The 56,034-nt window shown below is 71.1% G+C and carries 62 protein-coding genes (2 of these 62 running past the window's edge); 29 read left to right on the top strand and 33 right to left on the bottom strand.

What is annotated here, in order from left to right:
* Both HC031_RS07340 and HC031_RS07335 read right to left on the bottom strand, forming a co-directional pair.
* A protein-coding gene (locus tag HC031_RS07340) for a DUF1990 family protein (RefSeq protein WP_167924386.1) crosses the window boundary here: on the bottom strand, window positions 1–364 show its 5' portion. It extends 131 nt beyond the left edge of the window; 364 of the gene's 495 nt are visible here — the first part of the coding sequence; its start codon is at window positions 362–364; the stop codon falls past the left edge of the window.
* 45 nt (window positions 365–409) lie between these two features.
* Entirely contained in the window at window positions 410–844 is a 435-nt protein-coding gene (locus HC031_RS07335) for a (deoxy)nucleoside triphosphate pyrophosphohydrolase (protein ID WP_338090519.1), read from the bottom strand.
* Between the two features lie 184 nt (window positions 845–1,028).
* Here HC031_RS07335 and HC031_RS07330 point away from each other — a divergent pair, with 184 nt between their 5' ends.
* On the top strand, window positions 1,029–1,337 hold the full coding sequence (locus HC031_RS07330) for a 4a-hydroxytetrahydrobiopterin dehydratase (protein ID WP_167924385.1): 309 nt from the start codon (window positions 1,029–1,031) through the stop codon (window positions 1,335–1,337).
* A 39-nt stretch (window positions 1,338–1,376) separates the two neighbouring features.
* Here the strand turns inward: HC031_RS07330 and HC031_RS07325 are convergent, their stop codons facing one another.
* Window positions 1,377–1,601, bottom strand: coding sequence for a hypothetical protein (locus HC031_RS07325; RefSeq protein ID WP_167924384.1), 225 nt, complete (start codon window positions 1,599–1,601; stop codon window positions 1,377–1,379).
* 101 nt (window positions 1,602–1,702) lie between these two features.
* On the opposite strand from HC031_RS07325, the gene HC031_RS07320 reads away from it, so the two are divergent.
* Complete coding sequence (locus tag HC031_RS07320; protein WP_167924383.1) at window positions 1,703–2,302, top strand: HD domain-containing protein; 600 nt, start codon at window positions 1,703–1,705, stop codon at window positions 2,300–2,302.
* Between the two features lie 51 nt (window positions 2,303–2,353).
* Window positions 2,354–3,088 (top strand): alpha/beta fold hydrolase, encoded by a 735-nt coding sequence (locus HC031_RS07315; RefSeq protein ID WP_205862353.1) that lies wholly within the window; start codon window positions 2,354–2,356, stop codon window positions 3,086–3,088.
* A 10-nt stretch (window positions 3,089–3,098) separates the two neighbouring features.
* On the opposite strand, the gene HC031_RS07310 is transcribed toward HC031_RS07315, so the two are convergent.
* A complete protein-coding gene (locus HC031_RS07310; RefSeq protein ID WP_167924381.1) occupies window positions 3,099–3,302 on the bottom strand; it encodes a hypothetical protein in 204 nt (67 codons plus the stop codon).
* A 77-nt stretch (window positions 3,303–3,379) separates the two neighbouring features.
* Window positions 3,380–3,826, bottom strand: coding sequence for a GNAT family N-acetyltransferase (locus HC031_RS07305; protein WP_167924380.1), 447 nt, complete (start codon window positions 3,824–3,826; stop codon window positions 3,380–3,382).
* Between the two features lie 172 nt (window positions 3,827–3,998).
* On the opposite strand from HC031_RS07305, the gene HC031_RS07300 reads away from it, so the two are divergent.
* A complete protein-coding gene (locus tag HC031_RS07300) occupies window positions 3,999–4,406 on the top strand; it encodes a nitroreductase family deazaflavin-dependent oxidoreductase (protein WP_167924379.1) in 408 nt (135 codons plus the stop codon).
* A 13-nt stretch (window positions 4,407–4,419) separates the two neighbouring features.
* Here HC031_RS07300 and HC031_RS07295 read toward each other — a convergent pair whose 3' ends face one another.
* A complete protein-coding gene (locus tag HC031_RS07295; protein WP_167924378.1) occupies window positions 4,420–4,749 on the bottom strand; it encodes a hypothetical protein in 330 nt (109 codons plus the stop codon).
* A 174-nt stretch (window positions 4,750–4,923) separates the two neighbouring features.
* Here HC031_RS07295 and HC031_RS07290 point away from each other — a divergent pair, with 174 nt between their 5' ends.
* Complete coding sequence (locus HC031_RS07290) at window positions 4,924–5,298, top strand: hypothetical protein (protein WP_167924377.1); 375 nt, start codon at window positions 4,924–4,926, stop codon at window positions 5,296–5,298.
* 119 nt (window positions 5,299–5,417) lie between these two features.
* Here HC031_RS07290 and ychF read toward each other — a convergent pair whose 3' ends face one another.
* Window positions 5,418–6,503, bottom strand: coding sequence for a redox-regulated ATPase YchF (gene ychF, locus HC031_RS07285; protein WP_167924376.1), 1,086 nt, complete (start codon window positions 6,501–6,503; stop codon window positions 5,418–5,420).
* Between the two features lie 127 nt (window positions 6,504–6,630).
* On the opposite strand from ychF, the gene HC031_RS07280 reads away from it, so the two are divergent.
* From HC031_RS07280 to valS, 5 genes are all read left to right on the top strand, one after another.
* On the top strand, window positions 6,631–8,046 hold the full coding sequence (locus HC031_RS07280) for an AlkA N-terminal domain-containing protein (protein ID WP_167924375.1): 1,416 nt from the start codon (window positions 6,631–6,633) through the stop codon (window positions 8,044–8,046).
* Complete coding sequence (locus HC031_RS07275; protein WP_167924374.1) at window positions 8,043–8,534, top strand: methylated-DNA--[protein]-cysteine S-methyltransferase; 492 nt, start codon at window positions 8,043–8,045, stop codon at window positions 8,532–8,534. Before HC031_RS07280 ends, HC031_RS07275 begins: the two co-directional genes overlap by 4 nt.
* A 214-nt stretch (window positions 8,535–8,748) precedes the next feature.
* Entirely contained in the window at window positions 8,749–10,509 is a 1,761-nt protein-coding gene (locus tag HC031_RS07270) for an ABC transporter ATP-binding protein (protein WP_167924499.1), read from the top strand.
* The gene (locus HC031_RS07265; RefSeq protein WP_167924373.1) at window positions 10,506–12,350 is read left to right on the top strand and encodes an ABC transporter ATP-binding protein; all 1,845 of its coding nucleotides are present in this window, start codon (window positions 10,506–10,508) and stop codon (window positions 12,348–12,350) included. The genes HC031_RS07270 and HC031_RS07265 overlap by 4 nt, the downstream gene beginning before the upstream one ends.
* A 55-nt stretch (window positions 12,351–12,405) precedes the next feature.
* The gene (gene valS / locus HC031_RS07260) at window positions 12,406–14,961 is read left to right on the top strand and encodes a valine--tRNA ligase (protein WP_167924372.1); all 2,556 of its coding nucleotides are present in this window, start codon (window positions 12,406–12,408) and stop codon (window positions 14,959–14,961) included.
* A gap of 8 nt (window positions 14,962–14,969) precedes the next feature.
* Here the strand turns inward: valS and HC031_RS07255 are convergent, their stop codons facing one another.
* Together HC031_RS07255 and HC031_RS07250 are read right to left on the bottom strand one after the other, a co-directional pair.
* On the bottom strand, window positions 14,970–15,554 hold the full coding sequence (locus HC031_RS07255) for a type IV toxin-antitoxin system AbiEi family antitoxin domain-containing protein (protein WP_167924371.1): 585 nt from the start codon (window positions 15,552–15,554) through the stop codon (window positions 14,970–14,972).
* 65 nt (window positions 15,555–15,619) lie between these two features.
* Window positions 15,620–16,393: a hypothetical protein gene (locus tag HC031_RS07250; RefSeq protein WP_338090518.1), complete on the bottom strand. Its 774-nt coding sequence runs from the start codon at window positions 16,391–16,393 to the stop codon at window positions 15,620–15,622.
* Window positions 16,394–16,500: 107 nt separating this feature from the next.
* Between HC031_RS07250 and HC031_RS07245 the strand changes: the two genes are divergently transcribed.
* Window positions 16,501–17,682, top strand: a complete 1,182-nt coding sequence (locus HC031_RS07245) for a DNA recombination protein RmuC (RefSeq protein ID WP_420813601.1) — start codon at window positions 16,501–16,503, stop codon at window positions 17,680–17,682.
* Between the two features lie 116 nt (window positions 17,683–17,798).
* On the opposite strand, the gene HC031_RS07240 is transcribed toward HC031_RS07245, so the two are convergent.
* Window positions 17,799–17,930 (bottom strand): zinc-binding dehydrogenase, encoded by a 132-nt coding sequence (locus tag HC031_RS07240; protein WP_167924498.1) that lies wholly within the window; start codon window positions 17,928–17,930, stop codon window positions 17,799–17,801.
* An 18-nt stretch (window positions 17,931–17,948) separates the two neighbouring features.
* Window positions 17,949–18,956 carry a 4-hydroxy-3-methylbut-2-enyl diphosphate reductase gene (locus HC031_RS07235; RefSeq protein WP_338090517.1) on the bottom strand — a complete coding sequence of 336 codons (1,008 nt, stop codon included), beginning with the start codon at window positions 18,954–18,956 and terminating at the stop codon, window positions 17,949–17,951.
* 65 nt (window positions 18,957–19,021) lie between these two features.
* Here HC031_RS07235 and xseA point away from each other — a divergent pair, with 65 nt between their 5' ends.
* From xseA to HC031_RS07220, 3 genes are all read left to right on the top strand, one after another.
* The gene (xseA, locus tag HC031_RS07230) at window positions 19,022–20,236 is read left to right on the top strand and encodes an exodeoxyribonuclease VII large subunit (protein ID WP_338090516.1); all 1,215 of its coding nucleotides are present in this window, start codon (window positions 19,022–19,024) and stop codon (window positions 20,234–20,236) included.
* Window positions 20,237–20,448: 212 nt separating this feature from the next.
* On the top strand, window positions 20,449–21,216 hold the full coding sequence (locus HC031_RS34285) for a GNAT family N-acetyltransferase (protein ID WP_167924366.1): 768 nt from the start codon (window positions 20,449–20,451) through the stop codon (window positions 21,214–21,216).
* The gene (locus tag HC031_RS07220) at window positions 21,213–21,410 is read left to right on the top strand and encodes an exodeoxyribonuclease VII small subunit (protein ID WP_167924365.1); all 198 of its coding nucleotides are present in this window, start codon (window positions 21,213–21,215) and stop codon (window positions 21,408–21,410) included. Before HC031_RS34285 ends, HC031_RS07220 begins: the two co-directional genes overlap by 4 nt.
* 69 nt (window positions 21,411–21,479) lie before the next feature.
* Here HC031_RS07220 and HC031_RS07215 read toward each other — a convergent pair whose 3' ends face one another.
* The gene (locus HC031_RS07215) at window positions 21,480–22,109 is read right to left on the bottom strand and encodes a DUF4245 domain-containing protein (RefSeq protein WP_277349648.1); all 630 of its coding nucleotides are present in this window, start codon (window positions 22,107–22,109) and stop codon (window positions 21,480–21,482) included.
* 31 nt (window positions 22,110–22,140) lie between these two features.
* Here HC031_RS07215 and glpX point away from each other — a divergent pair, with 31 nt between their 5' ends.
* Window positions 22,141–23,178 (top strand): class II fructose-bisphosphatase, encoded by a 1,038-nt coding sequence (gene glpX, locus HC031_RS07210; RefSeq protein ID WP_167924363.1) that lies wholly within the window; start codon window positions 22,141–22,143, stop codon window positions 23,176–23,178.
* Window positions 23,179–23,352: 174 nt separating this feature from the next.
* Complete coding sequence (locus HC031_RS07205; RefSeq protein WP_338090532.1) at window positions 23,353–24,264, top strand: DMT family transporter; 912 nt, start codon at window positions 23,353–23,355, stop codon at window positions 24,262–24,264.
* Here the strand turns inward: HC031_RS07205 and HC031_RS07200 are convergent.
* Complete coding sequence (locus HC031_RS07200; protein ID WP_167924361.1) at window positions 24,259–25,179, bottom strand: NAD-dependent epimerase/dehydratase family protein; 921 nt, start codon at window positions 25,177–25,179, stop codon at window positions 24,259–24,261. The two genes, HC031_RS07205 and HC031_RS07200, sit on opposite strands and share 6 nt — an antisense overlap.
* Window positions 25,180–25,302: 123 nt before the next feature.
* On the opposite strand from HC031_RS07200, the gene HC031_RS07195 reads away from it, so the two are divergent.
* Window positions 25,303–25,995, top strand: coding sequence for a TetR/AcrR family transcriptional regulator (locus HC031_RS07195; RefSeq protein ID WP_167924360.1), 693 nt, complete (start codon window positions 25,303–25,305; stop codon window positions 25,993–25,995).
* A gap of 4 nt (window positions 25,996–25,999) precedes the next feature.
* A complete protein-coding gene (locus HC031_RS07190) occupies window positions 26,000–26,557 on the top strand; it encodes a histidine phosphatase family protein (protein ID WP_167924359.1) in 558 nt (185 codons plus the stop codon).
* Here the strand turns inward: HC031_RS07190 and HC031_RS07185 are convergent.
* From HC031_RS07185 to HC031_RS07165, 5 genes are all read right to left on the bottom strand, one after another.
* A complete protein-coding gene (locus HC031_RS07185) occupies window positions 26,521–27,054 on the bottom strand; it encodes a CGNR zinc finger domain-containing protein (protein ID WP_167924358.1) in 534 nt (177 codons plus the stop codon). The genes HC031_RS07190 and HC031_RS07185 overlap by 37 nt on opposite strands.
* An 87-nt stretch (window positions 27,055–27,141) precedes the next feature.
* The gene (locus tag HC031_RS07180) at window positions 27,142–28,110 is read right to left on the bottom strand and encodes an NAD(P)/FAD-dependent oxidoreductase (protein ID WP_167924357.1); all 969 of its coding nucleotides are present in this window, start codon (window positions 28,108–28,110) and stop codon (window positions 27,142–27,144) included.
* A gap of 95 nt (window positions 28,111–28,205) precedes the next feature.
* Window positions 28,206–28,901: a rhomboid family intramembrane serine protease gene (locus tag HC031_RS07175; protein WP_338090515.1), complete on the bottom strand. Its 696-nt coding sequence runs from the start codon at window positions 28,899–28,901 to the stop codon at window positions 28,206–28,208.
* A 60-nt stretch (window positions 28,902–28,961) separates the two neighbouring features.
* Entirely contained in the window at window positions 28,962–29,642 is a 681-nt protein-coding gene (locus HC031_RS07170) for an aggregation-promoting factor C-terminal-like domain-containing protein (protein ID WP_167924356.1), read from the bottom strand.
* 233 nt (window positions 29,643–29,875) lie between these two features.
* Window positions 29,876–31,201, bottom strand: a complete 1,326-nt coding sequence (locus HC031_RS07165; RefSeq protein ID WP_338090531.1) for a PhoH family protein — start codon at window positions 31,199–31,201, stop codon at window positions 29,876–29,878.
* Window positions 31,202–31,585: 384 nt separating this feature from the next.
* On the opposite strand from HC031_RS07165, the gene otsB reads away from it, so the two are divergent.
* The gene (otsB, locus tag HC031_RS07160) at window positions 31,586–32,449 is read left to right on the top strand and encodes a trehalose-phosphatase (protein WP_167924354.1); all 864 of its coding nucleotides are present in this window, start codon (window positions 31,586–31,588) and stop codon (window positions 32,447–32,449) included.
* Here otsB and HC031_RS07155 read toward each other — a convergent pair.
* A complete protein-coding gene (locus HC031_RS07155; protein ID WP_167924353.1) occupies window positions 32,437–33,207 on the bottom strand; it encodes an isoprenyl transferase in 771 nt (256 codons plus the stop codon). The genes otsB and HC031_RS07155 overlap by 13 nt on opposite strands.
* A 125-nt stretch (window positions 33,208–33,332) precedes the next feature.
* On the bottom strand, window positions 33,333–35,174 hold the full coding sequence (locus tag HC031_RS07150) for a phosphoenolpyruvate carboxykinase (GTP) (protein WP_167924352.1): 1,842 nt from the start codon (window positions 35,172–35,174) through the stop codon (window positions 33,333–33,335).
* Between the two features lie 411 nt (window positions 35,175–35,585).
* Between HC031_RS07150 and HC031_RS07145 the strand changes: the two genes are divergently transcribed.
* Together HC031_RS07145 and HC031_RS07140 are read left to right on the top strand one after the other, a co-directional pair.
* The gene (locus HC031_RS07145; protein ID WP_338090514.1) at window positions 35,586–36,125 is read left to right on the top strand and encodes a GtrA family protein; all 540 of its coding nucleotides are present in this window, start codon (window positions 35,586–35,588) and stop codon (window positions 36,123–36,125) included.
* A gap of 72 nt (window positions 36,126–36,197) precedes the next feature.
* A complete protein-coding gene (locus HC031_RS07140; RefSeq protein ID WP_167924350.1) occupies window positions 36,198–36,725 on the top strand; it encodes a GtrA family protein in 528 nt (175 codons plus the stop codon).
* A gap of 77 nt (window positions 36,726–36,802) precedes the next feature.
* Here the strand turns inward: HC031_RS07140 and HC031_RS07135 are convergent, their stop codons facing one another.
* From HC031_RS07135 to HC031_RS07125, 3 genes are all read right to left on the bottom strand, one after another.
* Window positions 36,803–37,357 (bottom strand): PH domain-containing protein, encoded by a 555-nt coding sequence (locus HC031_RS07135; protein ID WP_167924349.1) that lies wholly within the window; start codon window positions 37,355–37,357, stop codon window positions 36,803–36,805.
* 84 nt (window positions 37,358–37,441) lie between these two features.
* Window positions 37,442–38,272, bottom strand: coding sequence for a biotin--[acetyl-CoA-carboxylase] ligase (locus HC031_RS07130; RefSeq protein ID WP_167924348.1), 831 nt, complete (start codon window positions 38,270–38,272; stop codon window positions 37,442–37,444).
* 4 nt (window positions 38,273–38,276) lie between these two features.
* Window positions 38,277–39,041: a DUF559 domain-containing protein gene (locus HC031_RS07125; protein WP_167924347.1), complete on the bottom strand. Its 765-nt coding sequence runs from the start codon at window positions 39,039–39,041 to the stop codon at window positions 38,277–38,279.
* A gap of 318 nt (window positions 39,042–39,359) precedes the next feature.
* On the opposite strand from HC031_RS07125, the gene HC031_RS07120 reads away from it, so the two are divergent.
* Entirely contained in the window at window positions 39,360–40,937 is a 1,578-nt protein-coding gene (locus HC031_RS07120) for an acyl-CoA carboxylase subunit beta (RefSeq protein ID WP_338090513.1), read from the top strand.
* 33 nt (window positions 40,938–40,970) lie between these two features.
* On the opposite strand, the gene HC031_RS07115 is transcribed toward HC031_RS07120, so the two are convergent.
* Window positions 40,971–43,052 carry a serine/threonine-protein kinase gene (locus tag HC031_RS07115; RefSeq protein WP_338090512.1) on the bottom strand — a complete coding sequence of 694 codons (2,082 nt, stop codon included), beginning with the start codon at window positions 43,050–43,052 and terminating at the stop codon, window positions 40,971–40,973.
* A gap of 243 nt (window positions 43,053–43,295) precedes the next feature.
* On the opposite strand from HC031_RS07115, the gene HC031_RS32920 reads away from it, so the two are divergent.
* From HC031_RS32920 to HC031_RS07100, 3 genes are all read left to right on the top strand, one after another.
* A complete protein-coding gene (locus tag HC031_RS32920; RefSeq protein ID WP_338090511.1) occupies window positions 43,296–43,514 on the top strand; it encodes an acyl-CoA carboxylase subunit epsilon in 219 nt (72 codons plus the stop codon).
* A gap of 186 nt (window positions 43,515–43,700) precedes the next feature.
* The gene (locus tag HC031_RS07105) at window positions 43,701–45,035 is read left to right on the top strand and encodes a uracil-xanthine permease family protein (protein WP_167924346.1); all 1,335 of its coding nucleotides are present in this window, start codon (window positions 43,701–43,703) and stop codon (window positions 45,033–45,035) included.
* A 75-nt stretch (window positions 45,036–45,110) separates the two neighbouring features.
* The gene (locus HC031_RS07100) at window positions 45,111–45,740 is read left to right on the top strand and encodes a Maf family nucleotide pyrophosphatase (RefSeq protein ID WP_167924345.1); all 630 of its coding nucleotides are present in this window, start codon (window positions 45,111–45,113) and stop codon (window positions 45,738–45,740) included.
* On the opposite strand, the gene HC031_RS07095 is transcribed toward HC031_RS07100, so the two are convergent.
* From HC031_RS07095 to HC031_RS07080, 4 genes are all read right to left on the bottom strand, one after another.
* Entirely contained in the window at window positions 45,718–46,926 is a 1,209-nt protein-coding gene (locus tag HC031_RS07095) for an MFS transporter (RefSeq protein WP_167924344.1), read from the bottom strand. The genes HC031_RS07100 and HC031_RS07095 overlap by 23 nt on opposite strands.
* Before the next feature lie 70 nt (window positions 46,927–46,996).
* Window positions 46,997–47,740, bottom strand: coding sequence for an ABC transporter permease (locus HC031_RS07090; protein WP_167924343.1), 744 nt, complete (start codon window positions 47,738–47,740; stop codon window positions 46,997–46,999).
* A 1-nt stretch (window position 47,741) separates the two neighbouring features.
* Complete coding sequence (locus HC031_RS07085; RefSeq protein WP_167924493.1) at window positions 47,742–48,695, bottom strand: ATP-binding cassette domain-containing protein; 954 nt, start codon at window positions 48,693–48,695, stop codon at window positions 47,742–47,744.
* A 118-nt stretch (window positions 48,696–48,813) separates the two neighbouring features.
* Complete coding sequence (locus HC031_RS07080; RefSeq protein WP_338090510.1) at window positions 48,814–49,425, bottom strand: PadR family transcriptional regulator; 612 nt, start codon at window positions 49,423–49,425, stop codon at window positions 48,814–48,816.
* 202 nt (window positions 49,426–49,627) lie between these two features.
* Between HC031_RS07080 and HC031_RS07075 the strand changes: the two genes are divergently transcribed.
* Window positions 49,628–51,403 (top strand): ATP-binding protein, encoded by a 1,776-nt coding sequence (locus HC031_RS07075; RefSeq protein WP_167924342.1) that lies wholly within the window; start codon window positions 49,628–49,630, stop codon window positions 51,401–51,403.
* 8 nt (window positions 51,404–51,411) lie between these two features.
* On the opposite strand, the gene HC031_RS07070 is transcribed toward HC031_RS07075, so the two are convergent.
* From HC031_RS07070 to HC031_RS07055, 4 genes are all read right to left on the bottom strand, one after another.
* The gene (locus HC031_RS07070) at window positions 51,412–51,777 is read right to left on the bottom strand and encodes a heavy metal-binding domain-containing protein (RefSeq protein WP_167924341.1); all 366 of its coding nucleotides are present in this window, start codon (window positions 51,775–51,777) and stop codon (window positions 51,412–51,414) included.
* Between the two features lie 116 nt (window positions 51,778–51,893).
* Window positions 51,894–52,529, bottom strand: a complete 636-nt coding sequence (locus HC031_RS07065; RefSeq protein ID WP_167924340.1) for a DUF3618 domain-containing protein — start codon at window positions 52,527–52,529, stop codon at window positions 51,894–51,896.
* The gene (locus HC031_RS07060; protein WP_167924339.1) at window positions 52,505–52,930 is read right to left on the bottom strand and encodes a phage holin family protein; all 426 of its coding nucleotides are present in this window, start codon (window positions 52,928–52,930) and stop codon (window positions 52,505–52,507) included. The genes HC031_RS07065 and HC031_RS07060 overlap by 25 nt, the downstream gene beginning before the upstream one ends.
* Window positions 52,927–53,802, bottom strand: coding sequence for a hypothetical protein (locus HC031_RS07055; protein ID WP_167924338.1), 876 nt, complete (start codon window positions 53,800–53,802; stop codon window positions 52,927–52,929). Before HC031_RS07055 ends, HC031_RS07060 begins: the two co-directional genes overlap by 4 nt.
* Before the next feature lie 124 nt (window positions 53,803–53,926).
* Here HC031_RS07055 and HC031_RS07050 point away from each other — a divergent pair, with 124 nt between their 5' ends.
* Genes HC031_RS07050 through HC031_RS07040 form a run of 3 tightly spaced genes read left to right on the top strand, consistent with a single transcriptional unit; the run spans window position 53,927 to window position 55,911 of the window.
* Window positions 53,927–54,559 carry a pyridoxamine 5'-phosphate oxidase family protein gene (locus HC031_RS07050; RefSeq protein ID WP_167924337.1) on the top strand — a complete coding sequence of 211 codons (633 nt, stop codon included), beginning with the start codon at window positions 53,927–53,929 and terminating at the stop codon, window positions 54,557–54,559.
* A gap of 30 nt (window positions 54,560–54,589) precedes the next feature.
* The gene (locus HC031_RS07045; RefSeq protein ID WP_167924336.1) at window positions 54,590–55,402 is read left to right on the top strand and encodes an Fpg/Nei family DNA glycosylase; all 813 of its coding nucleotides are present in this window, start codon (window positions 54,590–54,592) and stop codon (window positions 55,400–55,402) included.
* Window positions 55,399–55,911: a 2'-5' RNA ligase family protein gene (locus HC031_RS07040; RefSeq protein WP_167924335.1), complete on the top strand. Its 513-nt coding sequence runs from the start codon at window positions 55,399–55,401 to the stop codon at window positions 55,909–55,911. The genes HC031_RS07045 and HC031_RS07040 overlap by 4 nt, the downstream gene beginning before the upstream one ends.
* Before the next feature lie 3 nt (window positions 55,912–55,914).
* On the opposite strand, the gene HC031_RS07035 is transcribed toward HC031_RS07040, so the two are convergent.
* Window positions 55,915–56,034 carry the final stretch of an NAD(P)H-quinone dehydrogenase gene (locus tag HC031_RS07035; protein ID WP_167924334.1) on the bottom strand. 1,281 nt of this gene lie beyond the right edge of the window, so 120 of the gene's 1,401 nt are visible here — the last part of the coding sequence; its start codon lies off the right edge, out of view; its stop codon occupies window positions 55,915–55,917.

Raw genomic sequence — 56,034 nt, 5'->3', positions numbered from 1 at the left:
ACACCTGACCGCCGTCGTCGAGGGACACGACGAACGCCTCCTCGCCGATCTCCGGGTGTCCGGGCAGCGCCCCGTAGCCGAACCCGTACCGGCGTTCTTCGTCGATGACCCACACCACCTGGCACGGCACCCGCAGGAACGCCGCGCGCATCGTCACCCGTACGCCCGGCTCGGGCGGCGGGGTCGAGGCGGGTACCCGCAGGCCCGCGCGCCGTTGCATGTTCCACCCGCGGAGGCCGGCAGCGGCGCGCCGGAACGCCTCGGCGCCGTCGCCCAGCTTGTCGTGTCGCCGCACGTGCCGGTACCCCGGTGGCAGCTCGTCGCCGCGGGTGGCACCGACCTCGGGATAGGTCAGCTCGGTCATGCTGCTGATCGTGCCCTGGCCGGTCGGCCGGTGCCCAACCGGGCGTCAGGTCGCGGCCGGGGTGCTCGTTCCCGCGGCCAGAAGCGGCTGAAGCGCCTGCGCGACCGGTACGTCCGCCGGCATCCACCACACATCGAACAGTTCGTCGGCGGTGAGCCAGCGCATCTCCAGGTGCTCGGTCAGCCGCGGCTCGTCGTCGTCGCGCAGCGACGCCAGGTACACGCGCAGCACGGCCCTGCCACCGCCGAGCGGGACCTCGGGGCCGACGCGGGCGCCCACCGCGACGCGCACCCCCAGCTCCTCACGGCATTCGCGGGCGAGCGCGGTGGCGTCATCCTCACCCGGTTCGACCTTCCCGCCCGGGAACTCCCAGCGACCGGACGCCTCCGGCTGATCCGCGCGGGCGCAGGCGAGTACGCGGTGGCCGGCGACGATGGCCGCGCCCACCACGACCGCCGGAGTGGCCTGTTCGTTATACACGATGGTCAAGAGTGCCAGAAAAATCACCCGTTCGGGCAGGTGAGGTGTCCGATAAGTCACCGGACGGACCGACTGTACGCATGGACACATCAGGTGGTCGCAGGCCAGACTGGCAGGCACCAAATGACAACGAGGAGGCCTCGATTCGGCCACGAGCCGGCAACGAAGCCTGAAAGGCGGCATAATGCGCGCTCGCCGGAGCGGCAATCACGAGGACTACCTGACGGACGCCCTGGGCCTGCTCGACGGGTGGACCCGCGACGGTCGGGAGTTCCGGCGCACGCTCCTGCTCGACGATTCACAGCACGCCGCGCTCGCGGAGCGCATCAAGGTCGTCGCCGACGCGCTGCAGTTGCACCCTCAGGTGCGCCGCCTGGACGGGCACACGCAGATCAAGTTGTGTACGCCGGACGACGGGACGCTCTCCGACGGGGAGGTCACGCTCGCCGCCCGCATCGAGGCGATGTACCAGGCGATCGCCCGGTCCGCCTGACCGCAACCGCCTGACCGCGGCCACCTGCGGGAGCCCGACTCAGCGGCCGAGCCGCACCCGGCTCTCCCGCCGGCCCACGACCGACGCGAGCAGGAACCGCCGGGCCGGACCGATCAACGCGACGACGGCGAGAACCACCACCGTGACGACGTCGAGAGCCAACGGATCGCGGGTCGGCACGACGACGCTGACGGTCAACCACACCGCCATGACGAGCAGGAACAGGCGGATAGTGATACCGATGACTATCGATGTCTTCGCCACCGCACCAGTATGCGCCACGATCGTCGGTGACCACAGACATCGCACGCAATTGCGCTGATCGGCCGTAGCGGCCCGGCGCGATGATCGGCAAGACTGGCGCAGTGAATCTCGACGATGTCCCAGTCCCCGACACCTCCGCCGCGCGTGCCGCCCGGGAGGTGGCGACGGCGTACTGTTCCCCCGCCCTGGCGAACCACTGCCTCCGCTCCTACATCTGGGCAGCCTCGTACGGCATGGAGCGCGGCATCGCCTTCGACGCGGAACTGCTGTACGTGTCGGCGATGCTGCACGACATCGGCCTGGCGAAGGAGTTCGACAGCCACACCGTTGCCTTCGAAGAGGCCGGCGGTCACGTCGCGTGGGTCTTCGGTGCGGGGGCCGGATGGCCGGTGGAGCGGCGTACCCGGGCGGCGGAGATCATCGTTCGGCACATGTGGGACAGCGTCGACCCTGACGCGGATCCCGAGGGACACCTGCTGGAGATCGCCACCGGCCTCGACATCTCAGGACGGAACCCGGACAAGTGGCCCGCCGACTTCCGCGCTGAGGTCGTCCGGCAGATCCCTCGCCTGACGCTGGGCGAGGAGTTCGTCGCCTGCTTCGAAAGTCAGGCCCGGCGTAAGCCCACCAGCGCGGCGGCGGCCGCCATCGACAGCGGCATCGCCGACCGCATCGCAAAGAACGTACTCGACAGCGCCTGAACCGACGCTCGACCGGCGGCTGGCTTGCCGGCCGTTGGTACACAGATGACCGTGACGCGCCATGGCGTAGGTATCCGCGGTGTCGAGGTCGCCGGGGTCACCATCCGGTACCGGGAGGCCGGCGACCCGGACGGGCGACCGACCGTCCTGCTGCACGGTGGCGGTAGCAGCGCGGCCACCTGGGACGGGCTCGCCGCCGCCCTGGTGGCGGCGGGGCATCACGTCATTGCCCCGGACCTGCGGGGGCACGGCGGCAGTTCGCGCACCGCGATCTATCCGCTGGCCGGGTTCCTCGACGACATCCTCGGATTGCTGGACGCCCGGGCCCTCGACAACATCGCACTGGTCGGGCACTCGTTGGGCGGCCACGTGGCGTCCCTGATCGCCCAGCGGCAGCCCGAGCGGGTCACCCGCCTGGTCCTCGAGGAGCCGCCGGTTCCACCTCGCGCGCCTGCCGATCCCCACGGCCTGTCCAGGGCGCGGTTCCTGCTGCCGGCTCTGGGCATACTCGCCGTTCGCCGCGGCTTCGACCCGCGGGCGGTCGTATCCGCGGTCAGACAGCTACGTGTTCCGGACCCGGCCTGGTGGGACCGGCTGCCGGCGGTCAGCGCACCGGCACTGGTCGTCTCCGGCGGTCCGGCCAGCCACGTGCCGTCGGACCGGTTGGCCGAGGTGTCCCGGACGATCCCGCGCGGCGAACTGGCCACGATTCCGGCCGGTCACCGGGTACACAGCCGCAGCCCGGAACAGTTCCGGGCGGTCGCCGTCCCGTTCCTCACCGCCTGATACCGGCGGGTCAACACGTTCGCCTGATCCGCCGCATCGACATCGCCCACACCCCGAACCCGGCACCGACGTCGGAGGTGATGGCGCCGACCGCCGAACCGGTCAGCAATGCCCGGGCACAGTCGGGGCAGACCTCGCGTCCCGTGACGGTCTGCTCGAACTCGACCGTGACCGTCCGCTTGCAGTCAGGGCACTCCCTGCCCACCAACGTCATCGGATTCTCCTACCGGCCGCCGCAGCCCAACGGGGGTCGAGAGTATTCGATCCGCGCTACGGCGTCCCGCACCGCGCCTACCGCAGGGGCAGCTTCATGCCTACATGGCTGGCGACGAAGCCGAGCCGGGCGTAGAACCGATGTGCGTCGACACGCGACTTGTCGGTGGTGAGCTGCACCAGCCCACAGCCGCGCTGTCGGGCCTGTTCGATCACCCACGCCATGAGCTTTGCGCCGATCCCCTGCCCGCGGCGGTCCGACCGGACCCGGACGGCCTCGACGAGCGCCCGTTCGGCGCCGTGGCGGCCCAGCCCGGGGATGTACGTGAGCTGCAGGCAGGCCACCACCTCCCCTGCGTCCTCCGCCACGAGGAGCAGGTTGCGCGGGTCGGCGTCGATATCGGCGAACGCCCGCTCGTAAGCGTCGTCCACCACGGCGAAGTCGCGCGCCTTGCCCAGCACGTCGTCCGCCAGGAGCGCGACGATCGCGGGCAGGTCGGCACGCACGGCTGCACGGAAGATCACGCTGTAACACTAGTCAGCGCGTACACGTGTCCCTGGTGATGCCTTGCGCCGGCGGCAATGATCCGGTGCCATAGGGAGGGTCGCCGTGGACGCCGTCAGTAGGCCCGATCGCCGCCTTCGTCGGCGCCCGGCCCAACAGCGAGAGGCAACAGTTACGGAGATACGGAGAACGATGGACGTCAGGGAGATCAACCGTAGGGTGATCGAGCAGTTCCGCAGCGGTGGCGAGATCGAGGGCATGCACCGCGACCGCCTCGTCCTGCTGACCACCGTCGGTGCCAGGAGCGGCCGGCCCCATACGACCCCGATGATGTACCACCGGGACGGCGACCGACTGCTCGTCATAGCCTCCAACGCCGGGGCGGCCAAACACCCCGACTGGTACCACAATCTGCTGGCGAACCCCCGGGTCACGGTGGAGGTCGGCGATGAGACCTACGAGGCGGTGGCCACCCCGGCCGAGGGTGCGGAACGGGCACCGCTGTGGACCATGCTCAAAGAGACGTACCCGTTCTTCGCCGATCACGAGGAGAAGTCGCAGCGGGTGATCCCTGTCGTGGTGCTGACCAGGATCAGGTAGTCGCCGACGCACTTCACGACGTCGTGTTCCTCGTACGCGCCAGGACCTTGATGCGGCGGGTGAGCCGCACGACGGCGACCGCCAAACCGGGGGTCAGCACCCAGAGCGGAAGGAAAAGATGGCTCACGTGGAAGGTCCCCCACCACCGACCGGGACCAGCCCACCAAGCCGTGAACGCCGCCGCTCCGACCACGAAGGTCCCTAGCCACACAAAGCCCGTCCAGAACCACATGGCGCGCCCAACGCCGGCCGTCGGCTCCAGTCGAAGTGGAAACGGCATCGCGGCCACGAGGAGAGCGCCGAACGGAGCGCACAGGAAGGCGTACAGGGCACCGGCGTTCATCAGTGATGAGCGTAGATGACTGCAGGTCGACCCCGCTTCCCGCTATCGTCGAGGGCGCTCATGCTGCCGGCCCGGGGGCTCGTTGCGTACGCCCGAACGGGCAGTCCAGCACGCGGCTTACGAATTGTCCATTGGGGGCTGTGACGGACGCCGGCCCGGCGATAGGTTCCTCACGTGCAGCGGGAAAAGCTCTCCGTAAGGCTCGGGTGGATCTGCCTCGTCGTCGTCGGTGTCGGCATCTTGGCCTTTGGCCTCATCGTGGCGACGGTACCGACATCCGACAATCAGCCGCTAATGCGAACTGTCGGCGTGGCCTCGATCGGCTTTGGGCTGTTCGGGGTGCTGATTACTGTGATCCCATTCCGGGGCCGCGACCGGTGGGCCTGGTTCACGCTGTGGTTTTATCCCGCCTTCTGGGTCACGCATCTGGTGGGCCGGTTGCCGCCGGGCAAGGACCATGTACACCAAGTCGTGTTCATCGTGCTGTCGCTAGCGGGTCTGCTGCTGCCCGTCCGCCAGTTCTTCCCAGGCCGTAGTCAACAGGAATGAAAAGCCCGCCGGAGGCGGTCGGGCTGCGGGCCGGCCACGCCCCGACGCCGTCTCCTTAGATCTTGGACACTTAGGCCACCTATAACCGGCCTAGGTGTCCAAGATCGCGAATAAGTCGCTCAGACGTTGAAGCGGAACTCCACCACGTCGCCGTCCTGCATCACGTACTCCTTGCCCTCGATGCGCACCTTGCCGGCGGACTTCGCCGCCGCCATCGAGCCGGCCGCGATCAGGTCGTCGTACGCGACGACCTCGGCCTTGATGAAGCCGCGCTGGAAGTCGGAGTGGATGACGCCGGCCGCCTCGGGCGCGGTCGCCCCGATCGGGATCGTCCAGGCCCGCGCCTCCTTCGGCCCGGCCGTCAGGTACGTCTGAAGGCCCAGCGTACGGAAGCCGACCCGGATGAGCTGGTGCAGTCCGGTCTCGTGCTGGCCGATCGACTCCAGCAGCTCGCGCGCCTCGTCCTCGGGCAGGTCGATCAGCTCCGATTCGACCTGCGCGTCCATGAAGATCGCCTCAGCGGGCGCGACCAGCGCGCGCAGCTCGTCGAGGGCGGCCTCGTTGGCCAGCTCCTCCTCGTCGACGTTGAACACGTACAGGAACGGCTTCGTCGTGAGCAGGTGCAGCTCGCGCAGCTCGGCGACGTCGATACCGGCCTTCTCCGCCCCGGCGTACAGCGTGGTGCCGGTGTTGAGCAGCTCGGCGGCCGCCTTGGCGGCCGCGGCCAGCGGCGCCCGGTCCTTGCGCAGCTTCGCTTCCTTCTCCAGCCGCGGCACCGCCTTCTCGAGCGTCTGCAGGTCGGCCAGGATCAGCTCGGTGTTGATCGTCTCGATGTCGTCGGCGGGCGAGACCTTGCCTTCGACGTGCACGACGTTCGGATCGCTGAACGCGCGGACGACCTGGCAGATCGCGGACGCGTCGCGGATGTTGGCCAGGAACGCGTTGCCCCGCCCCTGCCCCTTCGAGGCGCCGCGGACGAGGCCGGCGATGTCGAGGAACGACACCGGCGCCGGCACGATCTTCTCCGAGTCGTACAGCTCGGCGAGCTTGTCCAGCCGGGGGTCGGGCAGGCCCACCACGCCGACGTTCGGCTCGATCGTGGCGAAGGGGTAGTTGGCGGCGAGCACGTCGTTCTTGGTCAGCGCGTTGAACAGGGTGCTCTTGCCGACGTTGGGCAGGCCGACGATGCCGATGCTGAGACTCACGACGTACGAGTCTACGCAGCGCCAACGGTGATCATGGCAACCGCGCCCACCCGGACAGCCGGACTCCACCACGCTCATGTCCGAAAACCGCAAGCATCCAGCTAGTCGGGGGTGCAGGATCGGTCACGTGGAGCTGGATTTCGAACGGTGCTACCGGGCGGTCGACAGCCGGGACCCGCGCTTCGACGGCTGGTTCGTCACGGCCGTCACCTCGACACGGATCTACTGCCGCCCGTCCTGCCCCGCCGTCACGCCCAAACGGCAGAATGTCCGATTCCTGCCGTCCGCGGCCGCCGCCCAGCGCGAGGGCTTCCGGGCCTGTCTGCGCTGCCGCCCGGACGCGGCGCCCGGCTCGCCGGAGTGGGACAACCGGGCCGACGTCGTGGCCCGCGCGATGCGGCTGATCGCCGACGGGGTGGTCGACCGGGCCGGCGTGCCCGGCCTGGCGAGTCGGCTCGGGTACACCGAACGGCACCTGCACCGGATGCTGCACGCCGAACTGGGCGCCGGCCCGCTCGCGCTGGCGCGCGCCCAGCGGGCCCAGACCGCGCGGATCCTGATCGAGACGACCGACCTCGGGCTGGCCGAGATCGCGTTCGCGGCCGGCTTCCGCAGCGTGCGGCAGTTCAACGAGACGATCCGGGACGTGTACGGGCGGCCGCCGTCGGCTCTGCGGTCGTCGGCCGTCGCATCCGGCGCCCCCGGCACGATCATGCTGCGGCTGCCGTACCGCGCTCCGCTGCACGCGGACGGGCTGTTCGAGTACCTGGCGGCCCGCGCGATCCCCGGCGTGGAGCTGGCCGACGACGGCCGCTACCAGCGCACGCTGCGCCTGCCGCACGGCCCCGGCTCCGCGTCGCTGACGCCCCGCGACGGGTACGTGCAGGCCACGCTCCGCCTGACCGACGTGCGCGATCTCGCGCCGGCCGTGGCGCGCTGCCGTCGCCTGCTGGACCTGGACGCCGACCCGCACGCCGTCGACGCCGCGCTGGCCACCGACCCCGCGCTCGCGGAGACGGTCGAGAAAGAACCCGGGGTACGCCTGCCGCGCGCCGTCGAAGGCTTCGAGCTCGCCGTACGGGCGGTGGTCGGCCAGCAGGTGTCGGTCGCCGCGGCCCGTACGGTGCTCGGGAAGCTGGTACGGACGTGCGCACCGACGGCCGGCGAGCTGCTCTTCCCGGACGCCGCCACGGTCGCGGAGGCCCCTGACGAGGCATTCGCGATGCCGGCCACGCGGCGGCGTACGGTACGGGCGCTCGCCGCCGCCGTCGCCAGCGGGGACCTCGTACTCGACAACGGCACCGACCGCGCCGAGGCCACCGAAAAGCTGCTGGAGCTGCCGGGTGTCGGCCCGTGGACGGCCGGCTACGTCGCGCTGCGGGCCCTCGGCGATCCCGACGTCTTCCTACCGACCGACCTGGGCGTACGTCGTGGCGCGGCGGCGCTCGGGCTACCTGACGAGCCGGCCGCGCTGGCCGGGTACGCGACGCGCTGGCGGCCCTGGCGCTCGTACGCACTGATCCGACTCTGGAGGAACGCATGACCTGGTATTCGTCCACCATGGAGACCCCGGCCGGCCCGTTCACGATCCTGCTGGCCGGCGACGAGACGGTACTGGCGAGCGGCTGGACCACGGACGCGGAACTGCTGGCTACGCTCGTACACCCGGCTTTGAAACCGACGTCGGAGCCGCAGCCGCGGGCGGACCTCGGCCCGGTCACCAAGGCCGTGCTGTCCTATCTGGAGGGTGACATCGCGGCGGTCGACGCGGTGCCGGTACGCCAGCGCTCCGGCGCGTTCCTGGAACAGGCCTGGCGGACCCTGCGCGAGGTGCGCCATCCGGTCACGTACACCGAGTTCGCGGCGCTGTCGGGGCGGCCCGCCGCCGTGCGCGCCGCCGCTTCGGCGTGCGCCCGCAACGCGGCGGCGCTGTTCGTGCCGTGCCACCGGGTGCTGCGCACCGACGGATCGCTCGGCGGATTCCGCTGGGGGCTGCCGGTCAAGCGCTGGCTACTCGACCACGAGGCGTAAATATTCTGACCGGTCTACGCACATCGTATCTGCGCTGGCAGGGCCGGCGCGCGCCGACAAATCAAGATCATCGGATGGTGAAAACCGATGGGAGAACGTCGGACCCCGTCGGTAGCTTCGAGGCGTGCCGGCCGCTGACCACTCCCCCGTCGTCCCTCATCGGCTACGCAACCTGTGGCGGATCCGCCGCTACGTCCGCCCCTACCTGGCTCAGATGAGCTGGCTGCTGGTCGCCGCGAGCGCGTCGACCGGCGCCGGCATCGTGGTCCCGCTCGTCGTGCGGCGCGTCGTCGACGGGCCGGTGCGCCACGGCGACCCGGCCGGCCTGCTCGAGCTCGGCGCGCTCGCGCTCGCGCTGGGCGTGGTCGAGGCGGTGCTCATCTTCATCCGGCGCTGGACCCAGTCCGCCTCCGCGCTCGGCATGGAGGCGCAGCTGCGCCGCGACCTGTACGCGCACCTCCAGCGGCTACCCATCGCGTTCCACGACCGGTGGCAGTCAGGGCAGCTGCTGTCCCGCGCGACCAGCGACCTGTCGGTGATCCGGCGGTTCCTGTCGTTCGGTCTCATCTTCCTCGTCGTCAACACCGCCACCTACGTCACGGTGGTCGCGCTGCTGCTGCACCTGCACTGGCCGCTCGGGCTGCTGGTGGCGGCGAGCGCGGTGCCGCTGTTCGTCGTGAGCAGGCGGTTCACCCGCCAGTACTTCACGGCGTCCCGGAGGATGCAGGACCAGCTCGGCGACCTCGCCACCCAGATCGAGGAGTCCGCGCAGGGCATCCGGGTCATCAAGTCCTTCGGCCGGCGCCGCCACCAGGGCGCCCGCTTCGCCGAGGGCGCGGGCCGCGTCCACGACACCGCGGTCGGCAAGGCGCGCATGCTCGCCACCACCTGGTCGCAGTTCGACCTGATCCCCAACGCGACGCTGGCGCTGGTCCTGGTCGTGGGCGCACTGGAGGTGTCCCGCGGCGCGCTGTCGCTGGGCGGCCTCGTGGCGTTCGTGTCGCTGCAGGTCATGCTCGTCTGGCCGATCGACGCGCTCGGCTGGATCATCGCGAACGGGCAGGAGGCCATGACCGCGGCCGACCGGATCTACGAGGTGCTCGACACCGAGCCGTCGGTCGTCGACCACCCGGCGGCGGCCGCCGTCGCGCCGCGCGACGTCGCGGGCCACGTCCGGTTCGAGGGTGTCAGGTTCGCCTACCCGGGCGCCGAGCTGCCCGTACTGCACCGCATCGACCTCGATGTCCGCCCCGGGGAGACGCTCGCCATCGTCGGCGCGACCGGCTCCGGCAAGAGCACCCTCGTCTCGCTCGTGCCGCGCCTGTACGACGTCACCGCCGGCCGGATCACCATCGACGGCCGTGACGTGCGGGACTACCGGCTCCGCTCGCTGCGCCGCATCGTGGGCGTGGCGTTCGAGGATCCGACCCTGTTCTCGATGAGCGTGCGGGAAAACCTGACGCTCGGCCGCCCCGACGCGAGCGACGACGACATCGCCGAGGCCCTGTCGGTGGCCCAGGCGGAGTTCGTCCACGACCTGCCGTGGGGTCTCGACACCCGCGTCGGCGAGCAGGGGCTGTCGCTGTCCGGCGGGCAACGGCAGCGGCTGGCGCTCGCCCGCGCCGTGCTGGGCAAGCCACGGGTCCTGGTGCTCGACGATCCCCTGTCCGCCCTGGACGTTCACACCGAGGCGCTCGTCGAGCAGGCCCTGGCCCGCGTGCTCGCGAACACGACGGCGCTGCTCGTGGTGCACCGCCCCTCGACGGTCGCGCTCGCCGACCGGGTGGCCCTGCTGCTTGACGGAGAGATAGCCGCCGTCGGCCCGCACTCGGAACTGCTCGCGACCGTTCCCGAGTACCGCGCGGTGCTGTCCGCGGAGGCCGAGGGCGACCTCGAAGCGGAGGCGGAGGGGGACCCTGAAGCGGAGGCCGAGGACGACCTCGAACTCGACCTCGACGAGGAGGTGCACGCATGACGATCGATGTGCGCGCCTGGCGCGGGGTCGCCCCCGACGACGACGCGGAGCGTACGGCCGCGGAAGCCGGCGACGCGGCGTCGGTCGTACGGCTGCGCACGAGCAGCCGCCGGCTGCTCGGTTCATTGCTGCGCCCCCATCGCCGGCTGCTGTGGGTGGCCGTGGCGCTGCTGCTGGCCCAGAACGCGGCCGCCATGGCCGGCCCGTACCTGGTCAAGCTCGGCATCGACCGGGGCATCCCACCGCTGTCGGGCGGCCGGCACGACGGTGGCGTGCTCGTCGGGGTCGCCCTGGCGTTCGCCGTGGCGGCGGCCACCGAATACGTCACCAAACGCGGGTTCCTCGCCCTGTCCGGGCGCATCGGCCAGGCGATCCTGTTCGACCTGCGCCGCCGGGTCTACGACCACTTCCAGCGCCTGTCCGTCGACTTCCACGAGCGGTACACCTCCGGTCGGGTGGTGGCCCGGCTGACCAGCGACATGGACTCCATCAGCGAACTGCTCGACGGCGGGATCGAGGACCTCGTCCTCGCCGGCCTGTCGGTGATCTCGGTCGCGGGCATCCTGCTCTGGCTCGACTGGCCGATGGCGCTGGTCACGATGGTGTCGTTCCCGTTCCTGCTGGCGCTGTCGCGCTGGTTCCAGCGCGCGTCGGCGCGGGCCTACCGGCGCACCCGGGAGGCGGTCGCGCTGGTGATCGTCCACTTCGTCGAGTCGATGGGCGGCATGCGGGCGGTGCACGCGTTCCGGCGTGAGCCGCGCAACCAGGAGATCTTCGACGCGGTCAACGACGACTACCGGGCGGCCAACGTCAAGGCGATGCGGCTGATCGCGATCTACGCCCCCGGCATCAAGCTGGTCGGCAACGTGACCATCGCGGTCGTGCTCACGTACGGCGGCTACCGGGCGCTGCACGGGCAGACCGAGATCGGCGTACTCGCCGCGTTCCTGCTGTACCTGCGGCGCTTCTTCGAACCCATGCAGGAGCTGAGCCAGTTCTACAACTCGTTGCAGTCGGCGACCGCCGCCCTGGAGAAGCTCGCCGGGGTGCTCGACGAGCCGCCGGCCGTACCCGAGCCGGCCCACCCGACGCCGGTGCCGGCGGCCCGCGGTGACCTCCGCCTGCGGGACGTACGGTTCGCCTACCGCGCCGACCGGCCGGTCCTCCCCCGGCTCGACCTGCACATCCCGGCCGGCCAGACGGTCGCCGTCGTCGGCGCGACCGGCGCCGGCAAGTCGACCGTCGCGAAGCTCGTGGCGCGGTTCTACGACCCGAGCGAGGGCACGGTCACCCTCGACGGCATCGACCTGCGCGAGATCGGCGACGACGACCTGCGCCGCGCCGTCGTCATGGTGACCCAGGAGAACTTCCTGTTCTCCGGCACGGTCGCGGACAACATCGGCTTCGGCCGGCCCGGCGCCGGCCGGGACGCGATCGAGGCGGCCGCCCGCGCGATCGGTGCCGACCGGTTCATCCGGGCGCTCCCCGAGGGCTACGACACCGACGTCCGCAAGCGCGGTGGGCGGCTGTCGGCCGGCCAGCGCCAACTCGTCGCGTTCGCGCGGGCATTCCTGGCCGACCCGGCCGTGCTCATCCTCGACGAGGCCACGTCGTCGCTGGACATCCCGTCCGAGCGGCTGGTGCAGCGCGCCCTGCGTACGATCCTCGCCGACCGGACCGCCATCGTGATCGCCCACCGGCTGTCCACGGTGGAGATCGCCGACCGGGTGCTCGTGCTCGACGGCGGGCGGATCGTGGAGGACGGAGCGCCGGCCGCCCTCGTGTCCGATGGCGGCCGGTACGCGCGGCTGCATCAACAGTGGCGGGACAGCCTAGTTTGACCCAATCGGTCTAAATCGGTACGGCGCCGGCCGGGAGCACGCATACGATTCGCCCATGACGGATCCGGAGCGTGCGGCGCACCGCATCCCCTCCGACCGGTCTGGCCCGCGAGCATCGCGTGGCGGCCCAGACCAGTCGAGTCCTGCGTTGGACGGGCTCGAGGAGAAGTGGTCGCGCCGCTGGCAGGACGACGGCACGTACGCGTTCGACCGGACGAGGAGCCGGGCGAGCGTCTACGCGATCGACACGCCGCCGCCGACCGTATCCGGCGAGCTGCACATGGGGCACCTCTTCTCGTACACCCACACCGACATCGTGGCCCGCTTCCAACGCATGCGCGGCAGGGCGGTGTTCTACCCGATGGGCTGGGACGACAACGGACTGCCCACCGAACGCCGGGTGCAGAACCACTTCAAGATCCGATGTGATCCATCACTACCGTACGACCCGGCGTTCCAGCCGACCGGCGAGTGGGTCCGCGTCTCCCGGCGCAACTTCATCGAGCTGTGCGAGCGGCTCACCGCCGAGGACGAGAAGGCGTACGAGCAGATGTGGCGCCGGCTCGGCCTGTCGGTGGACTGGAACTACCGGTACACGACGATCGGTCACGACGCCCGGGTCGCCAGCCAGCGGGCGTTCCTGCGCAACCTCGCCCGCGGGGAGATGTACCTCGCCGAGGCGCCGACGCTCTGGGACGTGACCTACTCCACCGCCGTGGCCCAGGCCGAGCTGGAGGACCGGGAACGGCCGGGCGCCATGCACCGGTTGAGGTTCGGCGAGATCCTCGTCGACACCACCCGGCCGGAGCTGCTGCCGGCCTGCGTCGCGCTGGTGTGCCACCCCGACGACCCCCGCTACGCGGGCCTCGTCGGGAAGACCGTCCGGACCCCACTGTTCGACGTGGAGGTCACGGTCCACGCGCACCCGCTCGCGGCACCCGACAAAGGTACGGGCATCGCGATGGTCTGCACGTTCGGCGACGTGACGGACGTGACCTGGTGGCGCGACCTGAAGCTGCCGACCCGGACGGTCGTCGGCCGCGACGGCCGGCTGCTGCCCGAGCCGCCGCCCGGCGTGGACGCTTCCGCCTACGCGGAGCTGCCCGGTCGCACCGTCTCCCAGGCCCGCCGCCGGATCGTGGAGCTGCTCGCCGAGCGCGGTGACCTCGTCGGCGAACCGGTGCCGATCACCCACCCGGTGAAATTCTACGAGAAGGGCGACCTGCCGCTGGAGATCGTGACCTCGCGCCAGTGGTACCTGGGCAACGGCGGACGCGACCTCGAACTGCGCGAGAAGCTGCTGGAGCGCGGCCGTGAGCTGCGCTGGGTCCCCGAGCACATGCGCCACCGGTACGAGCACTGGGTCGCCGGCCTGACCGGCGACTGGCTGATCAGCCGCCAGCGCTTCTTCGGTGTGCCCATTCCGGTGTGGTACCCGGTCGGCGCCGACGGGTCGGTCGACTACGCGCATCCGCTGACCCCGCCCGAACACCGGCTGCCCGTGGACCCGGCCAGCGAGGCCCCCGACGGGTACGCGGAGTGGCAGCGCGGCGAGCCCGGCGGCTTCGTCGCTGATCCGGACGTGATGGACACCTGGGCCACGTCGTCGCTCACCCCGCAGATCGCCAGCGGCTGGGAACGCGACCCCGACCTGTTCAACCGGGTCTACCCCATGCACCTGCGGCCGCAGGCCCACGAAATCATCCGTACCTGGCTGTTCTCGACCCTGGTCCGCTCCCACCTGGAGGCGGGCGTTCTGCCGTGGCAGACCGCCGTCGTCTCCGGCTGGATCCTCGACCCGGACCGCAAGAAGATGTCGAAGTCGAAGGGCGGCGCCAACCCCGCCGTCGAGATGCTGGAGCGGTACGGCGCCGACGCGGTGCGGTACTGGGCCGCCACCGGCCGTCCCGGCACGGACCTCACGTTCGACGAGGGCCAGATCCGCGTCGGCCGGCGGCTGGCGACGAAGCTGCTCAACGCCTCCCGGTTCGTGCTCGGGCTGGGCGCGGCGGCGGCGATCCGCGCCGGCGTCGAGGCGGTGACCGAGCCGCTCGACCGGTCGCTGCTCGCCACGCTGGCGGCCACCGTCGAGGCGGCGACGGCCGCGCTCGACGGGTACGACCACACCGGCGCGCTCGCCGCGGCCGAGCGCTTCTTCTGGACCTTCTGCGACGACTACATCGAGCTGGTGAAAGACCGCGCGTACGCCGGCTCGACGTCGGCCCGGGCCGCGCTGGCGCTCGCGCTGTCGATACAGCTGCGGCTGTTCGCGCCGGTCCTGCCGTACGTGACCGAGGAGGTCTGGTCCTGGTGGCGCTACGGCTCGGTGCACCAGGCGCCGTGGCCGTCGGCCCGGGAGCTGGGCGGCGTGATCGGCGACAGCGCCCTGCTCACCGTCACCGGCGAGGCGCTGCACCAGGTGCGCCGCGCCAAGACCGACCGGCAGGTGTCGATGAAGACACCGGTGCCGCTGGCGGAGGTGCTGGGCCCGGCCGAGCAGCTCGACCTGGTGGCGTTGGCCGAGACCGACCTGCGCGCGGCCGGCGGGATCGGCCGGCTCGACCTACTGCCCGGGCGTACCGACGCACTGGTGGTGGCCTGCGCGTTCTAGCCCCGTCTTCAGTTGGCTGGCCACGAAGCTGCCTCGTCGAGCACGAGCCGCAGCAGCGCGCTGCCCGCGCTCGGGCCCTGATCCAGCTCACGGCGCAGCGCCGCCACGTCGACCAGGTGACCGCGCACGACCTCCTCGACCAGCGCCCGGATGGCGGGCAGGTCCCGGCACCACCGGCCGGCGTCGACGACGGCCCGGCTCAGCGAGCAGACCCGGATCACCGTCGCCGTCTCCGCGTACGGGTCGGGGCGCCGGGTGCGGTGCACGCACACGAACTCCACTGACCGGACCTGCCGGCCGTGCGGCACGAGCACCCGCACGTACGGGTCGCCGGGCACACAGGCGACACCGTGCAGCCGCAGCGCCGCCCGGCCGGTGAGCGCGGCGCCGTGCCCGGCGTACAGGCACGCGGCGATCCACCGCTGGCGAGGCGTGAGCCGGCCGCGCGACGACGAGTACACCCCGGGGAGCGCTTCACTCCAGACGCCGGCGCGCAGCCGTCGACGCAGCGCCGCGCGGGTGACGCCGAGCCGGGCAAGCTGATCGCGGTGGACGAGGCCGTCCTGGGTCACCAGCAGATCCGGCAGGGACATGAACCGACTCTGCGCCGTCGCGTCGACGGCGCACAACGGTCAATGTCCAGCTGTGGACAAGGCGATCAGAAGTCCCCGAAATCTCCGAAGTCGCCGCCGCCCCAGTCACCACCGCCCCAGTCGCCGCCACCGAAGTCGCCGCCGAAGTCGGCATCCGAGCCGCCACCACCGTTGTCGTAGCCGCCGTCGTATCCGCCGTCCCCGCCCGGGTCCCAGCCGTGCTGGTCGGCGTACTCCAGGCCCTGTTCGAAGCCGGAGTCATAGCCGTACCCGTAGCCGGGGTCGCCCCACGACGGGCTGAACAGCGCGTCGAAGAGCAGCATCGAGCCGACGGCACCGGCGCCCGCGGCGAGCGCGGTCTTCCACAGCGGCTGCGAGTACCAGCCGGACGGCACCGGCCGGCCGCCCACCATCCCGCCCGGGTAGTAGTACGGCGTGTCGCTGGTCGGCTGCGGCCCGGCCTTGACGTGCTGGCCCTGCACCTCGACCTCGCGCTCCTTGGTGAGCTGGCCGGCGGCGCGCTGGCCGGCCAGCGGCGGAAGGTCCGGACCGGGGTCGAGCCCCAGGGCGGTCCGCGCCCCGCGTACGTAGGCCAGCCCCTCCAGGGCGGTCTCGCGGGCCAGCTCGAACTGCTTGGGCGTGGTGGCCCGGTCGAGCTGGGCGCCGGCGGCGTTGTAGCGCTCCCCGGCGTCGACCAGTGCCTGCTTGGCGGCCGGGCTGTCGCCGGCCGACAGGTTCATGATCTGGCCGCCGAGCCGCTCGTACCAGCGCAGGGCCTCTTCCCGCGCGTCGGCGAGCTGCTGGGCGCGCCGCTTGCGCCCGAACCACGAGAAAACCACGACGACTCCCACACACGTCACCGGCGAGCGGCCCAAACCCGGAACCGACCCATTAGTACGACGGTACCTACACGTGTCACGGCGCGTCGTACGGCATGCTGACGATCGTGGCGGTTCTTCTCCTCTTCGTCGGTCTCCTCGTCGGTGCCGCCCTCGGGTGGCTGCTGGCCCGTACCAAGTCGTCGGCGGACATCGCCCGCCTCGATGCCACGCTCCGGGCCACCAAGGAAGGCGAGGCGCGCCTGGAACAGTCCCTGCGGGCGCTCAGCTTCGAGGCGAGCGCGCAGACGCAGGACGCGGTGGCCGACGCCGTCGCGCCGCTGCGGGAGGCCCTGCTGCGCTACGAGCAGCGGGTCGCCGAGCTGGAGCGCGACCGCGTCGCCGCCTACGAGGGCCTGCGCCAGCAGGTGAAGGGCATGTCCGAGGTCTCCAGCGAGCTGCGTACCGAGACCAAGCAGCTGGTCGCCGCCCTGCGCGCCCCGCAGGTACGCGGGCGCTGGGGCGAGCACCAACTGCGCCGGATCGTCGAAGCCGCCGGCATGCTGGAGCACTGCGACTTCTCCGAGCAGGTCAGCGCCTCCACCGACGCCGGTGGGATCCGCCCGGACCTGGTCGTACGCCTGCACGGCGGGCGCCAGGTCGTCGTCGACGCCAAGGCGCCGTTCGAGGCGTACCTGGCCGCGATGGAGGCGCGCGACGAGACCACCCGCAACGGGTACCTCGCCGCGCACGCCAAGCACGTACGCGCGCACGTCGACACGCTGTCGACGAAGGCGTACTGGTCGGCCTTCCAGTCGGCGCCCGAGTTCGTGGTGCTGTTCATGCCGGCCGACCCGTTCCTCGACGCGGCGCTGCAACGCGACCCGACGCTGCTGGAGTACGCGTTCGCCCGCAACGTCGTCCTCGCCACGCCGGCCACGCTCGTCGCGCTGCTGCGCACGGTCGCGTACGCGTGGCGGCAGGAGTCGCTGGCCCGCAACGCCCACGCCGTGCACACGCTCGGCAAGGAGCTGTACGCGCGCCTGTCGACCATGGGCGACCACCTGGCGAAGGTGGGCACGTCCCTGGGCGGCGCGGTGACCGCGTACAACAAGGCGATCGGGTCGCTGGAGTCACGCGTACTGGTCAGCGCCCGCCGCCTCAGCGAGCTGGGGGTCTCCGCCGACGAGCTGGACGCGCCGGGGCAGGTCGAGGTAACGCCGCGCCACCTGCAGGCGCCGGAGCTGGTCGACAGCGAGTACGCCTCGCTGCTGGCCGAGCTGCGCCGCGACGACCCGCCGGCCTCATAGCCCAAGATCCGCGCAATATGTGCAACATTGCTGCCTCGGCGCGTCGGGAAGCAGCAATGTTGCACATTCTGCTGCCTCGACTGCCTCGACTGCCTCGGCTGACTCGACGCGGGGCGCTACGGGCGCAGGACGACCTTGCCGAGGTTGGACCGCGCTTCGATGATCTCGTGCGCCCGCGCGGCGTCGGCGAGCGGAAGCTCGGCGTACACGTCGGGCCGCAGCCGCCCGGACAGTGTTAGGTCCCACAGCTCCCGAAAGTTCCGTGATCACGAAAGAGGATGAGCCGCCAGCGCGGCGGCCTCGCCGGCGCGCGTCGCCTTGGCCGCCTTCATGTCCCGCTTCAGCTCCTGCGGCAGCGAGAAGGTCAGCTTCTCGTCCGCCGTGGACACCTCCGCCACCTCGCCGAAACCGCGCTCGGTGAGCAGGTCGAGGACCTCCATGACCAGCTCGTCGGGCACCGAAGCGCCGGACGTGAGCCCCACGGTCGAGGCGCCTTCCAGCCACTCGTCGCGGATCTCGCTGGCGTAGTCGACGAGGTACGCGGCACGCGCCCCCGCGTCCACCGCGACCTCGCGCAGCCGCTGCGAGTTCGACGAGTTCTGCGACCCGACCACGATGACGACGTCGCACGAGGGCGCGATCGTCTTGACCGCGTCCTGGCGGTTGGAGGTGGCGTAGCAGATGTCGTCGCTCGGCGGCGACACCAGCAGGGGCAGCTTGCGCTTGAGCCGGTCGACGGTCTCGAGGGTCTCGTCCACCGACAGGGTCGTCTGGGACAGCCAGACCACCTTGGACGGGTCCCGGACGGTGACCTTGTCGACCGCGTCCGGGCCGTCGACGAGCTGGATGTTCGCCGGGGCCTCGCCGGTCGTACCGATGACCTCTTCGTGCCCCTCGTGACCGATCAGCAGGATGTCGTAGTCGGCGGCGGCGAAGCGGCGGGCCTCCTGGTGCACCTTGGTCACCAGCGGGCAGGTCGCGTCGATCGCCTTCAACGACCGCGCCCGGGCCTGCTCGTGCACCTCCGGAGCCACCCCGTGCGCGGAGAAGACGACGATCGAGCCCTCCGGGACCTCCTCGTTCTCCTCCACGAAGACGGCGCCCTTCGCCTGCAGCGTGGCGACCACGTGCCGGTTGTGCACGATCTCCTTGCGCACGTAGATCGGCGGCCCGTACAGCTTGAGGGCCTCCTCCACGGTTTGCACGGCGCGGTCGACGCCGGCGCAGTAGCCGCGGGGCTTGGCGAGCAGGACGCGCTTCGGGGTATCGGTCACCTGCCCATCGTACGAGGCCGTGGTTAACCGGCCCCGTGACTCGGGCCACCCGTACCCTGATGCCCGTGACTGAAGCGCCCACGACAACCCCCGAAAACCCATGGCCGGTACGCGTGGTCAGCCAGAAGATCGCGGCGTGGATCGGCAGGCTGGGCTGGGTGTGGGTGGACGGCCAGGTCGCGCAGATCAGCCGTCGGCCCGGCGCCACTACGGTCTTCCTCACGCTCCGCGACCCGTCGGCCGACCTCAGCCTCACGGTCACCACCAACCGTGACGTCCTCGACTCGGGCGCACCCAACCTCGTCGACGGGGCCCGCATCGTCGTGCACGCCAAGCCGGACTTCTTCCCCGGCCGGGGCACGTTCAGCCTGCGTGCCGACGAGATCCGCCAGGTCGGCGTCGGTGAGCTGCTCGCCCGCATCGAGCACCTGAAGAAGATGCTCAACGCCGAGGGGCTGTTCGACCGGGCACGCAAGCGGCGGCTGCCCTTCCTGCCCCGGCGCATCGGCCTCATCACCGGCCGGGCCAGCGCGGCCGAGCGCGACGTGTGCACCAACGCGCGGCGGCGCTGGCCGGCGGTCGACTTCCGGATCATCAACGTCGCGGTACAGGGGCCCACCGCCGTACCGCAGATCCTGGACGCGCTGACCGCCCTCGACCGCGACGAGACCGTCGACGTGATCGTGATCGCTCGCGGCGGTGGCTCGATCGAGGACCTGCTCCCCTTCTCCGACGAGGCGCTGTGCCGGGCGGTCTTCGCCTGCCGTACCCCGGTCGTGTCCGCGATCGGCCACGAGACCGACACCCCGCTGGTCGACTACGTGGCGGATCTGCGCGCGTCGACCCCGACCGACGCGGCGAAACGGATCGTGCCCGACCTCGCCGAGGAGGTGCGGTTGATCGGCCAGGCCCGGCAGCGACTGCGGCGCAGCGTCAGCCAACTGCTCGACCGCGAACAGCACCGCCTCGACGCCGTCCGCAGCCGGCCGGTGCTCGCCCGCCCCGAGGCCATGGTCGACCAGCGGGAGGCCGAGATCAGGGCGCTTCGCGACCGGGCCACCCGCTACGTCGGTCACCGGCTCGACCGCGCCGACGGCGAACTGGCCCACACCCTGGCCCGGCTTCGGGCGCTGTCCCCGGCGGCGACGCTGCAGCGGGGGTACGCGATCGTGCAGCGCCCCGACGGCGCGGTGGTCCGGGCGCCCGACGAGGTCGCCGAGGGTGACCGGCTGCGGGTACGCCTCGCCGGCGGCGAGCTGGCCGCCACCGTGGAGGGCTGAAATCCGGCTGCGACCGCCGCCGCACTCTGACATGATCACGCGGCAGGCCCGAGAGTCGGGCACGCACGAGCACCAGGAGCGCCTTATGCCCCGTCGCTTCCGTCACGGCGCCGCCGTCCGGTTCTAGCGGCGACCGCGCCATTCCGCGCCCGTACGCGTAGCGGCGGGCCGATCGTGCATGCCCACAAACTCTCGAAAGGCAATCAGCAGAAGTGTCTGCTCTCATCCAGGCGCACATTCGCCGCACCGCGGCCGCCGATCGCGACACCGAACAGATCGGGCCGTTCCTGGCCACGTTCTCCCGCGAAAGCGGCAACCCGTTCCTCAATTACGCCATCCCCCACGGCGGCGCACGGCCGACCCGCGACGACGTCGCCGCCCTGGTCACCGCGTACTCCCGCCGCGGGCTGATCCCCCGGCTGGAGTACCTGCCCAAGCTCGCGCCCGACGTGGAGGCGGCGCTGCTGGCGGGCGGCTTCACCGTCACCGACCGGCTCCCGCTGATGGCCTGCGCGGACGGCGGTGTGACCGACCAGCCGGTTCCGGACGACATCGAGCTGGTGACGCCCGCGACCGACCAGGAGTTCCGCGACATGATCAACGCTCAGCGCGAGGCGTTCGGCGAGGCCGAGCCGACCGGCGACGCGGACGTGGCCGGTTACCGGCGGCAACTTGCGGCAGGCGGGCTGGCGGTACTCGCCCGCCACGCGGTCACCGGGGAACCGGCCGGCGGCGGGATCTGCACACCGATCTCGGACGGCGTCGGCGAGATCGGCGGCATCGCGGTACGCGCGGCGTTCCGCAACCGGGGCGTCGGAGCGGCGATCACCGCGTACCTGACGCGGGAAGCGCACCGTGCCGGGGCCGCCACGGCGTTCCTCACGCCGGCGGGCGAGCCCCAGGAGCGCATCTACCGGCGCGTCGGGTTCGACACGATCGACGAGGTCGTCTTCGTGTCCCGTAGTGTGGCTGGGTCATGAGTACCCCTGAACTGAGCTACGAACAGGCCCGCGCCGAGCTGGCGGCGGTGGTCGAGAAGCTCGAAGCCGGTGGCAGCACGCTCGAGGAGTCGCTGGCCCTGTGGGAGCGCGGTGAGCAGCTCGCGACCGTCTGCCAGCAGTGGCTCGACGGGGCCCGGGCCCGGCTGGATGCCGCCCGCGCCGACGCCGAGTAGCGCCGGCGCCGAGTAGCACAGCCGAGCAGTAGACCGAGCAGCACAGCCGAACAGCGCTCGCGGCGGCGGTTACCGCTCAGGTACCGCCGTCGCGAGCTGGGCCAGTTCGGTGTCGCTCGTGCGCCCCACGACGAGCACCGTCCGGTCCGGCTGACTGTGCACGTACGCGAGCTCGCCGCTCGATGACGTGTAGCGGTGCCACTCCTGCCCGTCGAGGCTCACCGCACCCTCGTCGCGGGCGCCGGTGCCCAGCTCCGAGGCGACCAGCACACCGGTCGGGACGTTGCTCTCCAGCAGCTGCGCGGTCCCACCGGTCGGGCTGCGGTAACCGACCCGCAGCACGGCGCCCGGGTCGCTGCGGCGGAACACCGCGCTGACGGGCTTCCACCCTGGCGGTACGGACGGTTCGGTGACCGGGAAGGCATGCGCGGCGCGGGCGTCGTCGTACGCCGACGACGGGTCCACCACCGTCGGGCTCTCTCCACCGAGAAATCGGTACACGCCCAGCAGGACTATGATCGGCACAAGTAGGACAAGCAGGGATAGCGCCATGTCGCGGGGCGATCGGCCCAGACGTCGAGGCGCTGCGGCGGGGCTGGCTGGTGGCACGGTTCCATACTCCCTGATCGACCGTCCGGCCTGACAAAGCGGGCCACCCGAACGAGTGCTAACTCCTACGATCTGCCAGGATTGCGACATCAACTGCCGCCCACGGACCAGGAGGCGCCGCATGACTGAAACGAACGTCACACCCGTCCGCAAGCCGCAGGAACCGGATCGCAACCTCGCGCTCGACCTGGTCCGCGTCACCGAGGCCGCAGCCATGGCCGCCGGCCGCTGGGTGGGGCGTGGCGACAAGGAGGGCGGCGACGGCGCGGCCGTCGACGCCATGCGCCGCCTGATCAACTCGGTGCCGATGCGCGGCGTCGTGGTGATCGGTGAGGGCGAGAAGGACAACGCCCCCATGCTGTACAACGGCGAGCAGGTCGGCGACGGCACCGGCGCGGAGGTCGACGTCGCGGTAGACCCGATCGACGGCACCACCCTGATGAGCAAGGGTATGCCGAACGCCATCGCCGTCCTCGCGGTGACCGAGCGCGGGGCGATGTTCGACCCCAGCGCGGTCTTCTACATGGAGAAGCTCGCGGTCGGACCGGACGCCGCCGACGTGATCGACATCAACGCGCCGATCGCGGAGAACCTGCGCCGCGTGGCGAAGGCCAAGCGCGGAAACATCTCCGACGTCACGGTCTGCATCCTGGACCGGCCGCGCCACGAGAAACTGGTCCACGAGATCCGCCAGACCGGGGCGCGCATCCGGTTCATCTCCGACGGCGACGTCGCGGGCGCGATCAGCGCCGCCCGTGAGGAGAGCGAGGTCGACCTGCTGGTCGGTATCGGCGGCACGCCGGAGGGCATCATCACAGCCTGCGCACTCAAGTGCATGGGCGGCGCGATGCAGGCCAAGCTGTGGCCACGCGACGAGGCGGAGCGGGAGAAGGCGCTCGCGGCCGGGCACGACCTCGACCGGGTCCTGACCACCGACGACCTGGTCAAGGGCGAGAACATCTTCTTCTGCGCGACCGGGGTGACCAGCGGCGACCTGCTGCGCGGCGTCCGCTACCGCTCCGGCGGCGCGTACACCCAGTCGATCGTGATGCGCTCCAAGAGCGGCACGATCCGCGTGATCGACTCCTACCACCGCCTGGAGAAGCTCAACCTCTACTCGGTGGTCGACTTCGACGGCACGCCGATCGACCGGGCCTGACGACATGGGGGTCCCGGGCACGCCTCGCCGCCCGGGACCTGCATAATCGCGGCGGATTGTCCTGACCGCGTGGAAAGATTCGGTGTGACCACTTCGCAACGCCCAGCCCGTACCGATGTCAGCGCCCCAGCCGGACCCACCCACTCGGCCGAGACCGGCCGGCGCGCCCTCGGCGTGATCCTGGCGCTGGGCTGCGGAGCATTGATCGCCGTACAGTCGCGGATCAACGGCGAACTGGGCGCCCGGCTGCACGACGGGATCGCGGCCGCCGTGATCTCGTTCGGTATCGGTCTGGTGGTCCTCGCGGTCCTGACGCCCATGATCGCGCCGGCGCGCCAGGGCCTCACCGGGGTACGAGACGCGCTGCGCGCCGGCCACCTGCGCTGGTGGCACCTGGTCGGCGGGGCCTGCGGCGCGCTGCTCGTCGTGAGCCAGGGCGTCTCGGTGCCGGTGCTCGGCGTTGCGGTGTTCAGCGTCGCCATCGTGGCCGGCCAGTCGATCAGCGGCCTGGCCGTGGACCGGTTCGGGCTGGGCCCGACCGGCCGCCACCCGCTCACCGTGCCCCGGGTGATCGGCGCACTGGTCACCGTCGGCGCCGTGCTCGTGGCCGTGTCCAACCAGATCACCCGACCCAGCCTGCTGGCGCTGGCGGTGCTGCCTTCCGTCGCCGGCGTCGGCACCGCCTGGCAGCAGGCCATGAACGGCCGGGTACGCCACTACGCCGGCATGGCCCTGCCGGCCGCGTTCATCAACTTCCTCGCCGGCACGGTGGCGCTGCTCATCGCGTTCGCGGTCGAGGTGGCCCTCCGCGGCTGGCCGACGGGCGGCCTGCCGCACGAGCCCTGGCTGTACCTCGGCGGCATCCTCGGGGTCTTCTTCATCGCGGTCTCCGCGTCGGTGGTGCGCTTCACCGGCGTCCTGCTGCTGAGCCTGGGCACGATCGCCGGTCAGCTGGTAGCGGCGGCCGTGATCGACTTTCTGGCGCCCGCGCACGCCGGCGGCCCGAGCGCCATGACGCTGGTCGGCATCGTGCTCACGCTGATCGCCGTGGGCATCGCGGCGGTGCCGTCGCGGCACCGGTCATGACCGGGCGGCGGCGGCCACCTCGCTGAGCGCGGCGTCCAGGTCGGTCGGGGTCAGCCCGAAGGTACGGGTGGCGGCCGACGAGTCGAGCAGGAACGGCGCCCGGAACTGGTAGTCCATCTCGATCAGCTCGCGCGCGAACGGGTTGAACGGCGCGACCAGGTACAGCGCCGCGCGCGGCAGGCCGGCCACCTTCACACCGGGGTGTCCCGCCACCCGGAAGTACCGCCGGGCCAGGTCCCGGATCGACAGCGCCGGATTGGTCGGCGCGTGCCACGCCCGGCCCCACGCGCGCTCGTCGCGGGCCGCGGTCACCAGCATGCGCGCCATGTCGCCGGTGTACGTGAAGCTGTGCGGCGCGTCGAGGTCGGCCGGCACCCAGGCCGTCCGACCTTTCGCCATGGCGGGCAGGATGACCGCCGAGAAGATGGAAGCGGCGCCGGCCCCGATGTAGTCCGAGCCGCGCACCTCGGTCACCCGTACCCGCCCGGCCCGGTGGGCGGCGAGCGCGTCCTGCCACATCCTGATCCGTACCCGACCCTTGCGGGTGGTCGCGGCGAGCGGCGTGTCCTCGGTCATCGGACCGCGGACCGGCCCGTACCCGTACAGGTTGCCGGTGATGGCGAGCACCGCGCCGCTGGCCTCGGCAGCGCCGAGCATCGAGGCGGCCAGCGGCGGCCAGTCGGTGGCCCAGCGGTGGTACGGCGGGTTGGCGCAGTTGTAGATGGCGGCCGCACCGGCGGTCAACTCCCGGAGCCGGGCGGCGTCCGCGGCGTCGGCGGCGATCCGCTCGACCTCCGGGCGCGCGGGCCCGCTGCCGCTGCGGGTGACGATCCTGACCCGCTCGCCCTGGTCGGCGAGGAGGGTGGCGACCTTGGTCCCGATCGGGCCGGCACCGACGACAACATGTAGTGACATCTGGTCTCCCTTTAGAGCACCGCTCTCTGTTGAGCAGAACGATCGCACGGCGACCACCGACACGTCAAGAGCAGTGCTCTCAAAATGCGTCGACGCTCTCTGCTTTGTGCCACACTTGATCCCATGACCGCCGCTTCCATCCGCGCCCGCGTACGCGCCGAGATGACCGAGGGAATCAAGGCCGCCGCCCGCCGGCAGCTCGCCGCCGACGGCGCCGACCTCTCACTCCGGGCGATCGCCCGGGAGCTGGGCATGGTGTCGTCGGCGATCTACCGGTACTTCGCCAGCCGCGACGAACTGCTCACCGCACTGATCGTCGACGCGTACAACGCGCTCGGCACCGCCGCCGAGCGCGCCGAGGCGGAGGTCGCCCGCGACGACCTGCTCGGCCGGTGGCTGGCCACCTGCCACGCGGTACGCGACTGGGCGCTGGCGAACCCGCACGAGTACGCGCTGATCTACGGCAGTCCGGTCCCCGGCTACCGCGCGCCCGAGGACACGATCCCACCGGCCAGCCGGGTACCCGTGCTCATCAGCGGCATCCTCCGCGACGGCTACGCCGCCGGGCGGCTCCCGGCCGAGTCGGGTGAGCCGCTGCCGGAATCGCTGCGCCCGGAGCTGACCACGGTCGCCGAGCAGATCGGCGCCGAGGTGCCGCCGGCCCTGATGGCGCGCGGGATGACCGCCTGGCTCCAGCTGTTCGGCGCGGTGAGCTTCGAACTGTTCGGCCAGCTCAACAACGTGATCGAGGACCGGGCGGCCTTCTTCGCGTACCAGATGAGGGCGGTGGCGCGGGTGGTCGGCCTGCCAGACTGACCGGGTGACCGTGCAGCTCATCTACGAGACGCACTCGATCAGCACCGACAACGAGGCCGGCATCGCGACCGGCTGGCTGCCGGGTGAGCTGTCGGATCGGGGGCGTGACCTGGCCCGGGAGCTGGGCACGCGACGCCGCGCCGACAGTCCGGCCGTCGTGTTCGCCTCGGATCTCCGGCGCGCCGCACAGACCGCCGAGATCGCCTTCGGCGACAGCGGCATCCCCGTGCGCCTCGACCCGAGGCTGCGCGAATGCGACTACGGCCGGCTCAACGGAGCGTCGGTGGCGGCGGTGGCCGCGGAGCGCCGTCGCCGCATCGACGCGCCTTTCCCCGGCGGGGAGAGCTACCGGCGGGTGGTGGACCGCACCCGCGACTTCCTCGCCGACCTGGTGCGGTGGTGGGACGGGCGGACGGTCGTCGTCATCGCGCACTCCGCCAACCGCTGGGCGCTCGAGCACCTGGTGCACGGCCGGTCCCTCGACGACCTGGTGGACGCGCCGTTCAACTGGCAGGAAGGGTGGCGCTACGTGGTGGGGGACGCGCCGGAGCGCTCCCGGTAGGTCCGGGTCTTGCTGCGGTTGCCGCAGATCCGCATCGAGCACCACCGCCGGGAACCGTTCTTGGACCGGTCGTAGTAAACGCACCGGCAGGTGCTCGACGAACAGACCTTCAGCCGGGACCAGGTGCCCTCGTGCTCGGCACGCACGATCGCCGCGAGCACCTCCCCCAGCACCCCGCGTACGCCGTCCTGAGCCGGAGCGAGCACCGCCCGGCCGTCCGGGGCGAACCGCACGGCCAGCGCGATCCCGCCCGCCAGCCGGTCCAGTCCCACGCGGTCGCCGCCACCCGACAGCTCGTCCCGCAGGGCGTCGCGCAGGTCGCGGGCGAGGGTCAGATCGGCCTCGGTGGCGCCGTCCGCGGCGGGCCCGCGACCGTGGTCGCGCAGCCAGCGCCGGAAGCGCGGCAACGAGTTCAGATCGTCCTGCCCGCTCTCCACGTCGACGGAGTTGAGCAGGGATTCCACGAGCCACAACGACTCGGGCACACCGGACTCCACGGCCGCCAACGGTAGCGCCTCCTCCGCGATCTTGGACAGTTGTGCGAGCTATAGGTCGCACAACTGTCCAAGATCGCGGAGGAGGAGTCAGCCGTTGTCGGACGAGTGACCGGGGAACAGATGCGCGGCCGGGTCGACCGCCACGGCCGCGTTGTTGACGGCCGTCGCGGCCTCGCCGAAGCCGGTCGCGATGAGACGGACCTTGCCCGGGTACTCCGTGATGTCGCCGGCCGCGAAGATGCGCGGCAGGTTGGTCGCCATCGTCGGGTCGACGAGGATGTGCCGCCTGTCCAGGTCGAGCCCCCAGGTCGCGAGCGGGCCGAGATCGGCGGTGAAGCCGAGCGCGGCGACCACGGTGTCCGCGGGAAGCTCGCGGGTCTCGCCGCCCCGGAGCGTCACGTCGACGCCCTCGACGCGCTCGTTCCCTCGGATCTTGGACACCTCGGCGTTGACGATCAGCGGAACACCCAGCCGCTCGACCTTGGCGACGGTGCCGGGGTGGGCGCGGAACTTGTCGCGCCGGTGCACCAGCGTGACCGACCTGGCGATCGGGTACAGCGAGAGCGCCCAGTCGAACGCGGAGTCACCCCCGCCGACGATGACCACGTCCTGGTCGGCGAGCTCCGCGAGCCGCGGCACGAAGTAGACGATGCCCGCACCGCTGAACCCGGCGGCCGCGGGCAGCGGCCGGGCGGTGAAGCTGCCCATCCCACCGGTGATGATGATCGCGCCACAGTGCATCGTCTCGCCACTCGACAGCGCGATCAGGGGCTTGTCGTCCACGTAGGACAAATCCTCGGCCCGCACCCCGAGCAGGTACTCCGGCGCGAACTGCGCGGCCTGTTCCACCAGGTTGGCGACCAGCTCACGACCCTTGATGGCGGGAAACCCGGCGACGTCGTAGATGACCTTCTCCGGGTACATCGCCGAGACCTGGCCGCCCGGCTCCGGCAGCGCGTCGACCACGGCCACGGACAGCCCTCGGAAGCCCGCATAGTACGCCGCGAACAGCCCGGCAGGACCGGCACCCACGATGGCCACGTCGATTTCGCGCATCACTGAAGCTCCTGTCGAGGCTCAAGCGGTTGTCGTCGAACGTAGGGCCACCCTTCCCCACCGGCAACGGTGCTCACCTACGCTTTAGCGCGATTTCAGGAAACCGGCAGGCTCAGCGTGTCACCGTCACCGGCCGTGGTGACCGGCGTACCCGGACGCCGTCTGCGCCGCCGGAAGAGCACCGCCGCGACCGCGCCGCCGACCAGTCCGCACAGGTGACCCTGCCACGAGATCTTCGAGTCGATGCCCGGCAGCACCCCGACCAGTTGCCAGCCGTACAGCAGCCCGATCAGCAGCGCGACGGCGATGTTCCACCAGGAGCGTTCGACGACGCCCCGTACGACCAGCAGCCCGAAGTACCCGAAGATGACCCCGCTCGCGCCCACGACGACCGTCCGAGGGTCACCGATGAACCACACGCCGAGCCCGCTCACCAGCGCGATGAAGACCGTGGCCGCGATGAACCGCTTGGTCCCGGCCGCGAGGACGAACGTGCCGAGCAGGATCAGTGGCACGCTGTTGGCCGTCACGTGCTCGAAGCTGGCGTGCAGCAGGGGCGCCAGGACGACGCCGTCGAGACCCTGGACGGCGTGCGGCTGGATGCCGCCGTCGCGCTGGAGCCGGTGCCCCGTGAGATTGTCGATCAGCTGGATTCCGAACAGGACCGGCACGAACGCGCACATCGCCACGAACGCACGACCGATCGAGGCGTAGAACGCTTCCCCGCCGAAGCGTTCGGGATCGCGCTGCGGATCGGCAGGCAACGATCCGGCCGGTTCGTCTGTGGTCACCAACCCGTGGTACCAGGTCGACCGTCGTGACCGCTACCGGCGCGCCGCGACACGTTCACGTCAGTAGTAGCTGTGGCCCTGCCAGTACGACCACGCGCCGCACGGGCTGCCGTACTTGCTCTTGATGTAGCCGAGGCCCCACTTGATCTGGGTGGCCGGGTTGGTCTGCCAGTCCGACCCCGCCGACGACATCTTGCTGCCCGGGTTGGCCTGCGGGATGCCGTATGCGCCGCCGGTCCGGCCGGCGGTCGTCCGCCAGCCGCTCTCCTTCATCCAGATGTTCTTCAGGCACGGCATCTGGTCGAGTCCGTAGCCGGCCTGCAGCAGCAGCGTGCATCCGATCGCGACGTTCCCGGTGTACTGCGAGCACGAGGTGGGGATCGGGCCGAACGGCGACGGCGACGGCTTGGCGCTCGCCGACGGGCTCGCGCTGGGCTTCACCTGCGGCGAAGGGCTGGCGGACGCGGAGGCGGCGGCAGCGGACGCGGCGGCCGACGCCGCGGCGTCCGCTTCAGCCTGGGCCGCGCGCTGGGCCGCGCGGGACACGGCGAGGATCCGCTGCCGCTCGGCGGCTGCCGCGCGCTGGTCGTCCCGCTCGGCCGCCGCGATCTGGGCCGCCTTGATCATCCGCTCCTGGGCCTGGCGGGCCGTGCTCAACTGGGCTCCGGCCGCCACGCCCGCGACGAGCAGGACGGCGGACAGGGCCCGAAAGCCACCGAGCCGATGCCACAGTCGGACCACAGACGGTTCCCTTCGTCCGCCGGACAGCTACGCGCACGCTACCGCCGCGGTGGCTCCGCAGGGCCCCGTCACGACAGGACGGGCACATCGCTGGCCGTTCGGCCGACCCCCCAGGGACGACCATCATCCGGGCTCGATGTCGCGCGCCGACGGTTACCCTCGCGTAGATCAAGCCCGGGCACGAAGCCCGCATGAGGATTTGTGGGCCACGTCACAGTACAAAATGGGGCAATTCACCGTGCAAACGGCAGATCCTCCAGCAGATCGGTGACCACCTCGGCGATCTGGGAACGCTCCGACCTGGTCAGCGTCACGTGGGCGAACATCGGATGCCCCTTCAGCACCTCGATGACGGCCGCGACGCCGTCGTGCCGACCGACCCGCAGGTTGTCACGCTGCGCAACGTCGTGCGTCAGCACCACCCGCGAGTTCTGGCCGATCCGGGAAAGCACCGTGAGCAGCACTCCCCGCTCCAGCGACTGCGCCTCATCGACGATCACGAACGCGTCGTGCAGGCTGCGCCCCCGGATGTGGGTCAGCGGGAGCACCTCGAGCATCCCGCGCGCCGCGATCTCCTCCATGACGTTGTCGTGCACCAACGCACCGAGGGTGTCGTAGACCGCCTGGCCCCAGGGCGACATCTTCTCCGCCTCGTTGCCCGGCAGGTAGCCCAGCTCCTGGCCGCCCACGGCGTACAGCGGCCGGAACACGATCACCTTCTTGTGCCGCCGGCGCTCCATCACCTGCTCGAGTCCGGCGCACAGCGCGAGCGCCGACTTGCCGGTGCCGGCCCGGCCGCCCAGCGACACGATCCCCACCGAGTCGTCGAGCAGCACGTCGAGCGCGATGCGCTGCTCCGCCGAGCGTCCTCGCACCCCGAACGCCTCCCGGTCGCCGCGTACCAGCCGGACGGCCTTGTCCGGGCCGACGCGCCCCAGCGCGGACCCGTTGCTCGAGTGCAGCACCAGCCCGGTGTGGCAGGGCAGGTCGCCGGCGCCGTCGAGCTGGAGCGTCTCGCCCCCGTACAGCCTGGCCACGTCCTCAGCCGAGATCTCCAGCTCGGCCATGCCGGTCCAGGTCGGGTCGGCCGCCTGGCCGTGGCGGTACTCGTCGGTCGAAAGCCCCACCGCGGCCGCCTTGACCCGCAGCGGCATGTCCTTGGTCACCAGGGTCACGTCGGCGCCCTCGCGGGCCAGGCCGAGCGCCACGGACAGGATGCGGGCGTCGTTGGTCTCGGCGCGGAAGCCGGGCGGCAGGACGTCAGGGTTGGCGTGGTTGAGCTCGACGCGCAGCGTGCCGCCGACGTCGGTGACGGGCAGCGGCTGATCGAGCCGTCCGTGCTTGACGCGGAGCTCGTCGAGGAAGCGCAGCGACCGGCGGGCGAAGTAGCCGAGCTCGGGATGGTGCCGCTTGCCTTCCAGTTCGGAGATCACCACCAGCGGGATGACCACCTCGTGCTCGGCGAAGCGCAGGTAGGCACCGGGGTCGGAGAGCAGGACCGACGTGTCGAGGACGAAGGTGTGGCGTACCGGCCCCTCCTCGCCGCCGGAGACGGCCACGCCCGTCCGGCGGGAGGTACGAGAACGCCCCGTCGACTGCGACCGTTGGCCGGGCGACGAGGCGGAGGTCTTCGAGGCGGAGGTCTTCGAGGCGGAAGTCTTCTTGGCGGAGCGGGATCGTTCGGTCACGAGCAACTCCCGGCGGGCGTCACCCCGGCGCCCACAATCGGCAGCCGTCCGTCGCCCGGCACGGGGGCGGGTGTTGGCCCCGTGGCAGCTCGCGCGCTATTCCGGGCCTCCCGGGTGGCCCGAGAAGCCCCCGGTCCACACCTGAGAAGGTATGCGGCATCCGCGATTTCGGCCAGCGGTGACACACCAGAGCTTCATCGTTCACTCACCCGGGATGGGAGGTGTGGGCCCATTTGACGCACCTAGGCTGAGGACATGCCTCCCCTTGAAACGGCCGACGAGCACTGCGGCCAGCGGGCCGTACCCGGCGAACACGAGCAGCCCACCGGACCGGCAGTGACATTCACGGCGACCGCCGCACGCGCCGACGACTGCGTGTTCTTCTTCGATTTCGACGGCACGCTGGCCCCGATCCAGGCCGACCCCGACGCCGTCCAGGTCGCACCCGACGTGCTGGAGACGATCACGGAGCTCACCACGCGGGTCCGCCGGGTGAGCCTGGTGTCGGCGCGCCCCGTGGACTTCCTGCGCAGCCGCTTCCCCGGTGTTCCGCTGACGCTGCACGGACTGTACGGGCTGGAGAGCCAGTACGTGCCCGGCGAGACCGTCACCTACCCGCCCGCGCTGCCGTACGCCGGCATCGTGGCGCAGCTGGCCGAGCAGGCCCGGCGCGAGCTGCCGGGTGCGGTGCTGGTGGAGTTCAAGCGACTGTCCGTGGCGCTGCACTACCGCAGCGCCCCCGAGCTGCGCGACACCGTGCACGCGTGGGCACAGGCCCAGGCCGACCGGCACGGGCTGCGCGCGCAGGAGGGCCGGATGGTGATCGAGCTGAAGCCGGCGGTCGCGCGCGACAAGGGCAGCGTGGTGGCCGAGGAGATCGAAGACTTCTCGTGCGCCTGGTACTTCGGCGACGACCTGGGTGACCTGGCGGCGTTCCGGGCGCTTTCCGAGCGGCAGTCCGTGGACCCGGACTTCCTGGGCGTACGCGTGGCCGTCGGCAACCCGGAGACGGGCGCGGAGGTGGCCGCCGCCGCCGATCTGCACCTGCCCGGCCCGGCCGCGGTGCCCGCGTTCCTGCGGGAGTCGTTCGCCGTGCTCCCCCGGTTTCAGGCGCCGTAGCGGCGCTCGCGGCTGGCGTACGCGCGCAGGGCCCGGAGGAAGTCGACCCGGCGGAATCCGGGCCAGTACGCGTCGCAGAAGTAGAACTCCGAGTGGGCGCTCTGCCAGAGCATGAAGCCCGACAGCCGCTGCTCCCCACTGGTCCGGATGATCAGGTCGGGGTCGGGCTGGCCCTTGGTGTACAGATGCTCGGCGATGTCGTCGACCTCGAGCGTCTCGGCGAGCTCCTCCAGCGACTTGCCGGCCTTGGCCGCCTCGAACAGCAGCTCGCGGACGGCGTCGGCGATCTCGCGCCGGCCCCCGTACCCGACCGCGATGTTGACCTGCGCGCCGCCGCTGCGCCCCAGGGTGCGCTCCTCGGCCGCCTTGAGCGCCTCGGCGAGCGGGGCGGGCAGCATGTCGAGCGCTCCGACCATGTGCAGCCGCCACGGGTTGCCGTCCGCGGCCAGCTCGGTCGCCAGGTCCTCGATGATCTGAAGCAGCGGGTCGAGCTCGCTGGCCGGCCGGCTGAGGTTGTCGGTGGACAGCAGCCACAGCGTGATGTGCTCGACGCCGGCCAGGTCGCACCAGCGCAGCAGCTCGCGGATGCGGGCCGCGCCCACCCGGTGACCGTCGTTGGGATCGATGTATCCCATTTCGCGGGCCCAGCGCCGGTTACCGTCGCACAGCACCCCCACGTGGCGGGGATGCGGCTTGCCGACGAGCCAGGCGGCCAGGCGCCGCTCGTACAGGGAGTAGATCAGGTCACGCAGGCCCACGGCGAGCAGAGTATCCGCCTTCCGTCAATCGCGACGAGACCGCACCGTGAAGGACCCGTGAAGGTCACAGCCGACTGGTCTGGGCCCCAGCGCTGAGCTGCGGGGCCCAGACCAGTCGCCGATCACTACTCCACGCCGAGACGGGCCTTCAACGCGTCCAGCTCAGCCCAGAGTACGCCCGGCAGCTTGTCACCGAACTTCGAGAACCACTCGGTGACCTGTGGAATCTCGGCCTTCCACTCCTCCGGGTCCACGCGCAGCACCTCGGTGAGGTCCTCACGCGTGACGTCGAGCCCGTCGACGTCGAGTGCGTCCGCGGTCGGGACGTACCCGATCGGGGTCTCCACGGCGGCGGCGCGGCCCTCGATCCGCTCGATGATCCACTTCAGGACGCGGGAGTTCTCGCCGAAGCCCGGCCACAGGAAGCGACCGTCCTCGCCGCGCCGGAACCAGTTGACGTAGAAGATCCGAGGCAGCAGCGACGGGTCACCCGCGCCGTCTCCGGCCCCCTTGCCCATCTCGATCCAGTGACCGAAGTAGTCGCCGGCGTTGTAGCCGATGAACGGCAGCATCGCCATCGGGTCGCGACGGACCACCCCGACCTGGCCGACGGCGGCAGCGGTCGTCTCGCTCGACAGCGTGGCGCCCATGTACACGCCGTGCGTCCAGTCACGCGCCTCGGTGACCAGCGGGATCGTGGTCTTGCGGCGCCCGCCGAAGAGGATCGCCGAGATCGGCACGCCCTGCGGGTCCTCGTACTCGTCCGCCAGGATCGGGCACTGCGTGATGGGCGTGCAGAACCGCGAGTTGGGGTGGCTGGACAGCTCGCCGGAGTCCGGCGTCCAGTCGCGGCCCTTCCAGTCGGTCAGGTGCGCCGGCGGCTCACCCATGCCCTCCCACCAGATGTCGCCGTCGTCGGTCAGCGCGACGTTGGTGAAGATCGAGTTGCCCCGGTCGAGCGTACGCATGGCGTTGGGGTTGGTCTTCCAGTCGGTGCCGGGCGCGACGCCGAACAGGCCGTACTCGGGGTTGACCGCGTAGAGGCGACCGTCGGGCCCGAACCGCATCCAGGCGATGTCGTCGCCGAGCGTCTCGACCTTCCAGCCGGGGACGGTGGGCTCCAGCATCGCCAGGTTGGTCTTGCCACAGGCGCTCGGGAACGCCGCCGCGACGTAGTAGACCTTCTGCTCGGGGCTGGTCAGCTTCAGGATCAGCATGTGCTCGGCGAGCCAGCCCTCGTCACGCGCCATGACGCTGGCGATACGCAGCGAGTAGCACTTCTTGCCGAGCAGCGAGTTGCCGCCGTACCCGGAGCCGTAGCTCCAGATCTCCCGGGTCTCGGGGAAGTGCGAGATGTACTTGGTCTCGCTGCACGGCCAGGCCACGTCCTTCTCACCCGGTTCGAGCGGCGCGCCGATCGAGTGCAGCGCCGGCACGAACTCGGCGTCGTCACCCATGGCCTCGAGCACCTTCGTGCCCATCCGCGTCATGATCCGCATGCTCGCGACCACGTACGGGCTGTCGGTGATCTCGACCCCGAACATCGGATCGGTGGCGTTCAGCGGGCCCATGCAGAACGGGATGACGTACATCGTCCGCCCGCGCATGCAGCCGCGGTAGAGCTCGGTCATGATGCGCTTCATCTCGGCCGGGGCCATCCAGTTGTTGGTCGGCCCGGCATCGGCGGAGTCCACCGAGCAGATGAACGTGCGCTCTTCGACCCGCGCGACGTCCGATGGATCGGTTCTCGCCCAGAACGAGTTCGGCTTGCGCTCGGAGTTGAGACGCACCAGCGTGCCGGCTTCGACCAGTTCGTCGGTCAGGCGGTTCCACTCGGCGTCGGAGCCGTCGCACCAGACCACTCGGTCGGGGGTCGTCAACTCCGCTACTTCGCGCACCCAACGCAGCAGCCGGGGGTTGGTTGTCGGGGCCCGGTCGAGCCCCGGGACGGTGGCCGGAGCACTCATCGCTCATCTCCTTGCGGTCGACTCTGACCTCGTACCCAAATAACGCGTCGCCAGCCCGCGGGGGGATGCGGAGCCGCAGAAGAAATGGATACGGGGAGTTGACCTCAGGTTAAGCCCGCGGGCAGGTCAGGGCACCGCGAGGACTTGTGAAAAAGTGCACAAGCAATCGAAAATTTACGGGCCGTCGCGCAATACAGCGCGTTTATCCGCGTCATTACGCAGCTTTGCGCAATTGTTGAAGCAAACAGCGGAGAGCGCCGCCGAACGGCTCCCACCCGACAGCGATCACCGAGATCGCCATCGATCGATCAAATGCGGCGCGGCGCCTTGATCGCCGGCCACCCCCGACCGACACGGCCCGCGTCGATGACGCCCACCCTCGCGGCGACCGAAGTGTCGTACCCTCGGCCGGTGCGTGCCTCATCCCGCGTAGAACCCGACCAGCCGGCCAGCGCCGGGTCGGCGCACCCGGCAGCCGCCGCGCCCGGCGGGATCCGGGGCCTTGTCGCCCGGTTCGAAGGTCTTGTACGGGAGCTGGGCAAGTTCGGGGTCGTGGGAGCGGTCACCTTCGTCATGGACACGGTGATCCTGAAGCTCGCCCTGTCCGCCGGGATGAACCCGCTGCTCGCCAAGACCCTGTCGACCACGATCGCCGCGACCGCCGCGTTCATCGGCAACCGGTTCTGGACCTGGCGCGACCGGCCCCGCTCGGGTCTGCACCGCGAGTACGCCCTCTACTTCATCTTCAACGTCGTCGGCCTCGGCATCGGGCTGGCCTGCCTCGGCGCGAGCCACTACCTGCTCGGCCGGGTCTGGCCGGTGTTCGCCAGCCAGGTCGCCGACCTCATCAGCGCCAACGTCGTCGGCATGGCGCTCGGCACCCTGTTCCGCTTCTGGTCCTACCGACGGTTCGTGTTCCGTACACACAGCGCGGTCAGCCGGCGCGGGTGAGCACCGGGTGAGCACCTCTCGGCCGCACACGCACAAATCGCAGGGCCTTGACTGCTGGCGTAAAGTGGCTTGGTGCGCCTTCTTCGGTTCTTGCCACAACGCTTCCAGCACCTGGCTCCCGAAGCCATCGCATTCGGCGCAATCGGGCTGGGAAACCTGGTCCTGTACTTCCTCATCTTCAACGCGCTGATCTTCATCGGCGCGGTGAAGGCGACCATCATCGCCACCCTGGCCACGACCTACCTGGCCTACCTGGCCAACCGGCACTGGACCTACAAGGACCGCCCACGCGGGGCGCAGCACCGCGAATACACGATGTTCTTCGCCATCAACATGGTCGGGCTGCTCATCCAGTCCGCCGGCACCGGCCTGCTCAAGTACGGCATCGGCCTGAGCGAGCGGTCACACCGGCTGGAGTTCAACATCGCGACCGCGATCTGCATCTGCATCGCCACCCTGTTCCGGTTCTTCACCTACCGGACGATCGTGTTCAAGCAGGCGCCAACCGCCGCTGACGCCCCCGAACCCGGGTTCCCGCCCCTGCCGGTGCCCGCGGACGCCGACGGGGACCCCAGCCACGACACCGCCCGTACCCACTGAGCGCCGCCGGCCGTCCATGACCGATCTCCGCTCCGGGACCGGCCGGCACCGGGCCGCTGCGTCCGACGTCGAAACGCCTACGGCCGGTCGCCCCTGAGGCTGTCGGCGATCGCGTCGCGGTCGGATTCGTCGAACGTGTGGCGGGCCCGGTCCGCCTCGACCAGCTCGTACAGGACGCTCTGGATCTTCTCGACGTGCGGGATGTCGGTCAGCACCACCTGCCCCCGCTCCCCCGCCGACTCGATCGTGAGGGTGCCGCAGCCGAGCATCCGCTCGATCACCCCGTGTGAGAACGACACGTCGTTGATCCGGCCGATCGGAATGTCCCGGCCGCTACGCGAGACGACGCCCATACGCAGAATCACCCGTTCGTTGGTGAACACGTAATGGGTGGTGCGCCAGACCAGCCACGGCCAGAAGGCCAGCGCGGCGACGGCGATCAACGCCAGGCCGCCGATGCCGTACAGAACCGCGGTCGCCCAGCCGGTCGTGGGAAGGTAAACCGCTGCCACGACAACCAAGGCGAGCGCGACGAGCACCACGAATACCGGTCTGATCAGCGCTTTCCAGTGCGGATGCAGGTGCGCGACGACGTGTTCGTCCTTTGTGAGCACGCTCTCGGGAAAACTCACGCCGACCTCCTACAAAACCGTTCGGGATTTCGCAGCGAGGTTAGCCGCCCCCGGCAACCGCGCGGTATCTGCCGCAAAATAATTTCAGCGCACATGGACGACGTCCGCGGCGGCGAAGGCCCGACCGTCGACGATGATCCGGCCATCGACGTCCACGCCTTCCGCCCGCCCCTTCACCTGCGAGCCGTCCGGCAGGTGGACGAGCACGTCCCGGCCCATGGTCGCGCAGTGGAACAGGTACGCCTCCCGCAGGCCACTGGCGTCGGGATCGCCGCCCGTCCGGCGCCACCGGTCGTACCAGGTGGCAAGCGACCGCAGGAACGCCTTCAGGATCGGGCCCCGGTCGACACAGGCGGCACCGGCCAGCGCCAGTGACGTGGCGTCCGGGCGGGGCAGTTCGTGCTCACGGAGCGTCGTGTTGAGCCCGACGCCGATGACCACGGCCGACTCACCTGTCTGGGTTCCCGGCGCCGGCGGGATCACCTCGGCGAGGATGCCGGCGCACTTACGGCCGCCGATCAGCAGGTCGTTCGGCCATTTGAGCTCCGCGTCCACTTCGGCGATCCGGCGGACCGCCTCCGTCAGCGCCAGACCGGTGAGCAGCGGCAGCCAACTGAAGCGGGTCAGGTCGACCCCGGACGGCCGCAGAAGCACGCTCAGGGTGAGCCCGGCACGCGGCGGCGACGTCCACACCCGTCCCAGCCGGCCGCGCCCGGACATCTGACGCTCGGCGACGAGTACGAGCCCCTCCGCCGCGCCACCGCGGGCCAGCGCCGCGACATCCGAGTTGGTCGAGCCGGTTTCGGCGACGACCCGCACATCGGTCCAGAGCCCGTCGGGTACGACCAGCGCCCGCCGCAGCGCCGTCTCCCGTAGTGGCGGCCGTTCCAGATCGCTGTAAGGGCTCTGGTCCATCCGGTCAGCGTATGCCGCGCGCCACCGCCGTGATCTGGTGCACCAGCCGCTCCGGGTGGTGCAGCACGTCGTCTGCGGTAAATCTCAGAACCGTCCAGCCGGCCGCGCGCAGCGCGTTCAGCCGTGCGACATCCCGGCGGAACGTCACCCGGTCCCGGTGGTGGTCGCCGTCGTAATCGATCCCGAGCCGGACGGCCGGATAGGCAAGGTCGAGCCGCGCGACGAACCGGCCGCCGTCATAGACCTCGTACTGCACCACGGGACACGGCAGGCCGGCGTCGATGATCAGCAGCCGCAGTCGCGTCTCCATCGGTGACTCCGCCGGCCGCGCGAGGGCGAGCACCGCCGGGACTCCGGCCGCTCCGGGCCAGCCTCTCCGCGCATCGGCGTACTCGATGATCTTTTCTTTGTCGGTGATCCTGCGGTTGAGTAGGGCGTCAAGCCCGATGACCGCCTCGGTACGACGGCGCCGGGCCAGGTCGAACGCGGTCCGGACCGGTGTCGTGACGGGCAGCCTGCCGATCCTGCGGAGGTCTCCCGGATCCAGCCTGGCCCGCCGCACGCGCAGCATCGGGCGGGCGGCCAGCGACCGGTCGCGCGGAATGCTCGCCTCGACAGGTGGATCGCGCGGCAGAAGGTCCGCGCCATAAAGGTACGCGGCGCTCGCCCCACTGATGGCACCGCCAGCCGGCAGGAGCAGCGCGGCGGCGTTGCACCAGGTCAGATGATCCAACTCAGCGTCGCGGTGCAGGTACACGTCGGGCAGCAAGCGCCGCCAGCAAGCGCTGGCGAGCTGTCTGCGGGGTGAGCAGGCCGGCCGCGACAGCGTCCCGACCCCGGAACGGGGCGGAACGCAACTTTCGGGGCACGTGGGCGACGCGGACCATGACGCCGAGGGTGCCGTCCGCACCCCGCGCAGCGCTGCCCCGCGCGGCCAGCCTGTGGATAACGCTGGGCCAGCGGTACGACAGCTACGTTATACAGCGTCCATAACGTCGCTCAGACACCGCTGGCCGGGTGGGGCCGAGCCACCGCGCAGCGCAGTACGTCACAGCGCGCCACCGACCACGCTCGCTACGATCGCGACGTGACCGCAGACCTGAGCGAGGACATCCACACCACCGCCGGCAAGGTCGCCGACCTCAACCGGCGCATCGAAGAGGCGGTGCACGCCGGCTCGGCACGGGCCGTCGAGAAGCAGCATGCGAAGGGCAAGAAGACCGCGCGTGAGCGCATCGAGATGCTGCTCGATGAAGGTTCGTTCGTCGAACTGGACGAGTTCGCCCGGCACCGCAGCACCAACTTCGGGCTGCAGGAGACAAGGCCTTACGGTGACGGGGTCGTCACGGGGTACGGCACGGTCGACGGCCGGCAGGTATGCGTGTTCGCCCAGGACTTCACCGTCTTCGGCGGCTCACTCGGCGAGGTCTTCGGCGAGAAGATCGTCAAGGTCATGGACCTGGCCATGAAGACCGGCTGCCCGGTCATCGGCATCAACGACTCCGGCGGAGCGCGCATCCAGGAAGGGGTCGCCTCGCTGGGGCTGTACGGCGAGATCTTCTTCCGCAACGTCCGGGCCTCCGGAGTCATACCGCAGATATCTTTGATCATGGGACCGTGCGCGGGCGGCGCGGTCTACTCGCCGGCGGTCACCGACTTCACCGTGATGGTCGACCAGACCAGCCACATGTTCATCACCGGCCCTGACGTCATCAAGACCGTCACCGGTGAGGACGTCGCCATGGAGGACCTCGGCGGCGCGCGTACCCACAACACCAAGAGCGGCAACGCCCATTATCTGGCGACGGACGAACACGATGCCGTGGAGTACGTCAGGGCGCTGCTGTCGTACCTGCCGTCGAACAACCTCGACGAGCCACCGGTGATCGCCGAAGCGGCGGACCTGGACGTGACCGAGGAGGACCTGGCGCTCGACACGCTGATCCCCGACTCGGCCAACCAGCCGTACGACATGCACAGCGTCATCGAGTCGGTCGTCGACGACTTCCTCGAGGTGCAGCCGCTGTACGCGCAGAACATCATCGTCGGCTTCGGCCGGGTCGAGGGCCGTCCGGTCGGCGTCGTGGCCAACCAGCCGATGCACTTCGCCGGCTGCCTCGACATCGCGGCGTCCGAGAAGGCGGCCCGGTTCGTACGCACCTGCGACGCGTTCAACATCCCGATCGTGACCTTCGTCGACGTCCCCGGCTTCCTGCCCGGCACCGGCCAGGAGTGGGACGGCATCATCCGCCGCGGCGCAAAGCTGATCTTCGCGTACGCCGAGGCCACGGTGCCGAAGGTCACCGTCATCACGCGCAAGGCGTACGGCGGGGCGTACGACGTCATGGGCTCCAAGCACCTCGGCGCCGACCTCAACTTCGCCTGGCCGACGGCGCAGATCGCGGTCATGGGCGCGCAGGGCGCGGTCAACATCCTGTACCGCCAGGAGCTCAAGGAGGCCGCCGATCCGGCAGCGCTGCGGGCAGAGCTGATCCAGGAGTACGAGGACACCCTGGCCAACCCGTACGTGGCGGCCGAGCGCGGCTACGTGGATGCCGTGATCGCGCCGTCCGCGACCCGGGTGCAGGTCGTCAAGGGGCTGCGGGCACTGCGTACCAAGCGCGAGACGCTCCCGCCGAAGAAGCACGGCAACATCCCGCTGTGATCCAACGCGAAGCCCTGAGGGCGCCGGGCGTCCTCAGGGCTTCGGCGTGAACGTGCTCGTGATGGTCTGGAAGTACGAAAGGCTGTCCTGCCAGCTCGAGTCGGGCGTGGACCACCAGATGCCGTACGCCTGGTGGTCCGACGTCACGAACCCGCGGTTGATCGCGTGGACGCGGCCATTGCCCCGGTCGTAGGTGAACTCCCAGTCGGCACACGCCTTCCAGTAGCCGACCGATCGGATGCCGATCTCCTGGTAACCGGGGAAGTCGCCGGCCGGCACCCGGCGATCGCGCTGCCGCTGCCAGTCGGCGACCGGGTCCATGTTGGGCTTGTCGGTCTGGTCGATGCCGAGCAGCCGGCCGTCGCTCGGGTCGTGGAAGTAGATGATCGTGCCGTCGTGCGAGATGGTCCAGTTGTCCGGCACGGCGACGCTGAAGCCGGTCGGGTCGGTGTACATGTGCCAGCCGGCCGGTATCGCCGGGCCGGTGGCCGTGGGCTGCACGGCCGGGCTCGTCGAACCGTTGCCGGTACCCGCCGCGGGCGCACTCGACGCGGCGCCCGTCGGTGACGGCGAGGCGGGCGGCGGTGCGGCACCGGCGGTCGCCGACCGCGAGGGCGGGGCCGACGCCGGGGCGTGGGCTCCGTTGGACGAGCGACCGCTGCGCGCCAGGGCGACGGAGACCACGACGAGCACGATGATCACCGCGATCACGATGGCGGCGATCAGCCAGGACCGGCGTACGCGCGGTCCGGGCGTCCCGGGTACATCTGCCGGCACGGGAGAAGCCCCCGGGGGCTCCGGGCGCTCGATCCGCTCGACACCGTCCACCTTCGCGGCACCGTCCACCTTCGCGGCACCGTCCACCTTCGCGGCGTCGTCCACCTTCGCGGCGTCGTCGCCACCGGTGGGCTCGGCCGCCGGTGGCGACTGGGTACGGGTGCCCGCCGACAGCATGCGGGTCTGCTCGGCGCCGCTCGGGTCCGGCCTGATGATCGTGGTCGCCTCGCCGCTGGACGGTCGGATCACCGCCGTCGCTTCGGGAGCGGAGTCAGCCGCCGCGGCGGGCGTGGCATCGGCCGGTGTGGAAGCGGATTCCGCCGCGGCAGCGGGAGCCGCCACCGGCGCGGACTTCGCGGCGGCGCCGGCGTCGGACGCACGAGCTGTCGCACCGGCGTCGGCCGCGCGAGCGGTGTCGCCAGCCCGGGCCGGGGTCGGCGTGGACGCCGGCGACGTCGCCGGGAACACCCGCGTCGTGCCCGATCGGGATTTGGGTATCAGCCGCAACCGGGTACCGATCCGGCCACCGGTCGCCCGCCGCAGCAGCCGCTCGGCCTCCTCGGCGCCCATCCGATCGGCCGGGTCCTTGCGCAGCAGCCCGTTGAGGACGGGACGCAGTGGGCCGGCGTGCCGGGGCGGGGGCGGCTCCTCCGTCACCAGCGCGGTCAACGTCTCGATGGCCGACGACCGCTGGTAGGGCGGGTTACCCTCCACCGCCGCGTACAGGGTCGCGCCGAGCGACCACAGGTCGGACTCCGGCCCCGCCTGGCCCTGCCGGGCCCGCTCGGGCGCGATGTACGCCGGGGAGCCGAGCACCATGCCGGGCCGGGTCACCGTCGCCTCGCCGGGCATCGTCGCCAGTCCGAAGTCGGTCAGCACGACGCGGCCGTCGTCGGTCAGGAGCACGTTGCTGGGCTTGACGTCGCGGTGCAGCACACCGGCCCGGTGGGCGGCGCGCAGCGCGCCGAGCACCTGCAGTCCGATCTCGGCGACGCGGTCGGGCGGCAGCGGTCCGTCCTCATTGACCACTTGGTGCAGGGACCGCGACGGCACGTACTCCATGACGATCCATGGGTGGACATCCGTCTGGACGATGTCGTAGACCCGCACGACGCTGGGGTGGTTGAGCCGGGCGGCGGTACGCGCCTCGCGCAGCGTGCGCGTACGCATGTCGTCGCGCTCCTGCGGCGTCAGCCCCTGCGGCGGGACGACCTCCTTGATGGCCACGTCGCGGTGCAGGACTTCGTCGCGGGCCAACCAGACGCGACCCATGCCGCCTTGGCCGAGCGACCGGATCAGACGGTAGCGCTCGGCGAGGAGAGGCTGCGGAGCCGACACCCGGAGAACATACCCGGTCGGACAGTGGGCATACGCGATCGCCACCCCTTACAGCGGTGCGTGTCAAATTCTGAACCGCCGTGAACGGGCCCTAAGACGGCCAGTGTGCCCCATTTCGGGAACGTTCCCGCACCCACCGTCATGGGCTGTGTCACACCGGAGGTCGACGCCGGTCAGATCCCCGATAAGGTCGGGTACGCGGGCCCGGCGCCCGTAACAGCAAGATCTTCCCCGGAGGTGGCCGTGGCCGACGACACCGCTCCGGCGCTGCGGGTGCTGCGCGGCGCTCCGACCGCGGAGGAGCTGGCCGCGCTGGTCGGCGTGCTCTGGGGACGCTCCGGCGCGACTGCGACCGCGCCGGCCGCCGTGCCGGCCCCGGAGCGCTGGCGTAGGAGCGCGCTGCCCGGAGCCTCCCTGCGACCGGGCCCCGGCGCCTGGCGCGCCTCCGGCCTACCCGGCTGAGCCTTCCCCGTCTGAGCCTTCCCCGTCTGAGCCTTCCCCGTCTGAGCCTTCCCCGGCTGAGCCTCCGTCGTCTGAGAATCCCCCGAGCGCGGCGCGCCGAGCGGGTCCACCCTGCTGCGACCTGCACCGGAGCAGCGGATACGCTCCCGCCAATCCGGGTATCCCGGTCACACGGCGAGGGCAAACATGATCGATTGGAACTGGCGGCTACACGGCGACGGGCGGCAGATCCGCCCCGGTGAAGTGGTCGCTCCTGATGAACGGCTCAGCTGGCCCCGAACCATCGGCATCGGCGCTCAGCACGTACTCGCGATGTTCGGCGCGACGTTCCTCGTGCCGCTGCTGACCGGCTTCCCGCCGGCCACGACGCTGTTCTTCTCCGGCATCGGCACCATTCTGTTCCTGCTGATCACGAAGAACCGGCTCCCCAGCTACCTGGGCTCCAGCTTCGCGTTCATCGCGCCGGTCACCGCGGCCTCGGCCGCGCACGGCAAGGCGACCGCGCTCGGCGGGATCATCACGGCCGGCGTGCTGTTCGCGATCATCGGCCTCATCGTGCACAAGGCCGGCGCCGGCTGGATCGAGCGGCTCATGCCGCCGGTCGTCACCGGCGCGATCGTCGCCCTGATCGGGCTCAACCTGGCCCCGGTCGCCAAGTCGAACTTCGTCAAGCAGCCGGTCACCGCGCTCGTGACGCTCGTGGTGATCCTGCTCGTCACGGTCGTCTTCGCCGGGCTTCTCGGCCGGCTGTCGATCCTGATCGGCGTGGTCGCGGGGTACATCGCGGCGGCGCTGCAGGGCCAGCTCGACTTCACGGCCGTGGAGAAGGCCGCCTGGGTGGGCCTGCCCGACTTCACCGCGCCGAAGTTCAACCCGAGCGTGGTCGCGCTGTTCGTCCCCGTCGTGCTCGTCCTGATCGCCGAGAACGTCGGCCACGTCAAGGCGGTGTCGTCGATGACCGGCCGGCCGCTGGACCACATGCTCGGCCGCGCGTTCATGGGTGACGGCCTGGCGACGGTCCTGGCCGGCGCGGGCGGCGGCTCGGGCACCACCACGTACGCGGAGAACATCGGCGTCATGGCGGCGACCAGGGTCTACTCGACGGCGGCGTACTGGGTGGCCGGCGTCGTCGCGTTCCTGCTCGGCCTCTCGCCGAAGTTCGGCGCGCTCATCAACACGATCCCGGCCGGCGTGCTGGGCGGGGCGACGGTCGTCCTGTACGGCCTCATCGGAGTGCTCGGCGCACGGATCTGGGTGCAGGCGCGGGTGGACTTCACCAACCCGGCCAACCTCATGACCGCGGCCGTCGCGCTGATCATCGGTATCGCGGACTTCGCGTGGAAGGCCGGCAACCTGATGTTCAACGGGATCGCGCTCGGCTCGGTCGCCGCGATCGTCGTCTACCACGTGATGCGCCAGATCGGCATCCGCCGCGGCACGGTCTCGGCGGTGGGTACGCTGCCCGAGCCCGCCACCCCGGCGACGGCCGGGAGCAAGGCCGGCAGCAAGCGCCGCCGCTGACCCCCTGCTTTTCACGATCTTGGGGAGTTTGACATCGTATCCGGTGTCGAACTCCCCAAGATTCAGGGAACGGACGTGACGACGACCAAGTTGGTGCTGGCCTCCGCCAGCCCGGCCCGCCTGCAACTGCTGAAGGCGGCGGGCATCCCGGCTGACGTGATCGTCAGCGGCGTCGACGAATCGACGGTGCCGGCCGAGCGGCCCGACACCCTCAGCGGCACGCTCGCCCGGCTCAAGGCCGAGGCGGTCGCGGCCCGGGTGGGCGCCGCCCCGGAACAGAACGCCGCCCCGGAACGGGTGCTGGTCCTCGGCTGCGACTCGGTCCTGGCCTTCGACGGTCAGATCTTCGGCAAGCCGAGCGACGCCGATGACGCGGTACGCCGCTGGCGGTCCATGCGCGGCCGCTCGGGGGTCCTGCACACCGGCCACTGCCTGATCGACGTGCGGACCGGCCGCAGCGTCGAGGAGGTGGCGGCGACCACTGTCCACTTCGCCGACCTCACCGACGACGAGATCGCCGCGTACGTGGCGACCGGCGAGCCGCTGCGCGTCGCCGGCGCGTTCACGCTCGACGGGTTCGGCGGGCCGTTCGTCGACCGGATCGAGGGCGATCCGGGTACGGTCATCGGCCTGTCCCTGCCGCTGCTGCGCCGGATGATGTCCGAGCTGGGCCTGGAGATCATCAGCTTCTGGCAGGCGGACTGACCGCGGGTGCGCTGACGACGAACGCGCCGTCGGGCGGTCCGACCCGGCGCCGCAGCCCGGCGACCGCCGCGGCCGACACGGCCAGAAACACCGGTACCAGCAGGAACGCCAGGTGCGGGCCGACGCGGTCGGCGATCACCGCCAGCAGGAACGGCGCGCCCCCGAACGACAGGCCCACCGCGTACGAGGTCCGCGCCACCGCCACGTCGGGCTGGCCGGCCGAGTGTTCGACCGCGAGCGCCATGCCCAGCGGATAGTGCAGCGCGTTGCCCAGGCCGACGACCACCAGACCGGAGAGCGCGAGCCACGGCACGGTGGCGAACCAGAACGCGGTGAACCCGGCGCCGCTGAGCGCCAGGGCGGCGAACAGGACGGCGGTGCTGGGCAGGCGGAGCACGAGCCGGCTGCCCGCCAGCCGGCCGACGAACAGGCCGACGACCATCGCGGACACCGCCGCCGTAGCGCCGGCGGGGCTCACCCGCGCGTGGGTACGCAGGACGTCGGCGACCCACAGATTGAGGCACACCTCGACCGACCCGGTCGCCAGCAGACTCACCCAGGCCAGCCAGTACGGCTTCGGCAGCCGCCCGCCGGCCGTCTTCGACACGGCCGGCGCTCCGGCGGGTACCCGGATCCGGAAGACCACCGCGGCGACGGCGACGAGCACGATGATCCCGGCGGTCACCGCGAGTCCGGGACGCCACCCGAGGCCGGCCCCGACGGCGGCCCCGACGACGACCGGCGCGATTACGCCGGCCCCCGCGGCGCCGGCGTTCGCCTCGCTGATCGCGGCGGCACCGCCGTCCCGGTGGTGGTCGGCGAGCACGGCGGTGACGCCGTTGACCACGAACCCGCCGCTGATCGACCCGACGACGGCCCAGGTGAGGGTGGCGGCCAGCGGGTGCGACAGCAGGAGGCCGACCGCCGCCGCGGACACCCCGACCAGGCCGCCCCACGTGAGAGCGGCACGGCCGAAGCGGCGGGCCAGCGGGGGAAGCAGGAGGCCGCTGAGCACGCCGCCGACGGCGAAGGCGGTGCCGTGGAGGCTCGCGACCGTACGGCTGGTGTGCTGCTCGTCGCGCAGCAGCGGGACGACCGGGCTGAACCCGTAGAGGAAGTAGCCCCACGTCGCGATCTGAGCGTAGGTCAACCAGGTCAAGCGGTCACGAACGAGCAGACGGGGCACCACCGGAACCCTAGTGGGATCCGGCGGTGCCCCGTCGATATTTCGGTGGGCGGTTCGCCTCGGCTTCGCGTCAGCGGACGCTGCGGGCGAACGACCGGGCCGCCCAGACCGCGGCGGCGACCGCCAGCACGGTCACGATGACGAGCGCCTTCCAGACGTTCGCGTCGCCCGGGTCACCGGCGAACAGCGCCCGGGAGGCGTTCACGGCGTACGTGAACGGATTCCACTCCCCGACCCGCTTCAGCCAGCCGGACAGCGGCAGCAGGATCCCCGACAGCAGCAGGATCGGCATGCTGACCGCGTTCATCAGCGGGGCCAGGGCGTCTTCGCTGCGCAGCTTGAGCGCCAGCGCGTACGACGTGGCCGACAGCATCAGCGCGATCAACGCGAGCAGGGCGAACGCGAGGACGAGATCGCGCAGCCGCACCGACAGGCCGAACGGCAGCGACAGCGCGGTCAGCAGCGCGGCCTGGACCAGCAGCGTGACGATGTCCCGCAGCGACCGGCCGAGCAGCAGTGACAGCCGGCTGACCGGGGTGACGCGCATCCGCTCGATGACGCCGGCCCGCAGTTCGGCGATCAGGCCGAAGCCCACGAACAGCGTGCCGAACATCGCGAGCTGGACGAGCAGGCCCGGCACGAAGAACCGGTACGCGTCCTCGGCGCTCATCCGCAGCGCGCCCTTGAGCAGCGGCCCGAACAGCAGCAGGAAGTACAGCGGCTGCATGATCCCGACGATCAACCAGACCGGGTTGCGCAGCACGAGCGTCATCTGCCGGGTGAACACCATCCAGGTGTCGCGGACGAGTTTCATGTCAGGCTCCTTCGCCACTGTCGCGCAGGCTGCGGCCGGTCTGGGCCAGGAACACGTCGTCGAGGCTCGGGCGGTGCAGTTCGATCGAGGCGAGCGCGATTCCGGCGCCGTCCAGCGCGCGCAGAATCTGCGGGATGGCCGTGGCGCCGCTGTCGACGTAGAGCCGGAGCCCCTCGTCGAGGGTCTCCAGCCGGTTGACGTAGGGCTCGCCCTCCAGCAGGGCCGCCGCCTTGGGCGCGGTGCCGTCGAGGCCGACGGTCACCACGTCACCGGCGATCTGGCGCTTGAGCTCGGCTGACGTGCCCTCCGCCACGATCTCGCCGTGGTCCATGATCGCGATCCGGTCGCAGAGCGCGTCCGCCTCGTCGAGGTAGTGCGTGGTGATGAAGACGCTCATCCCCTCGTCGCGCAGCCGCCGCACCTCGTCCCACATGTGCGCGCGGCTCTGCGGGTCGAGCCCGGTGGTCGGCTCGTCGAGGAAGACCACGCGCGGCTGGTGGATCACCCCGAGCGCGATGTCCACCCGGCGACGCTGCCCGCCGGAGTACGTCTTGGTCGGGCGGTCGGCGAACGCCTCCAGTTGGAACGCCCCGATGGCGTGCTCGGCGCGCCGGCGCGCCTCGGCCTTGTCCACCCCGTACAGGCGCGCCTGGTAGATCAGCTCCTCGCGAGCGCTGACCTCGTCCCAGGTGCAGCCGCCCTGGGCGACGTACCCGATGCGACGGCGCACCTCGCCCGGCGCGCGGCGCAGGTCGGCGCCGGCGATCGTCGCCGCTCCCCCGTCGGGCGTGAGCAGCGTCGCGAGCATGCGCAGGGTGGTCGTCTTGCCGGCGCCGTTGGGCCCGAGAAACCCGAAGATCTCCCCCTCGTCGACGACGAGGTCGACCCCGCGGACCGCTTCCACGGTCCCTTTTCTGCTGCGGAACGTCTTCCGCAGCCCTTTCGTCTCGATGATCACTCAGGCCTCCACACCTAGCGTGACGAGGACGCCGGCGAGTCCCCCGCGGCGTGACGGCATTTTGACGCCACTATGGCGTCATCTTGCCGACGCAGACAAGCTAGAGGTACCCGTCTCAATAGTCAAGCTTCGTTACTGTCGCGGGTCCGGATTCCTCCTCACCGTCGTGCCGGCCCGCACCGGCGGCGATGCGCCCGGCGACCCGGTGGCACCAGGCAACCTCGGCCTCGCCGCGCGCGACCATGAGCTCCACCAGCCACGACAGGTGGACCGGCGCATGTTCCGACCACGTCGGGCCGCGAGATTCATCGGCGAGCATCGCCCGCATCGACTCCAGCCGCGCCGACAGCAGGCGCGCCCGGTTGCGCAGCGCCGCCACCGCCTCCCGCCGCGACAGCGCCGGCAGGTGGGAAAACGCCGCCCCGAACGGGTCGACCGGCTCGGAGTACTCCCACCAGTACGTGCGCAGCAGGTCGGCGAACTCCCGGTCACCGGCCGGCGTGATCCGGTAGGTGGTCCGGGCCGGCCGCGCGCCGACCTGCTCGGTGGCGACCTCGGCGAGCAGCCCTTCGGCGGTCAACGTGCGTAGCGCGTGGTAGACCGATCCGGACCGGATGTTGGCCCACCGGTCGGCACCCCAGCTCATCAACTCGCGGCGCACGTCGTACCCGTGGACCGGCTGCAGCCACTTCACCAGGCCCAGGATCATCAGTCGAGTCGTTGACACCCGCCCAGCGTATAGCCAAATTTGGCTAATTAATGACGTCGTACGGGCCTGCTGGGAGGGACGGCATTCCCACAACGTGACGATGACCGCAGCTAACCGATCACCCGTTTGGCTACACTGCGCGGCATAACGGTCGGTCAGGCGCGACGGGTCGGGGTCCGCGCCGCCCTCAGCGGCCGGCCGCATCGGGAGGAGCGCGCAGGTGCGTAAGGTGCTCATCGCCAACCGGGGCGAGATCGCGGTCCGCGTCATCCGGGCCTGCAAGGACGCCGGCCTCGCCAGCGTCGCCGTGTACGCCGACTCCGACCGGGACGCGCTCCACGTCCGGCTCGCCGACGAGGCGTACGCGCTGGGCGGCGACACGGCCGCCGACTCCTACCTCCGCATCGACAAGCTCATCGACGTGGCCGGCAAGGCGGGCGCCGATGCGGTGCACCCCGGCTACGGCTTCCTGTCCGAGAACGCCGACTTCGCCCAGGCGGTCATCGACGCCGGCATCACCTGGATCGGCCCCACCCCGCAGGCGATCCGCGATCTCGGCGACAAGGTGACCGCCCGGCACATCGCCCAGCGCGCCGGCGCTCCGCTCGTACCCGGCACGTCGGAGCCGGTGGCCGACGCCGCCGAGATCGTCGCCTTCGCGCAGGAGCACGGGCTGCCGGTCGCCATCAAGGCGGCGTTCGGCGGCGGTGGCCGCGGCCTGAAGGTCGCCCGCACGATCGAGGAGATCCCCGCCCTGTTCGAGTCGGCCACCCGCGAGGCGGTGGCGGCGTTCGGCCGCGGCGAGTGCTTCGTCGAGCGCTACCTCGACCGCCCGCGCCACGTCGAGGCGCAGGTCCTCGCCGACCAGCACGGCAACGTGATCGTCGTCGGCACCCGGGACTGCTCGCTGCAGCGCCGCCATCAGAAGCTGGTCGAGGAGGCGCCCGCGCCGTTCCTGACCGACGAGCAGCGCGCCAAGATCCACGCGAGCGCGAAGGCGATCTGCCGGGAGGCCGGCTACCACGGCGCCGGCACCGTCGAGTACCTGGTGGGCGTCGACGGCACCATCTCCTTCCTCGAGGTGAACACCCGGCTCCAGGTCGAGCACCCGGTCACCGAGGAGACCGCCGGCATCGACCTCGTCCGCGAGCAGTTCCGCATCGCCGACGGCGAGAAGCTCCGCTTCGACGCCGACCCGACCCCGCGCGGGCACTCCATCGAGTTCCGCATAAACGGCGAGGACCCGGGGCGAAACTTCCTGCCGGCTCCCGGCACGGTCACCACGCTGCGGCTACCCGAAGGACCGGGCGTACGCGTCGATACCGGCATCGAATCCGGCAGCGTCATCGGCGGCAACTTCGACTCGCTGCTCGCCAAGGTCATCATCAGTGGCGAGGACCGCCAGCAGGCGATCGAGCGGGCCCGGCGCGCGCTCGACGAGATGGTGGTCGACGGCATGGCCACCGCACTGCCGTTCCACCGGGCGATCGTGCGCGACGAGGCGTTCACCGACGAGCCGTTCCGGGTGCACACCCGCTGGATCGAGACCGAGTTCGACAACCAGATCCCGCCGTTCTCCGGCGCGGCCGGCGCCGACACCGCCGCGGAGCCGCGCGACACCGCCGCGGAGCCGCGCGAGACGGTCGTGGTCGAGGTGGGCGGCAAGCGGCTGGAGGTCTCCCTCCCCGCCGGCTTCGGAGCGGCCGCCCCGGCGGCGGCCGGGACCGCTCCGAAGGCCGCCCGCAAGCGGGGCGCGGGGCGCAAGCAGGCCGGTGCCGCGAGCGGCGACGCGTTGACCAGTCCGATGCAGGGCACCATCGTCAAGCTGGCGGTGTCCGAAGGCGACACGGTGGCCGAGGGCGACACCATCGTCGTCCTCGAAGCGATGAAGATGGAGCAGCCGCTCAACGCCCACAAGGCCGGCGTGGTCACCGGCCTGACCGCGGCGGTCGGCGAGGTCGTGCCGGCCGGCGCGGTGATCTGCGAGCTGAGGTAGGCCGAGGCCTATACCGACGCCTCGGCGTCGGCTGCCGCGTCGTAATGCCGCCGGGCCTCCTCGGTGACCGGGTACGCCACCACCGCGGTGCCGTACGCGCACAGCTCGACCCAGTGGGCGGTGATGTCACGGTTGTCGAAGCGCATGCCGACAACCGCCGTGGCGCCGCGGCGGCGCGCCGCGTTGACCATCTGCGAAATGGCCGACGCCCGGCTCTGCACCAGCACCTGCGCCATCTCCGCGCCCTGGCCGCCATCGAGGGTGCGGAAGCCGGCCGCATAGGGGTTACGGGTGCAGGCCGTTACGCCGAGCACCTCACCCAGCACGGCCCGGATCTCGTATCCGGGCAGGTTCTCCGTCGTGACGACTAACACGTCGTCGAGCGTATGCGGCCCAATTGCCGGGCACGCATATTTTCACGCTTCGATCATGGGGTACCCGGTGGACAGGTCCGGCCGGGTACCCCGGACCGATCGCTGGCACGGCGCGCTCAGGTGGCGCTGCGCACCTGCTCCGCGGCGTCCTGGGCGGACGACTTCGCCTCCTGCGCCGTCGTCTGCGCCGCGTCCATGGCGGTGTCCTTCACCTGGCCGACCGCCTCGCGTACGGTGCCCGACATCTCGTCCTTGACCTGCTGAGCCGACTCCATCAGCGGCTCGCGCACCCGGTCGACGAGGTCACCGGCGTTGTCGCGCAACTGGCGCGCGGCCCGGCGCTCCACGTCGCTCTCCGGAATCAGCGATGCCGCGAGCAGGCCCACCCCGAACGCGATCACGCCGGCCGCGATCGGGTTGCCCTGTGTCTTGCTCGCCACCGCCCGCGGCGCCCGGCGTACGGTGTCCGCCACCTCGCCGGCGGCGTCGCTGGCCTTGTCGCTCACCCGGTTCGCCAGGTAGCTGGCCTTGTCGCCGGCCTGTCCCGCCATGTCCTGCACCGAATGGGTCGTGTCGTACGACGTACCCATCACCTTGTCGCTCACGCCGCGCACCTTCTCCTTCACGGCGGTCCAGCGCCGCTGGGCCACCCGGGTCGGGCTGGTCCGGTCGGCCAGCCGGTCCACGTCCCGGGCGAGCGTGGCCCGGGTCCGCTCGATGTCGTCCCTTATCCGGTCGGGTTCTTCAGCCATTGCGCGTCCTCCCTGATCGTCTCGACGGTCTGGCGGGGCATCGGCGAGACGGTGCTCATCTTGCGCCGCCCCTTCGCGTACAGCACGACCCCGACGACCGCCCAGACGACAGCCACGATGAGCGCCGCCCACCCGAGATCCATCACGTTGCCGAGACCGAACATGACGGCGAGCGTCAACAGCAGCGCCACCATGTACCCGGCGAAGCCGGCGCCGCCCAGCATCCCGGCCGCCTTCCCGGCCTTCACCGCCTCCTGGCGCAGCTCGGCCTTGGCGAGCTCCACCTCCTGGCGGAACAGCCGCGACAGGTCATCGCTGATGTCGCTGATCAGCTGGCCGATCGACGTCTCCTTGGGCTCGGTGTGGAGCGTGTCGCCGCGCGTCTCGTACGGGGCCGTCATGACATTCCGTCCAAGGTCGCGTCGTCGCGCTGCGCGCCCGTCGATCCACTGGCGACACCGCGCTCGAACGACGTGCTGGCACCGACCGACTCGGGCATGGGCATCGGCCTACCGGTCCCGGTCGACCGGTACTCGGTGGTGGCACCCGACTCCGACGCCGGCGGCGGGTAGTCGGTCTCCGACGCCACCATCGGCGTCGACGCCGTACCTACACCTGTCGGGCCGGCCGTACCCGTGCCGTTGGGATGTCCCGGTTCGACGGCGCTCGTGGGGTAGCCGGCGGTCGGGTACGCCGGTTCCGACCTCATCCGAGGGATGTCGGGCACCATCGTGTCCCGGTGCGGCATCGGGGTCGTCGGCGTCGTGCGGGTCGTCGACGTCTCCGTCGTGGCGCCGAAGACCCCCTTGCCGAGCCGCCCGATCACGAAGCCGCTGACCAGAGCGGTCGCGAGGAACGCGCCCGGACGGCGCCGCGCGAAGTCCTGCACCTCGTCGAGGACGCCCTCGGGGCCGCGGTCGGCCAGGTAGTCGGCCATCTGACGACTACCCTGCGCGACGCGGGAGACCACGGTACGGGCGGGCGAGCTGTCGCCGTCGCCGACCATCCCGTCGAGCTCGTCCGCCATGCGGCGGATGCCGTCGACCAGCCGGTCGTTCTGGGTGCGGACCTGCCCACCCACCTGGTCGCGAAGCTCGGCGGCCACCCCGCGGGCCTGGTCGGAGACCTCGCCGGCCACCTGACGCGCCTGGTCGGCGGCGGTGTCGGTCACGTTCCCGGCCGCCTGGGTGGCGGCGTCGGTGGCCTCGCCGACCGTCTGGCGAACAGGGCTCGTAGAGGCGGGGGCCCGAGCGCCGGTCTGAGCGTCGTCCATGCTGACCTCCGTAAGTTCCGGGTAGGGTTCTGCCCTTTGGCTACCCGTTCCCGCGCTGACCCACACAAATGACTTGAGCGACGCGGTACCGTCCACTCAGGACGCTATTGGCGGGAGGCGCACGATGGTCGACACCACCGGATTCATCGAGATCACATCACCGGCCGAGCTGCGCGACCTACTCGGCGAGCCGATGCCACGGGCGGTCACCAAGGAGCGGGTACGGCTGCACGAGCGCGACCGCGAGTGGCTCGCGGCATCCCCGTTCTGCCTGGTCGCCACCGCGTCCGCGGACGGGACCTGCGACGTGTCCCCCAAGGGCGACCCACCCGGCTTCACCCACGTCCTCGACGACACGACCATCGCGATCCCGGACCGCCCCGGCAACCGCCGCGCCGACGGCTTCCACAACATCCTCAGCAACCCGCACGTCGGCCTGCTCTACCTGATCCCCGGCCGTAACGAGACCTTGCGCATCAACGGCCGGGCCCGGCTGGTCCGCGAGGCGCCGTTCTTCGACCAGATGACCGTCCAGGGTCACCGGCCCCACCTGGCGATCCTCGTGGAGATCGAGCAGATCTTCTTCCACTGCCAGAAGTCGTTCATGCGATCCTCGCTGTGGAAGCCGGAGACCTGGCACCCGGACGCACTGCCGTCGCACCCCCAGCTCGTCAAGAGCGTGCAGCAGATCCCGGAGACGCTCGAGGAGCTGGAGCGCTACTACGGCCCGGAGTACGCGGCCCGCCTCTACGGCTGACCGCTCCGGCCGTCCCGGTACCGTCGAGCGATGCCCGAGGGACACACCATCCGCCGACTCGCCGATCGGCACTGGAAGCTCTTCGGTGGAAGGCTCGTGACCGCGGGCAGCCCGCAGGGGCGCTTCGCCGACGGCGCGGCCCTGATCTCCGGCCAGGTCCTGGAGTCCACCGACGCGTACGGAAAACACCTCCTGCACCGGTACACCGGCGACCGTACCCTGCACATCCACCTCGGCCTGTACGGCAAATTCACTGACGGCGACGGCGCTCCCCCACCGCCGGTCGGCGAGGTCCGGCTGCGGCTTTCCGCCGACGAGCACTGGCTCGACCTGCGCGGACCCGCCGTGTGCGAGCTGCTGGACCCACCCGAGGTCGACGCGCTCATCGGCCGGCTGGGCGCCGACCCGCTACGCGACGACGCCGACCCGGACGCCGCGTACGCGCGGATCCGGCGCAGCGCCAAGCCGATCGGGGCGCTCCTGCTCGATCAGTCGATCGTCGCCGGCACCGGTCTCATCTTCGTCACCGAAGCGCTCTTCCGCGCCGGCCTGCCGCCGACGACGCCCGGCCGGTCGGTGTCGCCGCAGGCCTGGCAGGAGATCTGGACCGACCTGCGGGCGCTGATGCGGGCCGCTGTCGGGGTGGGCAGAATCGATACGGTGCACGCCGCGCACACCCCGGAGGCGATGGGCCGCCCGCCGCGGGTCGACCGGCACGGCGGCGAGGTGTACGTGTACCGCCGCACCGGTCAGCCGTGTCTGGTCTGCGGCGCCCCGGTACGGACCGCGCCGCTGGCCGGGCGCAACTCGTACTGGTGCCCGACCTGCCAGGTCACACCATGACCGCGGCGCTCGAACTGTACTTCGACGGGGCTGCGGAGCGGCGCATCCACGTCCTGTGGAACGCCCTCGCGGCCGACGAGGTGCCGACGCTTCGGCAGATCAGCGGACGCCACCGGCCCCACCTGTCGCTCGTCGGCGCGGAACTGCTCGACGCGGACACCGTCACCAAGGCGCTCGCGGGGCTGCCCGCAGCGCCGCCGCTGCGGCTGTCGTTCCAGTACGCCGGACAGTTCGTCGGCCGGGTGCTGTTTCTCGGCCCCGCTCCGAGCGCCGACCTGCTGCGCCACCAGGCCGAGGTGTGGCGGCGGCTGCACGAAGCCGGCATCGAACTGTCGGAGCTGTACGCGCCGGGCGCCTGGGTGCCGCACGCCACGATGTCGATGCGGGTACCCCGGCCGGTACTCGCCGAGGCGATCCGCCGCTGCCTGGAGTTCCTACCGCTCGAGGCGACGATCTCGGCCGCGGCCGTGGTCGACCACAAGCGCGACATCCGCGTCCCCCTCCCATGAGAGCTATTCGAACTCGTGCTGCATGAGCTGGCGGGCCGCCTCCGCGACGGAGCCCGACAGCGACGGGTAGATCGTGATGGTGTGGGCCAGCTGGTCGACGTTGAGGTGGTTCTCGACGGCCAT

The organism is Planosporangium thailandense, assembly GCF_011947195.1.
GTDB lineage: Bacteria > Actinomycetota > Actinomycetes > Mycobacteriales > Micromonosporaceae > Planosporangium > Planosporangium thailandense.
This window is presented reverse-complemented; position numbering and strand designations above follow the sequence as displayed.

Coding starts and splice junctions, on each gene's coding strand:
- HC031_RS07330 (WP_167924385.1), top strand. CDS start 1,029: ATGCGCGCTCGCCGGAGCGGCAATCACGAGGACTACCTGACGGACGCC.
- HC031_RS07310 (WP_167924381.1), bottom strand. CDS start 3,302: ATGACGTTGGTGGGCAGGGAGTGCCCTGACTGCAAGCGGACGGTCACG.
- HC031_RS07300 (WP_167924379.1), top strand. CDS start 3,999: ATGGACGTCAGGGAGATCAACCGTAGGGTGATCGAGCAGTTCCGCAGC.
- HC031_RS07295 (WP_167924378.1), bottom strand. CDS start 4,749: ATGAACGCCGGTGCCCTGTACGCCTTCCTGTGCGCTCCGTTCGGCGCT.
- HC031_RS07275 (WP_167924374.1), top strand. CDS start 8,043: ATGACCTGGTATTCGTCCACCATGGAGACCCCGGCCGGCCCGTTCACG.
- HC031_RS07270 (WP_167924499.1), top strand. CDS start 8,749: ATGAGCTGGCTGCTGGTCGCCGCGAGCGCGTCGACCGGCGCCGGCATC.
- HC031_RS07265 (WP_167924373.1), top strand. CDS start 10,506: ATGACGATCGATGTGCGCGCCTGGCGCGGGGTCGCCCCCGACGACGAC.
- valS (WP_167924372.1), top strand. CDS start 12,406: ATGACGGATCCGGAGCGTGCGGCGCACCGCATCCCCTCCGACCGGTCT.
- HC031_RS07255 (WP_167924371.1), bottom strand. CDS start 15,554: ATGTCCCTGCCGGATCTGCTGGTGACCCAGGACGGCCTCGTCCACCGC.
- HC031_RS07220 (WP_167924365.1), top strand. CDS start 21,213: ATGAGTACCCCTGAACTGAGCTACGAACAGGCCCGCGCCGAGCTGGCG.
- HC031_RS07215 (WP_277349648.1), bottom strand. CDS start 22,109: ATGTCGCAATCCTGGCAGATCGTAGGAGTTAGCACTCGTTCGGGTGGC.
- glpX (WP_167924363.1), top strand. CDS start 22,141: ATGACTGAAACGAACGTCACACCCGTCCGCAAGCCGCAGGAACCGGAT.
- HC031_RS07200 (WP_167924361.1), bottom strand. CDS start 25,179: ATGTCACTACATGTTGTCGTCGGTGCCGGCCCGATCGGGACCAAGGTC.
- HC031_RS07195 (WP_167924360.1), top strand. CDS start 25,303: ATGACCGCCGCTTCCATCCGCGCCCGCGTACGCGCCGAGATGACCGAG.
- HC031_RS07180 (WP_167924357.1), bottom strand. CDS start 28,110: ATGCGCGAAATCGACGTGGCCATCGTGGGTGCCGGTCCTGCCGGGCTG.
- otsB (WP_167924354.1), top strand. CDS start 31,586: ATGCCTCCCCTTGAAACGGCCGACGAGCACTGCGGCCAGCGGGCCGTA.
- HC031_RS07150 (WP_167924352.1), bottom strand. CDS start 35,174: ATGAGTGCTCCGGCCACCGTCCCGGGGCTCGACCGGGCCCCGACAACC.
- HC031_RS07130 (WP_167924348.1), bottom strand. CDS start 38,272: ATGGACCAGAGCCCTTACAGCGATCTGGAACGGCCGCCACTACGGGAG.
- HC031_RS07105 (WP_167924346.1), top strand. CDS start 43,701: ATGATCGATTGGAACTGGCGGCTACACGGCGACGGGCGGCAGATCCGC.
- HC031_RS07090 (WP_167924343.1), bottom strand. CDS start 47,740: ATGAAACTCGTCCGCGACACCTGGATGGTGTTCACCCGGCAGATGACG.
- HC031_RS07065 (WP_167924340.1), bottom strand. CDS start 52,529: ATGGCTGAAGAACCCGACCGGATAAGGGACGACATCGAGCGGACCCGG.
- HC031_RS07060 (WP_167924339.1), bottom strand. CDS start 52,930: ATGACGGCCCCGTACGAGACGCGCGGCGACACGCTCCACACCGAGCCC.
- HC031_RS07055 (WP_167924338.1), bottom strand. CDS start 53,802: ATGGACGACGCTCAGACCGGCGCTCGGGCCCCCGCCTCTACGAGCCCT.
- HC031_RS07050 (WP_167924337.1), top strand. CDS start 53,927: ATGGTCGACACCACCGGATTCATCGAGATCACATCACCGGCCGAGCTG.
- HC031_RS07045 (WP_167924336.1), top strand. CDS start 54,590: ATGCCCGAGGGACACACCATCCGCCGACTCGCCGATCGGCACTGGAAG.
- HC031_RS07040 (WP_167924335.1), top strand. CDS start 55,399: ATGACCGCGGCGCTCGAACTGTACTTCGACGGGGCTGCGGAGCGGCGC.